Raw genomic sequence first — 56,046 nt, 5'->3', positions numbered from 1 at the left:
CATCTGCACCTCGATCAGCCGGTCGCCCGTCATGACCACATTGGCGTCCACGCCGGCCTCGCTGTCCTCCGGGTAGTCGAGGTCCAGCACCGGCTGGCCGGCATAAAGCCCCACCGACACCGCCGACACCGGCGCCGCCAGCGGGTCCCTCTGGATTGCCCCCGCCTTCAGCAGCTTGTTCATCGCCAGCCGCAGGGCGACCCAGCCGCCGGTGATGGCGGCGCAGCGCGTTCCGCCGTCAGCCTGGATCACGTCGCAATCGACGGTGATCTGCCGTTCGCCCAGGGCCACGAGGTCCACGCCCGCCCGCAGGGACCGCCCGATCAGGCGCTGGATCTCCTGCGTCCGGCCCGACGGCCCGTCCTTCACCTCGCGCCGCATCCGCGTGTTGGTCGCGCGCGGTAGCATCCCATACTCGGCCGTCACCCAGCCCTTGCCGGTGTTCTTCAGGAACGGCGGCACCCGCTCCTCGAGGGAGGCCGTGCAGATCACATGCGTGTTCCCCACCCGGATCAGGCAGGACCCCTCGGCGTGGCGGTTGAAGTTGGGTTCGATGGAAAGGGAACGCAGGGCGTCGGTCGCTCGGCCGGAGGGGCGCATGGAAACTCCTGTGGGATGATCGGCCTTGGTCCCTACAGGACAAGCCTCTTGACGCCAACCCGTCGCTCTGCGTCCCGTTGACGCCCGATCCTGCGTTGCTTACATGCGTTCGCCCCGGAGATCGCACAGGCCCATGCCCGACCGCTCGCCCGCCATCGAGGAAATGAACGACCGCTCGCGCGAGGTGTTTCGCCGCGTGGTCGAAGCCTATCTGGAGAGCGGCGCTCCGGTCGGATCGCGCACCCTCACGCGGACCATGTCTGAGCAGGTCTCGGCCGCCACCATCCGCAACGTCATGCAGGACCTGGAGGAGATGGGCCTCCTCGGTCATCCGCATGTCAGCGCGGGCCGGGTTCCGACCCAGGCGGGCCTTCGGCTCTTCGTGGATGGTCTTCTGGAAGTCGGTCCCATGACCGGCGAGGACCGGGAGCGGCTCGAGTCCACCGTGACGGGCACCCCCACCCGGCGCGGCGCCGACGTCAACGCGGCCCTTGACCGGGTCGGGGCCGCCTTGTCCGGCCTGACGCGCGGCGCAAGCCTCGTTCTTGCCCCCAAGCGCGACAGCGCCCCCATTCGCCACGTCGAATTCGTATCCCTCGGGGCCGACCGCGCGCTCGTGGTGCTCGTCTTCGCCGACGGTCACGTCGAGAACCGCGTCTTCGCGCCGCCCCCTGGCCAGACGCCCTCCTCGATGCGCGAGGCGGCGAACTTCGTGAACGCGCTGGCCGAAGGCCGGACGCTTCCCGAACTCCATGGCGTCATCGCCCGCGAGATGGAGCAGCGCCGCCAGGAACTCGACAGCCTGGCCCAGGCCATGGTCGAGTCGGGCTTGGCCACCTGGGCCAGCGAGGATCATGGCGCGCCCGAGCGGCTCATCGTGCGCGGGGCCGGTAACCTCCTCGACAGTCCGGAGGCGCAGGCGGACCTCGATCGCGTCCGCGTCCTCATGGACGATCTCGAACGCAAGAGCGACATCGCGCGCTTCCTCGAACTGGCCCAGGGAGCCGAGGGGGTCCGCATCTTCATCGGATCCGAAAACAAGCTCTTCTCGCTTTCGGGTTCATCCCTGGTCGTCTCGCCTTATATGAACGCCGACCGTACGGTCGTCGGCGCCATCGGCGTCATCGGCCCCACACGGCTCAACTACGGGCGCATCGTCCCCATCGTGGACTATACGGCGCAGCTCGTGGGCCGCCTCCTTTCAGAACGTTCCTAAGGATCCCTTCATGTCCGACCAATCAGATCCCCAGACGCTGTCCAGCCAGGACGACCTGAAGTCGCTGGACGAGCTCGCGGCCGAGGCCGACGCCGACGAGCAGGCCCATGCGGACCTGCTGGCGGACCTCGACGCGCTTCGCGCCGAGCGGGACGAGCTCAAGGACCGCGTCCTGCGGCAGCTCGCCGAGACCGAGAACATGCGCAAGCGCGCCGAGCGGGACCGCAAGGAGGCCGAGCAGTACGGCGGTTCCAAGCTCGCCCGCGACCTGCTGCCGGTCTACGACAACCTCCGCCGCGCGCTGGACGCCGTGACCGAGGAGCAGCGCGCCGCCAACTCCGCCCTTCTCGAAGGCATCGACCTCACCATGCGCGAGATCGTCAGCACCTTCGCCAGGCACGGCATCACGGTGATCGCGCCTCAGGTCGGCGACCGGTTCGACCCGGCGGTCCATCAGGCCATGTTCGAGGCCCCGGTTCCCGGCACCCGATCCGGCGACATCATCCAGGTCGCGACCGAGGGCTTCATGCTTCACGACCGCCTGCTGCGCCCGGCTCAGGTCGGCGTCTCGTCGATGCCGGCGTCCTGAACCGGCGCTCCGGTTCGGTCGGGCCGCTCCTGAGGACCCACGTCGGCACGCCGCCGTCGTGGGGCCTCACAGGCCTACAGCAATCCCCGAAGCTCGTAGACGAGGGCCAGCGCCTCGCGCGGGCTGAGGTCGTCGGGCCGGACCTCCTTCAACCGTTCCTCGACGGCTGAGGTCCTCGGCTCCTCGGGCGTTGTTCCACGCGCGAAGAGCGGCAACTCATCCTCCAGCGCCCTTGGCCCGCCCTCGCGCGCCCGCGCCTCCAGGCCCCGCAGCACCGCCTTGGCCCGCGCCACGACCTTGGGGGGCAACCCGGCCAGACGCGCGACCTGCACCCCGTAGCTCCGATCCGCTGCGCCGTCCCGGACCTCGTGGAGAAAGACCACTTCCCCCTCCCAATCCGCGACGGCCACATGGGCGTTCGAGGCCCTGGGCAAGGATCCGGCCAAGGTCGCCAGCTCGTGGTAGTGGGTGGCAAAGATCGCCCGGCAGCGGTTCACGCCCTCCAGGTGCTCCAGCACCGCCCAGGCAATCGACAGGCCGTCCCAGGTCGCTGTGCCGCGCCCGATCTCGTCCAGCAGCACGAGGCTCTGGTCATCCGCCCGATTCAGGATCGCAGCGGTCTCGACCATCTCGACCATGAAGGTCGATCGCCCGCGCGCAAGATCGTCGGACGCGCCGACCCGGCTGAACAGGCGGCTGACCAGCCCCATCCGCAACTCGTCCGCCGGGACGAAGCTCCCCGCCTGCGCCAGCACCGCAAGCAGGGCCGCCTGCCTCAGATAGGTGCTCTTGCCGCCCATGTTCGGTCCGGTCAGCAGCCGGATCGGCCGGTCCGACAGATCGCAATCATTGGCAACGAAGTGCTTTCCCTGGCGCCGCAGGGCCGCCTCGACCACGGGATGCCGCCCACCGCGCACATGATAGTCGCGCGAGGCGTCCAGAACGGGCCGGGTCCACCCTTCCTGCATGGCAAGGTCGGCCAGCGCCGCTGCCACGTCCACCTCGGCCAAGGCGCCTGCGACCCGGGCCAGAACGGCCGCCTCGCTCAGGGCCGCGCCACGCAGGTCTCCAAAGATGCGGCGCTCGATGGCCAGTGCTTCCTCTCCCGCATTGAGAAGACGCGCCTCGGTCTCGGTCAGGGCCTGGGTCACGAAGCGAACCGCCGAGCCGGTCGTCTGCCGATGATGGAACATCGCATCGAACGGCGGCTTTTGCAGCTTATCGGCCTGGGCCGTGCTGACCTCGACCACATAGCCGAGGGTCCCGTTGTGCCGGATCTTGAGCGAGGCCACGCCGGTCTGCCCGGCGTAGTCCGCCTGCATGGCGGCGATCACGGCGCGTCCTTCGTCCCGCAATTGCCGTGCCTGATCGAGGTCGCCGGCGAAGCCAGTCGCGACGAAGCCGCCGTCACGCGCCAATGTCGGAGGCGAGGCCACGAGCGCTTCTCCAAGAAGCTCGGCCAAGCCCTCGGGTCCGGCTAGGCGCTGGACAGCCTGCACGAGACGCGGCGGCAGGTCCTCCGGCGCAAGCAGCTTGGCCACGCGCTCGGCCACCTGCAAGGCGTCCCGCAGGGCGCCCAAATCGCGTGGCCCACCCCGGTCCAAGGCCAGTCGTGACAGGGCGCGGTCCAGATCCGGCGCGCTCCGCAAGGCGTCCCGCAGGTCCCGCACGAGTTCCGGCCGCTCGACCAGGGCTTCGACCGCGTCGAGCTGCGCCCCGATCACGTCCAGCCGGCGCGAGGGCGCTGCGATGCGGGCCTCCAGCTTCCGCGCGCCCGCCGCCGTGACGGTCCGGTCGATGCAGGCCAGCAGCGATCCCCCCCGACCGCCGCCCAGCCCCCGGGTCAGCTCTAAGGAGGCGCGCGTCGCGGCGTCGATCTCCATGAACTCGCCTGTTCCCTCCCGCTGGGGCGGTGACAGGTGGGGCCGCGCGCCCTTCTGGGTCAGGTCGAGGTAGTCGACCAAGGCCGCCATGGCCGCGATCTCGGTCTTTTCAAAGCTTCCCCAGCCATCAAGGGTTGCGACCTCGAACCAGCTCTGGAGTCGGCGTGCTCCGCTCCCGGGATCGAACGCGGCCCGGGGGAGCGCTGTCACCTGCGTTCCGGCGTCCTGGGCGACAGCGGACAGCTCGCGCTCCATCTCGTCGCAGACCAGCAGCTCACGCGGGGCCAGACGCGCCAGCTCGGCACCCAGGTCGCCCACCAGGCAGGACTTCACCCCGAACGCCCCGGTGGAGATGTCGGCCCAAGCCAAGGCGCCCTCGCCCTTCTGGCTGGCATAAGCAGCCAGGAAGTTCGCGCGCCGCGCCTCGAGAAGCGCCTCCTCGGTCAGCGTGCCCGGCGTCACCAGACGCACGACGTCGCGCTTGACGACCGATTTCGAGCCACGTTTCTTGGCTTCGGCCGGATCCTCCAGCTGCTCGGCCACCGCGACCCGGAAGCCCTTCCGGATCAGCTGGAGCAGGTAGCTCTCGGCCGTGGCAACCGGCACCCCGCACATGGGAATGTCCCGTCCGAGATGCTGGCCCCGCTTGGTCAGAGCGATGTCCAAGGCCTGGGCGGCCGCCTCGGCGTCCTCGAAGAACATCTCGTAGAAATCGCCCATCCGGTAGAACAGGAGCGCGTCCGGGTGCCGCCCCTTGATCTCCAGGTATTGCACCATCATCGGCGTGATGGCGCCCGTTCCAGGCCCAGTCTCCGGTCCCGCCCCGTCCATCGCCTGCTCCCTGTCAGCCATCCGCGAGGCTAAGGCTTCGGGACCGGGCGAGCCAGCCCCGCTCCGAGGATGGTTGCGGCGGCCGTGGCGCTCGCGCAATCTGCCCGGAAAACCCGGGGAGGACCGTCATGGCGCGCACGCGCATCACCCAAGAAGAGGCGCTGGATTTCCATCGCCTCCCCGTGCCCGGCAAGTGGGAGGTCCAGCCCACCAAGCCCATGACGACGCAGCGGGACCTGTCCTTGGCTTATTCCCCCGGCGTGGCTCATCCCTGTCTCGCGATCCGGGAGGATGCCCAGCTTGCCTACGACCTGACGAACAAGGGGAACCTGGTGGCCGTGATCTCGAACGGCACGGCGGTCCTGGGCCTGGGCAACCTCGGCGCGCTGGCCTCCAAGCCCGTGATGGAAGGCAAGTCCGTCCTCTTCAAGCGCTTCGCCGACATCAACAGCATCGACCTTGAGCTCGACACCGAGGATGTGGACGCGTTCTGCAACGCCGTCCGCCTTCTCGGTCCTTCCTTCGGCGGCATCAACCTCGAGGACATCAAGGCGCCGGAGTGCTTCATCATCGAGTCCCGCCTGAAGGAGGAGATGGACATCCCCGTCTTCCACGATGACCAGCATGGGACGGCGGTGATCTGCGCGGCGGGTCTCATCAACGCCCTCCATCTGACGGGAAAGCGCCTGGAGGACTGCCGGATCGTCCTGAATGGTGCGGGCGCCGCAGGGATCGCCTGCATCGAGCTCCTGAAGTCCATGGGTGCCCGCCCCGAGAACTGCCTCACCTGCGACACCAAGGGGGTCATCTACCAGGGCCGGACCGATGGCATGAACCAGTGGAAGTCGGCCCATGCGGTCAAGACGGACCTCCGCACCCTGGAGGAGGCGATGCGCGGCGCCGACGTCTTCCTGGGCGTCTCCGCCAAGGGCGCCGTCACGCCCGAGATGGTCGCCAGCATGGCCCGCGATCCGGTCATCTTCGCCATGGCCAACCCCGACCCGGAGATCACGCCCGAGGAGGCCCACGCCGTCCGCCCCGATGCCATCGTCGCGACCGGGCGCTCGGACTACCCCAACCAGGTCAACAACGTCCTGGGCTTCCCCTACCTCTTCCGGGGCGCGCTCGACATTCACGCCCGCGCCATCAACGACGAGATGAAGATCGCCTGCGCCGAGGCTCTGGCCGCGCTGGCCCGCGAGGACGTGCCCGACGAGGTCGCGATGGCCTATGGCAAGAAGCTCGCATTCGGCCGCGATTACATCATCCCCACGCCCTTCGATCCCCGCCTGATCCACCGGATTCCCCCGGCCGTTGCCGCTGCGGGCATGCGCACCGGCGTCGCCCGCAAGCCCATCGAGGATGCCGAGGCCTACGGCGCCCAGCTTCGTCAACGCATGGATCCGACCGCGAGCGTCCTGCGGGGCATCCATGCCCGCGCCCGCGCCTCGCAAGGCACGATGATCTTTGCCGAAGGGGACGACCCCCGCGTGCTGCGCGCCGCCGTCCTTTACCAGCGTGGCGGCTTCGGCCGTGCTCTCGTGGTCGGCCGGTCCAGCGATGTGAAGGACAAGCTCGCCGCCGAGGGGATGGCGGATGCCGTGGGCGAGCTGGAGGTGGTCAATGCCGCCAACACGCCCCACCTCGAAACCTACAAGAGCTTCCTCTACCAGAGACTCCAGCGCCGGGGCTTCGACGCCCACGACATCCATCGCCTTGCCGCCCGAGACCGCCATGTCTTCGCCGCGCTCATGCTCGCGCATGGGCATGGCGATGGCATGATCACCGGAGCCACGCGCAAGTCCGCCCATGTCATGGACCTGATCGGCCATGTCTTCGATGTGGACACCGCGAGCGGGGCGGTCGGCGTCACCGCCGTCCTGCAGAGGGGCAGGATCGTGCTCATTGCCGACACGCTGGTGCAGGAATGGCCGATGGAGCGGGACCTTGCCCTGATCGCCCGGCGTGGCGCGCAGGTGGCGCGCGATCTTGGCCTGACGCCGCGGGTGGCCTTTCTCAGCTTCTCCACCTTCGGCCATCCGGTCTCGGAGCGGGCCACCAAGATGCATCTGGCACCGCGTGTCCTGGATGAGGAAGGCGCCGACTTCGAATACGAGGGCGAGATGACGGTGGACGTGGCCCTCAACACCAAGGCGCAGGAGGCCTATCCGTTCCAGCGACTGACCGGCCCGGCCAATGTGCTCGTTATGCCTGCCCGCCACTCCGCCTCGATCAGCGTCAAGCTCATGCAGGAGATGGGCGGAGCGACGGTGATCGGGCCGATCCTCGCCGGAGTGGATCGGCCGATCCAGCTTTGCTCCACGGTCTCCACAGCCAATGACATCCTCAACATGGCCGTGATGGCCGCAGCCCAAGTCGAACGGAACGAATGACCATCTGGAACCTTGGCAGCATCAACGCCGACCACGTTTATGCGCTCCCACACATCCCGGTCCCTGGCGAGACGCTGGCCGCCCACATGCTGACCGCTGGCCTGGGGGGCAAGGGAGCAAACATGTCAGTGGCATCGGCCCGGGCTGGCGGCAAAGTAAAACACATCGGTGCCATCGGCCCGGAAGGTGGCTGGATGCTCGACCGCATGCGTGGCTATGGCGTGGACACGAGTTCCGTCGCCACGCTCGACACTCCGTCAGGGCATGCCATCATCGCCGTAGCCGAGTCGGCAGAGAACATGATCATCCTGTTCCCCGGCACCAACCGTCGCATTTCCCCGGCCCACGTGGACACGACCTTAGCCGCCGCCAAGGCGGGCGACCTCTTCCTGACCCAGAACGAAACCAACCTGCAGGTGGAAGCGGCCCGTGCCGCCCGCTCCCGAGGGCTCCGCGTTACCTATGCCGCCGCGCCCTTCGAAGCCGCAGCGGTGCGGGCCATCCTGCCGTTCACCGATCTCCTCATCCTCAACGAGATCGAGGCCGAGCAGTTGAGCAAGGAGACCGGCCAGGGACCCGGGAGCCTGGGTCTTGCCGACGTCATCGTCACGCTGGGCGCTGAAGGCTGCCTCTGGTTCCACGGCAACGAGGAGAGCCGCTTTCCCGCGGCCCGCGTGACCCCCGTCGACACCACCGGGGCGGGGGACACGTTCACCGGCTATGTTCTGGCAGGTCTCGACGCCGGACAGCCCATGCCTGAAGCGATCCGGCTCGCGACGCGCGCCGCCGCGCTCAAGGTCACGCGCCATGGCGCTGCCGATGCCATCCCGACGAAACAGGAGGTGCTCGCGTTCAGCCCCGGATGAGGTGGCCAGCAGCTCTCGGGGCGGGCAAACAGGCGCAACCTCTCGGCGGCATCGATGCCTGCCTGCTCATTGGGTGACCGCACGAGGCAGGGGCCTGCCCTTCAGGCGACCTGCCTCGAGCTCGCCCTCATGGGGCGCCCTGGGTGGGACAGGATCATGACGGCTCGCGGCACCGGACTGCGGCTGCCTTGTGCCTGGACGTCCGGTCACCCCGGCTCCGCCTTCAGTGAGATGCGGTCGCGAGGGCTCTGAACGGTCAGTCTGGCACAGCCAGCCGAACAGGGCGGAGGGACGTCCCTCGCTCAGGTCCGGATGTGCGGGCCTGCACAGGGCTGCCACCGACCGGCCGCCCTGTGCGGCAGTGCACAGTCTTCTTGGGTCAGGCTTTCGTGCGGGCGTTCCGCACCGCGATCAGCCGGAGGCGCAGCGCGTTTAGCCGGATGAAGCCTTCCGCGTCCTTCTGATCGTAGGCGCCCGCGTCCTCCTCGAAAGTTACGTGCTTCTCCGAATACAGCGAATGGTCCGACCACCGCGCCACCGTCCGCACCGAGCCCTTGTAGAGCTTGACCCGAACGGTCCCGGTCACGTGCTCCTGCGATCTGTCGATCAGCGCCTGCAGCATCTCCCGCTCGGGCGAGAACCAGAAGCCGTTGTAGATCAGCTCCGCATAGCGCGGCATGATCGAGTCCTTGAGGTGCCCCGCGCCCGCGTCCAGCGTGATCTGCTCGATGCCCCGATGCGCCTCCAGCAGGATCGTCCCGCCGGGCGTCTCGTAGATCCCACGCGACTTCATGCCCACGAAGCGGTTCTCCACGAGATCCAGTCGCCCGACCCCGTGCCGGCCGCCGATCTCGTTCAGCCGGGTCAGGATCGTCGCCGGCGACATCCGCTCTCCGTCGATGGACACCGCGTCCCCGCGCTCGAACCCGATCTCCACGGTTTCGGCCTGATCGGGCGCGGCCTCCGGGTCCACCGTCCGCTGGTAGACATAGGCGGGCGGCTCCTCGGCCGGGTTCTCGAGCACCTTTCCCTCCGAGGAGGTGTGCAGCAGGTTCGCGTCCACGGAGAACGGCGCCTCGCCCCGCTTGTCCTTGGCGATCGGGATCTGGTTCGCCTCCGCGAACTCCAGGAGCTTCGTGCGCGAGGTCAGGTCCCACAGCCGCCACGGCGCGATCACCTTCAGCGCCGGATTGAGCGCCGCCACCCCCAACTCGAACCGCACCTGATCGTTGCCCTTGCCCGTGGCCCCGTGCGCCACCGCATCCGCGCCCGTCTCAGCCGCGATCTCCGCGAGACGCTTCGCGATCAGAGGCCGTGCGATGGAGGTCCCGAGCAGGTAGAGCCCCTCATAGAGCGCATTCGCCCGGAACATCGGGAACACGAAGTCCCGCACGAACTCCTCGCGCAGGTCCTCGATGTGGATGTTCTCGCTCCTGATGCCCAGCAGTTCCGCCTTCCTGCGCGCGGGCTCCAGTTCCTCGCCCTGGCCCAGGTCGGCGGTGAAGGTCACGACCTCGCAGCCATACTCCGTCTGGAGCCACTTCAGGATGATGGAGGTGTCGAGTCCGCCGGAATAGGCAAGGACAACCTTCTTGGGGGCAGGGGCAGTCATGGCGCGGCTCCGTGAGGCAGTTTCGCGCGCCGTAGCGGGTTTCGGCTGGGGCAGCAAGCGAGGGCCGTTGACCTAGCGGCCACCCGCGTCCGTGGTGCCGCGGAGGGTAGGTTGCGCCGGGGTCGGAGCGGGGTGTCATGGACCGGCGCGGACCGGCTCCAAGGAAAGCCTGAACCCCGGCCAAGGCATCCAAGCCCGCTTTGGCCCGAGAGGACCCCCTTACGTGAGCAGCTTGCGGAGAAAATCCCGTTCCCCTGCGTTCGGCAGCAGGTCCAGCGCCACCTCGGGCGAGGCCCAGAGCGCGGCGTGCCCCGGTTCGGTCGGCGGCCCAACCCGACGCACCGGCCGGGCGAGCCAGACCTGGCAGACCTTCTCGGCCCAAAGGTCGTAATCCGGCATGTAGGCGTACCTTTTGTAGACCCCGAGCCGCCGTGCCCCGGAGATGGTCCAGCCGGTTTCCTCGAGCACCTCCCGGTGCAGCGCCCCAAGGGGCGACTCGCCCGGGTCGATGCCCCCGCCGGGCAGTTGCACCTCAGGGTGGGGCTCGGCCTGGAAGGTGAGAAGCAGCTCTCCCCTGCGCCAGAGGATCGCATAGGCTCCCGGGCGCCGCCGGTAGACCCGCCCGCGTTCCATCGCCTCGCCCCATCGCCGCATTCCTGACCCCTTCAACACCGCGTTCCGGCCCCCTATATGGGCGATCGACCCCCCATGCGGCCAGCCGGACCTTACTCCCCTGTTGGAGCCGCCTACGTTCTTCGCTAAAGGATGACCTCATGAGCCTCGGCGCCCGACTTGCCTGGGACGACACCGTCCTGCCCTTCCAGCTCGATGCCTCGGACATCCGGGGCCGCGTGGCGCGCCTCGATGGCACGCTTGAGAAGATCCTGTCGCAGCATGACTACCCGACCGTGGTCGAGGCGCTCGTGGCCGAGACCGCGCTCCTGGCGGCGTTGATCGGTCCGACGGTCAAGCTGCGGTGGAAGCTGTCGATCCAGGTCCGGGGCGACGGTCCGGCCCGCATCATCGCAGCCGACTACTACGCCCCGGAGAGCGAGGGCGAGCCCGCGCGCATCCGCGCCTGGGCCAGCTTCGACCCCGAGCGCCTGGACACGGAAGGCGACGCCTTCGCCCAGATCGGCAAAGGCTACTTCGCCATCCTGATCGACCAGGGCGAGGGGACCACCCCCTACCAGGGCATCACGCCATTGTCCGGCGGGTCGCTCGTGTCCTGCGCCCAAACCTACTTTGCCCAGTCCGAGCAGCTGCCCACGCGTTTCGCCCTGTCGTTCGGGCGGTCGCGGCTGCAGGGCGACGCGGCCGAGCGGTGGCGTGCGGGTGGGGTCATGCTCCAGCACATGCCCAAGGTCGGCATGGGCGTCGCGGCGGCCGAAGGCTCGGGCGAGGGCGGCCTGCTCAACGCCAACGACATCCTCGACGGCGAGGAGGGCGAGAACTGGGCCCGCGCCAACATCCTCCTCGATACGGTCGAACCCATGGAACTCGTGGGTCCGCAGGTGCAGCCCACCGACCTGCTCGTGCGCCTCTTCCACGAGGAAGGGCCCCGCATCTTCGACGCCCAGCCTGTCGGCTTCGGCTGCTCGTGCAGCGAGGACAAGGTGCGGCAGTCCTTGTCGATCTACTCGGCCAAGGACATCGGCCACATGACGACCGACCGCGGCGTGGTGACGGCCGACTGCCAGTTCTGCGGCGCCCATTACGAGTTCGATCCCACGACGCTCGGCTTCGAGGCAACCACTCCGGCAGGTGCGGGTGCGTCTCTCTGACGCCGAACTTGTGCTGCGTCGGGCGCTGGAGGCCGGTCGCGCCGCCTCGTCCGATTACGACCTCGACCCTGGCCTGCCCCGCCCGGCGGGCCGGGAGCTTCGACCCGCTGCCGTCCTCGTGGCCGTCGATCTCACGGGGCCTCAGGCCCGCGTGATCCTGACCAAGCGTTCCGCCCACCTGCGCCACCACCCCGGCCAGATCGCCCTTCCGGGCGGAAAGCTCGACCCGGGCGAGGACATCGTCACCGCTGCCCTGCGGGAAGCGCGCGAAGAGGTTGGCCTGCCTTCGGATCTGCCGGAGGTGCTTGGCACCTACGGGAGCCATGAGACCGTCACCGGCTTCTCGGTCGCCGCAGTCCTGGCGCTTGTCCGATCCCCCTTCATCCCGCGTCCCGAGGTGGGCGAGGTGGCCGAGGTCTTTTCGGTGCCCTTGACCCATGTCACGACGCTCGACAACTTCCGGGTCGAGGGCCGCCGCTGGCAGGGTCGTCACCGGCGTTACTGGGTGGTCCCCTTCGGGCCGTACTATATCTGGGGTGCAACGGCCCGGCTCCTGCGCGAATTGGCCGAGCGTGTGGAGGCGGTCCGTGGATAATCTGACGAACGCTTTGTCGCCCCTCCTTGGGGAGAAGTCCGCGCAGCGGGTTCTGTCCATGCTGGTGCGCGGCGGCCATCGGGCTTGGATCGTCGGCGGCGCCGTCCGCGACGCTCTTCTGCGCAAGCCCATCGGCGACATCGACATCACCACGGACGCCCATCCCGGGCGCGTCATCGACCTGGCCGAGGCTGCGGGGCTCAGGACCGTGCCGACCGGCATCGACCATGGCACCGTCACCGTGCTCGCCGGCCATCCTGTCGAAGTCACGACCCTTCGCCGCGACATCGAGACGGACGGCCGCCATGCGGTCGTGGCGTTCGGGACCGACCCGGTCGAGGATGCGCGCCGCCGCGATTTCACCATGAACGCCCTGTATCTGGCGGCGGACGGGACCCTTCTCGATCCGACCGGAGGATTGCCCGACCTCGCGGTCCGGCGGATCCGCTTCGTGGGCGATGCGTCCACCCGCATCCGCGAGGATTACCTCCGCGCGCTCAGGTATTTCCGCTTCCATGCCTGGCACGGCGATCCGGAGGAAGGGCTGGACCCCGACGCCCTGGATGCGGTGGCCCGCAACCTCGATGGGCTCGACACCCTCTCGCGCGAGCGGGTCGGGCACGAGATGATGCGGCTTCTCGCGGCTCCGGATCCGGCGCCCGCCGTGGCCGCCATGCGGGCCACGGGAGCGCTGGCCCGCGTCCTCCCGGGGGCGGGCGATGGCCTGCTGGCCCCGCTGGTCCATGTTGAAGGCGAGGCTGGCCTTGCGCCCGATGCTCTCCGCCGGCTCGCCGCCCTGGGAGGCGAGGGTCCGGCAGAGGCCCTGCGGCTGTCCAAGGCTCAGGCCAAGCGCCTGGGTCGGCTGCATGATGGGCTGGCCGGGCTCACGAGCCCCGGCGAGCTCGGCTACCGCTGGGGCGCCGATGAGGCCGCCGATGTGCTTGCCCTGCGGGCCGCCTTGTCCAATGCCCTGATCGACCCCGAGGCCTTGCGCCTGTCCCGGGAGGGCGCGGGCCAGCGCTTCCCTCTCGCGGCGGCCGACCTTGCGCCGCTCTCTGGTCCTGCCCTTGGGCAGCGGCTGAGGGACCTCGAGCAGGCCTGGATCGAATCCGGCTTCACGCTGGCCCGTGAGCGGCTCCTCCACGGAGACTAGGCCGGCTGCCCAAAAAAGCGCCGGCGTCCGTTTCCCTGCCATGGCCCGCGGTCTATATCCGCCGGGCAACCCCATTCCCCTGGCCCCTTTCGTCCTCGTCCGACGGACGGGCCCTTATTCGTGTCCCCCATGTTCCGCCTTTTCGAGAACCTCGTCGATCCCTTCGCGCCGCATGTGCCGGTGGACGATCCACCACGCCGGCTCTGGCCCTTCCTGAGAAGCTACATGGGGCCGTTCCGGACCGTGTTCTGGATGACTGGCCTATTCGCCGCCCTGGTGGCGGCCGTGGAGCTTTGGCTCATCTCCTACTCGGGGCAGCTGATCGACACGCTGACCTCCTCGTCGCCGGACACCGTGCTGCGGGATCATGGGACGGAGCTTCTGCTCGTCGCGCTCTTCGTGCTGCTCGTGCGGCCGTTCGTGTTCGGGATGCAGGCGCTCCTGCTCAACAACGCCATCCTTCCCAACTTCGGCACGCTGATCCGCTGGCGCGCCCATGGTCACGTCCTGCGCCAGTCGGTGGGGTGGTTCGAGAATGATTTCGCGGGCCGCATCGCCAACCGCGTCATGCAGGCCCCGCCCTCGGCGGGCGATGCGGTCTATCAGGTCTTCGACGCGATCACCTATGCGATCTCGTACATCGCCGGCGCAGCGGTCCTGCTCTGGGTGGCCGACCCCAGGCTGCTGATCCCCCTGTCGTTCTGGCTCGTTCCTTATGCGGCCCTGGTGGTCTGGACGGTTCGCCGCATCGGCCCGGCGTCCAAGGCCTCATCGGAGGCCCGCAGCCTCACCACCGGGCGCGTGGTGGACGCCTACACCAACATTCATTCCGTCAAGATGTTCGCCCAAGGCGACCGAGAGCTCGAATACGCCCGCGACGCCATCGCCGCGACGCGCGCGACGTTCCAAAGGGAGATGCGGCTTTTCACGGTCATGGACCTGTGGCTCAGCGTGCTGAACGGCGTGCTGATCGTGGGCGTGGTCGGCTGGGCCATCTGGCTCTGGACCGGCGGACTTGCCACAGTCGGGGTCGTGGCCGCGGCCTCGGCGCTCGTGCTGCGGATCTCGAACATGTCTGGCTGGATCATGCTGTCGGTGTCCGACTTCTTCCAGTCGCTCGGCGTGGTGTCCGAGGGCATGGAAACCATCGCCCAACCCGTGACCCTGCTCGACGCCCCGGATGCCGTGCCGCTGCGCGTGCCCCAGGGACGGATCGACCTTCGTGACCTGTCCCACCACTACGGCAAGGGCAGCGGGGGGCTCGACCGCCTGAACCTGGTCGTGGCGCCCCGCCAGAAGGTGGGGCTCGTGGGGCGGTCGGGCGCAGGCAAGTCGACGCTCGTCAAGCTCCTCCTGCGCTTCTACGACGCCGAGTCCGGGGACATCCTCATCGACGGCCAGAGCATCCGCGGCGTGACGCAGGATTCGCTCCGCGCCTCGATCGGCATGGTCCAGCAGGACAGCTCGCTTCTCCACCGCACGGTTCGGGAGAACATCCTCTACGGGCGCCCGGACGCCACTGAAGCCCAGATGATCGCCGCCGCCAGGCAGGCCGAGGCCCACGACTTCATCCTGCGCCTGGAGGATGGCGACGGAAACCGGGGCTACGACGCCAAGGTCGGCGAACGGGGCGTGAAGCTGTCGGGCGGGCAGCGGCAGCGGATCGCGCTCGCCCGCGTGATCCTGAGGGACGCGCCCATCCTGGTGCTCGACGAGGCCACATCGGCCCTGGACTCCGAGGTCGAGGCCGCCATCCAGGGAACGCTCGCCTCGATGATGGAGGGCAAGACGGTGATCGCCATCGCGCACCGGCTGTCCACCATCGCGCGCATGGACCGCATCCTGGTGCTCGAGGATGGACGTATCGCCGAGGACGGCACCCACGAGGAGCTTCTTGCCCGAGGGGGTCTCTACGCCCGCTTCTGGAGCCGCCAGTCGGGCGGGTTCCTCGACTTCGACTCGGACCTCACGGAGGCCGCTGAATGACTGACGCCGCGGACCGTCGCCACCCGCGCCCGACCTGGGCCGAGTGGTTCTCCCGCCTGATTCCGCCGTTCGACGAAGGGCCGGTGCCGCAGCCCCCCCGCACGCTGTGGGCCTTCTTCGCCTGGTGCCTGCGGGGGTCATTTCCGATCCTGCTGATCGCATCGGTGGTGAGCATCCTCGCAGGGAGCGCCGAGGTCATTTCGGCCATGCTCCTGGGGACGGTGATCGACTCGGCCAACACCAGCGGCCCCGAGGCGCTCTGGAGCGAGCACACGCTCCTGTTCGCCGCCATCGCCGTCTTCCTGATCATCCTGCGCCCGCTGACCTTCGGGGCCTCGGCCATGTTCCAGTCAGTCGTGATCGGCCCGTCGCTGAACGTGCTCGTGCTGTCGCGGCTCCACCGCTGGACCCTGGGACAAGACATCACCTTCTTCGACAACGACTTCGCGGGCCGCATCGCGCAGAAGCAGATGCAGGCGGGCCGGGCCGTGACGGAGTCCACGGTGGAGTTCATCAACACCATCGTCTTCGCCCTGTCCTCGGTCATCGCCACCCTGATCCTCGTGGTCGCGGTGGACTGGCGCGTGGGGCTCGCGCTCGGCCTCTGGTTCGTCGTCTACCTGCTCTACATCAGCCGCTTCCTTCCCCGCATCCGCAAGCGGGCCGAGGGCCGGGCCGCCGCGCGGGCGGTGGTGACCGGGCAGGTGGTGGATACCATCACCAACATGCGGACCGTGAAGCTCTTCGCCCATGCGGAGGCCGAGGACGAGGCCGCGATCCGTGCCATGGAGCGGTACCGCGACACCACGCTCGACTATGGGACCATCTCGACCAGCTTCCGCTTTGGCCTGATGGTCATCGCCGGGACGCTCCCGGTTCTGATGGTGGGGCTTACGCTGCACTTCTGGACGCAGGGCACCGCCACGGCGGGCGACATCGCGGCGACCGGGACGGTCGCGCTGCGGATCGCCCAGATGACCGGCTGGGTGAGCTTCGCCCTCATGGGTCTCTACGCCAACGTGGGCGAGGTGGAGGACGGCATGAACACGCTCGCCCACAACCACTCGCTCGTGGACGCTCCGGACGCCGTGCCCCTGCGGTCGGCCGAGGGCATCCGCTTCGACAACGTGAACTTCACCTATGGCCGCGAGGGCGACGAGGATGAGGGCGGAGGCCTGCACAACCTCGACCTGACCATCGCCCCGCGCGAAAAGATCGGGCTGGTGGGCGCCTCGGGCGCGGGCAAGTCGACCCTCGTGGCCCTGCTCTTGCGGCTCTACGACGTGGAACGGGGGAGCATCCTCGTGGGCGGGCAGGATGTCCGCAAGATCACGCAGGAGTCGCTTCGCAAGGCGGTGGGCATGGTCACGCAGGAGACCGCCATGTTCAACCGCTCGGCCCGCGACAACATCCGCTATGGCCGGCCCGACGCCACCGACGATCAGGTCATCGCCGCCGCCAAGGCTGCCCGCGCCCACGACTTCATCCTGCAGCTCGAGGACTTCAAGGGCCGCCGGGGCTACGACGCCCATCTGGGCGAACGGGGCGTCAAGCTGTCGGGCGGGCAGCGGCAGCGCATCGCGCTTGCTCGCGCCATGCTCAAGGACGCCCCTATCCTCGTGCTCGACGAGGCCACCTCCGCGCTGGACAGCGAGGTCGAGGCCGAGATCCAGGCCGCGCTGGAGGAAGCGATGGTCGGCAAGACGGTGATCGCGATCGCGCACCGGCTGTCCACCATCGCCAGCATGGACCGGATCGTGGTCATGGATGCCGGAACCATCGTGGAGGAAGGCACGCATGAGGCCCTGCTCGCGCGCGGGGGCCTTTACGCCCGTTACTGGAACCGCCAGTCGGGCGGATTCCTGCAGATGGAGGCCGAGGCGGCCGAGTAGGCCACCTGCGGCCTCCCGCCTTCTTGCACGCAGGGCCCGGGTCCCTCATGTAAGCCGCCTTGATCTCCAAGGTTGCACTCATGACCGCCCGCCCCGATACCGCCACGCAGCACGTGACTGCCCTGACCCATCATGGCCAAGGCCGGCTGGCTGACGGTACGCTGGTTCCGCGCGTCCTCCCGGGCGAGGACATCTCTCCCCGCCCCGATGGCAGTTGGCGCATCGTGACCCCATCGCCGGACCGTGTTGCGGCGCCCTGCCCCCATTTCAACGCCTGCGGCGGCTGCGCCATGCAGCACGCTTCGGACCCCTTGGTGGCGGACTGGAAGGCCGGGATCGTTCGGGGGGCGCTTGCAGGCCAAGGGATCGAGGGCGAGGTGGCCGGGGTCCTGTCCTCTCCGCCCCAGAGCCGCCGGCGGGCCCGACTTGCCGCTCGACGGCTCAAAAAGGGCGCGCTGCTGGGTTTTCATGCCCGGGCGTCGGACACGGTGGTCGACAACCCGCAATGCAGGATACTGACGCCCGGCCTCATGGCCTTGCGCCCGGCCCTCCTCGATCTCGTGCAGATGGCCGCCCCCCGCTCGCGCGAGATCGGGCTCATGCTGACCGACAGCCCAGCAGGCGCGGATGTCGTCGTGGAGGAGGGGCGCGACCTCGACGTCGGTCTGCGGCAGGACGCGGCGGCTTGGGCGGCGGCGGCCGGGGTCGCGCGTTTCACGTGGAACAACGAGTTGGTCGCCCTGCACCACGGTCCCTGGCAACCCATGGGCCGTGCTCGCGTGGTGCCGCCGCCCGGAGCCTTCCTTCAGGCGACGCGCGAGGGCGAGGCGGCCCTGGTGGCCGTCGTGCGTGGCGCGCTGCAAGGAGCCAGCCGCGTGGCAGATCTCTTTGCCGGGGTCGGAACCTTCACCCTGCCCTTGGCCGAATCAGCCGAGGTTCACGCCGTCGAAGGCGAGGGCTCCATGCTTGAGGCGCTCCAGAAGGGGTGGCGTGGCGCGCCGGGCCTGCACCGGGTCACGACCGAGACGCGCGACCTGTTCCGCCGACCCCTTGAGGTGGCTGACCTGAAGGCGTTCGACGCGGTCGTGATCGATCCTCCCCGCGCCGGAGCCGAGACGCAGGTCCGTGCCTTGGCGGAGGCCAGGGTGCCCGTCGTGGCCTACGTGTCGTGCAATCCGGCCAGTTTCGCCCGCGACGCCAAAGCCCTGCTGGCGGCTGGCTATTGCATGGACCCGATCACGGTCGTGGACCAGTTCCGCTGGTCCACGCATGTGGAGCTTGCGACACGATTTTCGCTCACCTGATCTCACGACCCCTCGCGGGGTTGTGGATAATCGGGTATGCACGGCCTTGAACGGCGGCAGACCGGACAGGCGACAGTGATGATCTCCAGGCGAACCCTTCTCGTGGGCGGCGCGGCCCTTGCTGGCTTGGCAGGTTGCGCGACTCAATCCAAGTTCCGCAACTATCAGGGCCCCCAGGTCACCAGCATCCAGGTCTTCAAGTCGCGTCGCAAGATGTACCTGATGCATGGCGACAAGGCTCTGCGGACCTTCGACTTCGAGCTTGGGGGCGATCCGGTCGGCGCGAAGATGTACGAAGGCGACGGCAAGACGCCAGAGGGCGCCTACATGATCAACCGCCGCAATCCGAATTCGAGCTACTACCTGTCGATCGGCATCTCCTACCCGAATGAGGCCGACGTGGCCCGGGCGACGGCCATGGGACTGCGCCCCGGAGGCGACATCTTCATCCACGGCACCCCGCGCGAGATGCGCCGCGCCCAGGATTGGACAGCGGGCTGCATCGCCGTCACCAACCGCGAGATGGAGGACATCTACGCGATGGTGCGGGACAACACGCCGATCTACATCTTCCCCTGACGCGGGAGTTCAGGGCCGGTCTTTCCCCCCGAAGCGGAGGAGCCGCCCCTTGGCGGCCCCGGTCGGTCCGGCGCTTCAGGCGGCGAGCACCATGGTCCACCAGATCTTGCCCGACTGCTCCTGGAACCAGGCCAGTCCGCACTTGGTGGCGCTGGGGTTCAGGATGGTCGCTCGGGTGTCCGGCGCCTTGGCCCAGGCCGCGAGCGTCTCGAGCTCATCCTCATAGGTTTCCGAGATGACCTCGCCGATCAGCTGGCCCCGGTAGCCCACGCGGGCCAGGCGGTCGATGGGCGAAGAGCCGTCGGAGCCGAAGTGCCAGGGGCGGTTCTGCACGGCCATGTCGCGGCTGTGTGTGGCCGCGGCCGCGTTCAGCAGAGGGTCGAAGGCCACCGGCGCCGCGCCTGCCGCCGCCCGCAGGGTGTTCAGCGAATCAAGCATCCGGTAGCCGACCTCGGCTTCCATCTCGGGCGTGATGCGATAGACCGTGGGCAGCGGCAGTCCATCGGGACCCACCAGTGGCCGCACCGGCTGCCGCCCGCCACAGGCCGCGAGCCCCAGGAGAGCCAATCCCGTCATCACCGCCCTGCGTTGCATCGAAAGCACCTTCGCCATTGTCCCGGGCGCCTCCTTAACGAGGGTGCAAGGGGGTTTCAAACGCGATCGATACCGTTGCCGCGATCTGACGAGACCTTGAATTGAGAGCGTCGAACGACGATTGTAACGCTTCGCTCACGAACATGACAAAAGAGGCAGGCAGCATGGCCGAAGGCAAGGGAATCACGCGCAGGGGCATCCTGGGGGCCGGAATGGCGATGTTGGGAGCTGGACTGGCTGCGCCTGCCCTGGCGCAACAGGCCAACTCGACCGAGATGGAGCAGGAGATCTCCCAGTCCACGCGCCATAACGTGTCGGCGTTCCGGACGCTGAACTGGCAGGACTACTTCCAGAACACCCGCGGCGGGGTCATCATCTGCGACATCCAGTGCCGCGCGCTCCACTTCTGGAACGAGGATCAGACGATCTACCGTCTGTATCCCACCTCCGTGCCCGCGACGGACGAGCTGACCCGCAAGGGCGACACCTCGGTGGTCGAGAAGGTCGTTGCGCCGCCGTGGCGTCCGACCCCGTCCATGCGTGAGCGGAACCCCGACTGGCCGGAGTTCGTGGCGGGCGGCGATCCCCTGAACCCGCTCGGCCCCTATGCGCTCTATCTGTCCTGGCAGTACTACCGGATCCACGGCACCCACGACACGCGCAAGATCGGCCGCCGGTCGTCGAACGGCTGCATCGGTCTTTACAACGAGCACATCACCGAGCTCTTCCGGCTGACCACCGTCGGCACGCAGGTCAAGCTCATCTGACCGGCAGGACCCCGGACCGGCAGGCATAGCCGGTCCGGATCCCTGGCCGCCGGGCGCAGATCCAAGGATCCACGGGCCATCCGCGGGCCCTTGAGGCGGGCACCCCAGGTCGAATTCGTGCGCCCGGGCCGATCGGGGGCTTGGTTTTCCCCAAAGCAGGCGTCTAAGTCCCTCCCAGGAGGAACGATCATGACCCAGCCCCCCACTATCGCCCCGTCCATCCTTGCGGGCGACTTCTCGGCGCTTGGCGCGGAATGCCGTGCTCTCGGAGAGGCCGGGGCCGACTGGATCCATGTGGACGTGATGGACGGGCACTTCGTCCCCAACATCACCTTCGGACCGCAGATGTGCGCCGCGCTCCGGCCCCACATCGCCGGAACCATGGACGTTCACCTCATGATCGCCCCGGTGGACCCCTTCATCCCGGCCTTCGCGAAGGCGGGGGCCGATGTGCTGACCGCCCATCTCGAGGCCGGCCCTCATATTCACCGCACGCTGCAATCGATCCGTGCCGCGGGCTGCAAGGCCGGACTCGCCATCAATCCCGGAACGGGGATCGACGCGGTGGCCCATCTGCTGGACGATATCGACCTCGTCTGCGTCATGACCGTCAATCCCGGCTTCGGGGGCCAGTCGCTCATTCCAGCGATGGTGGAAAAGGTGCGGGCGCTCAGGAGCCTGATCCAGGGCCGGCCCATCCGGATCGAGATCGACGGTGGAGTGAGCGCCACCACCGCACGGTCGCTGGTGACCGCAGGGGCCGACATCCTCGTGGCGGGGTCGGCCGTCTTCCAGGGCGGGACCGGAGCCTATGGCCGCAACATCGCGGCCCTGCGCGAGGCGGCGTCAGGCGTGATGGCCTAGAGCCGCTCCAGCCGTCGCAGCAGGTCGGCCACCACATCCGGGGCCGGGCCATCCACGGGCACCTCCAGCCCCCGCTCCTCGGGCCGGAGAGGCTCCAGCGTCCCGAACTGGCTGTCGAGCAGAGCGGGGGGCATGAAATGTCCCTTCCGGGCGAGGAGCCGTTCATGGATCAGCGTCCGGTCCCCTACGAGATGCACGAAGACGAGGTCCGGCACCCAGCGGCGCAGGCGATCCCGGTAGCTTCGGCGCAGGGCCGAGCAGGCCCCCACGACAGGCGGCTCCCCTTCGGCGAGCGTGCCGCCCACGCGATCGAGCCAAGGCCAGCGATCTTGGTCCGTCAGGGGCGTCCCCGCAGCCATCTTGGCACGGTTCTCCGGGGGATGGAGGTCATCTCCTTCGACAAAGTGCCCGCCCACCGCCTCGGCCAGAAGGGTTCCGGTTCGCGTCTTTCCGACGCCCGAAACACCCATCACCACGAAGCGCCCGGTCCTCGCGTCCATCGCGTCCTCCGTTCCACGGGCGGAGCCGCCCTGCCATGATGCCGCTGTAGCGCGGCGGCACGCGTGGCCGCCAGCGTGGCGCGCAGGCCTATGCGGGAGGCGACCAGCCCAGCAGGATCGCCAGGCCTAGGCCTGACCGGGAGAGAGGTGCCGTTGGCCGCTCGATCCATGCCTTGGCCCGGCCGCCTTCAGGCAGTCAGGCCGAAGCCATCGGGTCCGCGGCTCAGATCCAGCCGCCCATGCTCCGCAGGATCGCCCCCTCGATCGCGTCCAGATGCGCCGGGTCGTCGTTGAGGCACGGGATGTAGGTGAACTGCTCCCCGCCTGCATGCTCGAAAGCTTCGCGGATCTCGCCCTCGATCTCCTCCAGCGTTTCGATGCAATCGGCGGAAAAGGCGGGCGCGCAGACCGCGATGCGCTTCACGCCCTCTTCCTTCACCAGTCGCGCCACCTCTTCCACGGTGTAGGGCTTCAGCCATTCCTCGGGGCCGAAGACGCTCTGGAAGGTCGTGCGGATCTTTGTCCTCTCCCAGCCCAGGGCCTCGCGCAGGAGGCGCGTCGTCTTCTGGCACTGGCAATGGTATGGATCGCCCTGCATCAGGTAGCGCTGCGGCATCCCGTGATAGGAGCAGATCAGCAACTCCGGTTCCTGCTGGGCCGAGGCCCAGCCGCGCCGGACCGAGCCGGCCAGAGCCTCGATATAGCCCGGGTCGTCGAAGTAGGGATCCATGACCCGGGCGATGGGCTGCCACGACTCGGCCATAAGGGCCCGGAAGAACTGGTCGCAGGCGGTGGCCGAGGTTGCCCCCGCGTATTGGGGATACAGGGGGACGAACAGGATGCGCTGGCATCCCTCCTCCACCATCCTGTGCAGCACGGACTGTGTGGATGGGCTGCCATAGCGCATGCAGAACTCCACCCGGACCGCGTCGCCGAAGCGGGCGACGAGCCGATCCCGAAGTCCTTCGGTCTGCGCCTTGGTGATGGTGAGAAGCGGGCTTTCGTTCCGCTCCTTGTCCCAGATCTTGCGGTAGTTCGCGCCCGAGGTGAAGGGCCGCTTGGCCAGGATCACCGTCTGGAGAAGCGGTTGCCACTTCCAGGACGGGTAGTCGATGACCCGCTTATCGGACAGGAACTCGCTCAGGTAGCGGCGCATCGACCAGTAGCCGGGATCGTCCGGCGTCCCGAGATTCGCGAGCAGGATGCCGATCCGGGCCGGCTGAACCGCGGGATGCCCGTCGGGGGCATGGACGGGCACGGCGGGTGTCTGGGGCGTCAGGGCGTTCATGGTTTCTCCCGAAACAGCGCCCGGCACATTGCCGGGACCAGGGAACCGAGGCAAGGGAGGATGGGCTGCAACTCCCTGCCTTGTCGCATCAATTTGGCTCGACCGGGTCCGGGCCGCCGGTGCGCCGCGCGTCCTCGAGCGCATCCGCGAGGCTTCGCGCCGCCGAACCAGGGCGCAGCGGCTTGGGCTGGTCCGGCGCGGGCGCCCAGGCGGAAAGGGTCACCACCTCGAAATGGGCGATGGCCCGGCCTTCGGTGAGCGGGTAGCGCGCGGCGGCCCCGGCGATCACGGTGCGGCGGGAGAAATGCCGGAGGCGGCCGTGCAGGGCGTTGGCCTCGCCCATGGCGCGCAGGTCGCGCATGAGCGCCAGCGCATCCGGATAGCTCACGTCGAAGGGGGTTGCGTCCGCGACCGGCAGGGCAAGCCCGGCACGGCCCAGCAGATTGCCCAGGTCCCGGATCTCGCCCATCGGAGCGACCCGGGGGGAAAGCCCGCCCGTCGCCTCGATCTCCGCTTCGGCAAGGGCGGCCCGCAGCGTCGCCAGAGTCGTGCCCCCGAACAGCGTCGCGATCAGCAGCCCATCGGGGGCCAGCGCCCGTCCGGCCTGCACGAGTTGCCCCACCGGGTCCTCGGCCCAGTGCAGGCAAAGGTCGTGGATCACGAGATCATGTGCCCCCGGCCGGAGATCCAGCACCTCCTCATCGGGAATGAGCGCCGCTCCCGGCAGCCGGTCCGCCCAGACCTGCGGGAACGGGGTCACCACGGCCGGCTTGGTAAACCGCTTATTAACCTCTTCCAGCCTTTCCTGCACCTCGTCCGCCACGGCCTCCCTGAGGAAGAACGCTGTGGCTCTTTGGCGGTGTCGCAGGAGGGCGGGACGGTCGGTCAGCTGGGCCATGGTGCCCATGTAGGGGAGCAGGCGGTTGTTGAAAAGCGCGCGAACGGCGACGGTAGAGGTCCTGGGGGCTCTGCGCCGGGCCGTCTATCCGCCCGCCTGCATCGCCTGCGGCGCCCTGACCGAATCCGAATTCGCGCTCTGCGGACCCTGCTGGCGGGACGCCGGGTTCCTGATGGGCGCGCTTGTCTGCGACAGTTGCGGGATTCCGTTGCCCGGCCAGGATGCCGGCCCGGTCCATTGCGACGATTGCCTCCGCCGCCCCCGCCCCTGGAGCCGTGGTCGCGCCGCGCTGCCCTATCGCGCAACGGGACGGCAACTCGCGCTGGCTCTCAAGCATGGGGACCGCACGGACCTTGCCAAGCCGATGGGACGCTGGCTCGCCGCCGCGGCCAGCCCTTTGCTCCAGGATGACCAGGTGCTCGTTCCCGTCCCGCTGCACTGGAGCCGCCTCCTGCGGCGGCGCTACAACCAGGCCCAACTGCTTGCGCGCGAGGCGGGGCGCCTCCTTGGGCGCCCGGTCGTGCCCGACGCGCTGGTCCGCTGCCGTGCGACCCGTTCGCTCGGCCATGGCGGGCGGGAAGCGCGCGCCGCCGCGCTGTCGGGGGTCATCGTGCCGCACCCACGCCAAGGCCGCCGCCTTCAGGGCCGCGCAGTCCTGCTCATCGATGACGTGATGACCTCCGGTGCGACCCTCTCGGCCTGCGCCGGGGCGGCCCGTGAGGCGGGAGCGGCGGACGTGCGCGTCCTGGTCCTCGCCCGTGCCTTGTTCGAGCCCTAGAACCCTGCGCTGCCCGCCCCTAGGTTAGAGGGCAACAGCTTCAGGAGGCCACCCATGGCGACCATCGAGATCTACACCTCCCCGACCTGCGGCTACTGCCACGCGGCCAAGCGTCTCCTTGCCCAGAAAGGGGCGAGCTATACCGAAGTGGACGTGGTCCGGGATCCGACCCGCCGGCCCGAGATGATGCAGCGCGCCCACGGCCGCCGCACCGTGCCGCAGATCTTCATCGACGGACATCATGTCGGCGGCTGCGACGATCTGTATGCCTTGGAAGAGGCGGGCAAGCTCGACCCGATGCTGGCCGGAACCGCCTGAACGCGATGCGCGCGGCGCTGCTGCAACTCTCGTCGTTCGACGACCCTGCGGATAACCTTGCGCGGCTCCGGCCCATGATCGCCGAGGCGGCCCAGGGTGGCGCGCAACTGCTCTGCACGCCGGAGGTGACCAACTGCGTGGCCCCCCGGGCCAGGCTCCTGGAGGTCGCGACCAGCGAGGATGCCGATCCCGTGCTGGCCGGGCTGCGGGAGGAGGCGGCCGCCTGGGGTGTCTGGATCGCGGCAGGGTCGCTGGCCATCCGCACCGGCGACGCGGACGGACGGCTGGCGAACCGCTCCTTCCTGATCGGGCCCGACGGCGGCATCGCCGCGCGTTACGACAAGATCCACATGTTCGACGTGGACGTCTCGGCCACGGAGACCTGGCGCGAATCACAGGGCTTCCGGCCGGGGGATCGAGCGGTGGCGGCGGCCCTGCCCTTCGCGACCCTGGGGCTCGCCATCTGCTACGACCTGCGCTTCCCGCACCTGTTCCGGGCGCTGGCCAAGGCCGGAGCCCAGGTCCTCCTCGTGCCCGCGGCCTTCACGCGCCCGACGGGTGAGGCGCATTGGGAGGTGCTCCTGCGCGCCCGGGCCATCGAGTCGGGCTGCTTCGTGCTGGCCGCGGCCCAAACCGGCGAGCACGCGGGCGGGCGCCTGACCCATGGTCATTCGCTGGCGGTCGCCCCCTGGGGCGAGGTGCTGGCCGATGCGGGACGCAACCCGGGGGTCACCCTTGTGGACCTGGATCTGGAGGAGGTCGAAAAGGCGCGGCGGCGCATCCCCGCCCTCCTCCATGATCGGCCCTTCGAGGGTCCTAGGCCGGTTCCCTGACGCTGGAGGTGACGTAGTTCACCGCCAGGTCGCGTTCGGACAGGCGCCAGGACCAGGTCACCGGGTTGAAGACCATGCCCATCCGGTCGACGGGCCGCAGGCCTGACGCCCGCAGCAACCCGAACAGCTCGTCAGGCGTGATGAACTTGCGCCAGTCATGGGTGCCACGGGGCAGCCAGCGCATCACCTGCTCGGCCCCCACGATGGCCATCAGGTAGCTCCGGGCGTTGCGGTTGATCGTGGAGCAGACATGGAGTCCCCCGGGCTTGAGCAGCTCGTGGACGGACCGGAGGTAGTCCTTCGGATCGGCCACGTGCTCGATCACCTCCATGTTGAGGACGACGTCGAACCGGTCCCCCGCCTCGGCCAGCGCCTCGGCCGTGGTGTGCCGGTAGTCGATCGCCAGGCCGGACTGCTCGGCGTGAAGGCGCGCCACGGGAATGTTCCGCGCCGCTGCGTCCGCGCCCACCACCTCGGCCCCCAGCCGGGCCATGGGCTCGCTCAGCAATCCTCCGCCACAGCCGATGTCGAGCAGGCGAAGCCCCGCAAAGGGCGTCGGATCGCGCCGGTCACGTCCAAACCGCGCCGCAATCTGCGTCACGATATAGTCGAGCCGCACCGGGTTCAGCATGTGGAGCGGCTTGAATTTGCCCTGGGGATCCCACCATTCAGCGGCCATCCGCTCGAACTTCTCGACTTCGGAGGCATCGATGCTGCGACCGGACGCCCCCTTCCCCGTCGACTCGTCAGCGCGCATATGCATGGTGTCTCCCCTCGCAACCTCTCCCCAAGGAATGATATAGCCCCGTCATGGACAAGGTCTCTGCGCCCCTTCACGCCCGCTTCGCACCGCACCCCGCCCTTTATCCGGGTTTGGAGCCATTTGCGACGTATGCGCTTGAGGTCGGGGAGGGTCACCGTCTCTACGTGGAGGAATGCGGCAATCCCGACGGGTTGCCGGTCGTGGTGCTCCATGGGGGTCCGGGGGGCGGATGCAGCCCGGCGATGCGGCGCTACTTCGATCCGCGCATCTTCCGGATCGTGCTGTTCGACCAGCGTGGTTGCGGCCGCTCGCGCCCCCATGCGTCGGTCGAGGCCAATACGACGTGGCACCTCGTTGCCGACATCGAACGGATCCGCGAGCATCTTGGCATTGATCTCTGGGCCTGCGTCTTCGGTGGCTCCTGGGGGGCCACGCTCGCGCTGCTTTATGCGCAATCCCACCCCGAGCGGGTGCGCGCCCTCGTGCTGCGCGGCGTCTTCCTGATGACCCAAGGCGAGCTGGACTGGTTCTACGGCGGCGGCGCAGGCGCATTCTGGCCCGACCTGTGGGACCGCTTCACCGCACTGATCCCCGAGGAGGAGCGGAGCGACCTGATCGCGGCCTACAACCGCCGCCTGTTCTCGGGCGACCTGCGCGAGGAGGTGCGGTTCGCCCGCACCTGGGCCGGCTGGGAGAATGCGCTGGCGTCGATCGACAGCGAGGGGCCGGGCGGGACCCATGCCGTGACGGGCGCCCCCCTGGGGGGCTTCGATGCTCCGGCGGATTACGCGCGCGCCTTCAGCCGGATTGAGAACCACTTTTTCGTGAACGGCGGATTTCTCCGGCCCGACCAGGCGATCCTGTCCAACATGCACCGGATCGCCCATATCCCGGGCGTGATCGTGCAGGGCCGCTACGACATGATCTGCCCCCCCTCCTCGGCCTGGGCCTTGGCCCGCGCCTGGCCCGCCGCTCGCCTCGAGATGGTCGCCAAAGCCGGTCATGCCCTGAGCGAGCCCGGCATCACCGCCGCTCTCGTTCGCGCCATGGACGGGCTGGGCGAGCGGTTCTCGCCCAGCCGGCAGCGACAGGCCGCCCCCTGATGATCCGCCGCCGCCCTGCCCCGCCGCTGCGCCGCCTCGACTCCCGGGTGAGCCGGCGCGGCCTGCTGGGCGCGGGCGTGCTGGCCGGCGTGCTGGCGGCGAGCGGGGTGCCCCTTCAGGCCCGCACGCGCACGGGCACGTTGCGGATCGGCTTGGCAGGCGCCCTGCCCCGGCATGACTGGACCGGCGCTCCGGCCGTGCTTGCGCAGGGAGCGGTTCACGAGACCCTGACCGAGATCCGCGCCACCGGTGAACTGGTCGGTGAGCTGGCCCAGGCGTGGGAGGCCACCCCGGACGCCCGGCTCTGGCACATCACGTTGCGCCGGGATGCCCTGTTCCATGATGGCCGGGACGTCCGCTCGTCCGATGTGCTGGCCTCCTTGGCCAGGCACCTTGGCGGCCTTCTCGCGCATGTGACGTCGCTCGAGGCGCAGGGCCCGCATGCGTTGCGGGTCACGCTGCCCGAGGGAGACCCCGACTTCCCGCTCCTTCTGGCGGACCCGCATCTGATCATCGGCCCCGAAGGCACTCTCGACGGGACCGGGACAGGCCTTTACCGGGTCTCGGACCGGCAGGCCCCTGGCCTTCTCCGGCTCGACCGCGTCGCCTCCCATTGGAAGGACGGCCAGGCCGGCTGGTTCGAGGCCGTGGAGGCAGTGTCCCTGCCCGCCCCGCTCCAGCGGCTCGAGGCTCTTCTGGCCGGCGATGTGGATGTCGTCGATCCGCTGCCTCCCGATCTCCTGAGGGAGGCCCTCGCCGCAGGGTTTCCGGCCACGGCCGTTCAGGGCAACCGTCAGCTTCATGCCCGGCTCCCGGCCGGTGCCGACCCTGCGCTGTCGGGCCACCTGCGTCATGCGCTCGACCGGGCTGCGATTGCGGCGGACTGGAGTGGCGAACCGGCCGCCGACCATCCGCTGGGGCCGCTCCATCCGGCCCTGGCGCTCCTTTCCGTCCCTGCCCCGGACCCGGCCGCATCGCTGGGCGGCCTGAGCCCCATTCTGTCCGCCTGGGAGGGATCACCGACCGAGGAGGCGACCTTCCGGCGTGCCCTGTCCGGTCCCTGGTCCGCCCTGAACGGCGATCCTACCCTGCTCCGCCACCTGGCTGCGGCCCGCGTGACCGAAGGCCCCGAGCGGGCAGCCCATTATGCCGCGGCACAGGTCCTCTGCGCCGAGCGCGCGCCCGTGGTCGTGGCGGCCCATATTCCTGCCGTGACGCTGCACGCCCCCGGTCTGGCCCATCACGCCGCCGTGTCCCCTTTGGCGCCCTTGGACGGCGGGCGGCTGGCCGAACGCTGGTGGTTCGCCTAAATCCCTTGCATCGGCCACCGCATCCGCCTATATGCCCCTTGACAGCGGCGCGCCGGTCTCCACCCCCGGCGCCCACCGGCAGACTATCGACGGGCCGCGCGCCCGTTTTTCCGTTTCTGGGACTGCCTGAACACCATGTCCGACCTTATCGCCAAGACCGCCATCGACAAACGCCTCGCCCAGATCGTGGAGCCCGTGGCTTCCGACATGGGCCTGGAACTCGTGCGCCTGCGCCTCATGAGCGGCCAGCACCCCACCCTCCAGATCATGGCCCAGCGTGCCGACGGCACCATGGAGGTGGACGACTGCGCCCGTCTTTCGACCGCCGTGTCGGCCGTGCTTGATGTCGAGGATCCGATCTCGGACGCCTACACGCTCGAGGTGTCCTCGCCCGGCATCGACCGTCCCCTGACCCGCCTCAAGGACTTCGAGGCCTGGGCCGGGCACGAGGCCAAGCTGGAGCTGTCCGAGCCCGTGGACAATCGGAAGCGCTTCAAGGGCACGCTCCAGGGCACCGAAGGCGACGAGGTGCTGCTCGAGATCGAGCAAGGGGCCGAGCACGTGACCATCGGGCTCAAGTTCGACTGGATCGCCGACGCCAAGCTCGTGCTGACCGACGATCTGATCCGCGAAACGCTGCGCGGCCGCCGCGACCGGGGCGAGATCGACGAGGCCCAGTTCGACGCCGTCGAAACCATCATCGACGGGGAGGATGAAGCTGATGCTCCCGCCCCGAATCAAGAGGAGAAACACTGATGGCCATCACCTCCGCGAACCAGCTGGAGCTTCTCCAGACCGCCGAGGCGGTCGCCCGGGAGAAGATGATCGATCCCGGCCTCGTGGTGGAAGCCATGGAGGAGTCGCTCGCCCGTGCCGCGAAGTCCCGCTACGGCGCCGAGATGGACATCCGCGTCAAGATCGACCGCAAGACCGGCCGTGCGACCTTCACCCGGGTCCGGACCGTGGTCGAGGACGACGCCGTCGAGAACTATCAGGCGCAGCTGACCGTCCAGCAGGCGAAGCAGTACCTCCCCGAGCCCAAGATCGGTGACGAGATCGTCGACGAGGTTCCGCCCGTGGACCTCGGCCGCATCGCCGCGCAATCCGCCAAGCAGGTCATCCTCCAGAAGGTCCGCGAGGCCGAGCGCGACCGTCAGTTTGAGGAGTTCAAGGACCGCGTCGGCTCGATTATCAACGCCACCGTCAAGCGCGAGGAGTACGGCAATGTCGTCGTGGACGTCGGCGCCGGCGAGGCGATCCTTCGCCGCAACGAAAAGATCGGGCGCGAGGCCTACCGTCCGGGCGACCGCATCCGCGCCTATGTGAAGGATGTGCGCCGCGAGCCGCGCGGCCCGCAGATCTTCCTGAGCCGGACCGATCCGCGCTTCATGGCCGAGCTGTTCAAGATGGAAGTGCCCGAAATCTACGAGGGCGTCATCGAGATCAAGGCCGTGGCCCGCGATCCCGGTTCGCGCGCCAAGATCGCCGTCATCTCCTACGACAACTCCATCGACCCCGTCGGCGCCTGCGTCGGCATGAGGGGCTCGCGCGTGCAGGCTGTCGTCAATGAGCTCCAGGGCGAGAAGATCGACATCATCCCCTGGAACGAGGACGTCCCGACCTTCCTCGTGAACGCGCTGCAACCGGCCGAGGTTTCCAAGGTCGTGCTCGACGACGAGGCCGAGCGGATCGAGGTCGTGGTCCCCGAGGAGCAGCTCTCGCTGGCCATCGGACGGCGCGGACAGAACGTGCGCCTGGCGTCCCAGCTCACTGGCCTCGACATCGACATCCTCACCGAGGAGCAGGAAAGCCAGCGCCGTCAGAAGGAGTTCGACGAGCGCACCAAGCTCTTCGTGCAGGCGCTGGACCTGGACGAGTTCTTCGCCCAGCTCCTCGTTGCGGAAGGTTTCCGGACGCTTGAGGAAGTGGCCTACGTGGATCAGGAGGATCTCCTGGCGATCGATGGCGTGGACGAGTCGACCGCCGAGGAGCTTCAGGCCCGCGCCCGCGACTACATCGAAGCCGAGCGCAAGAAGATCCTGGACCGCGCCCGCGCCCTCGGTGTCGAGGAAGCCCTCATCAACTTCCCGGGCCTTACGCCGCCGATGATCGAGGCGCTGGCCCAGGACGGCGTGAAGACGCTCGAGGACTTCGCAACCCTGGCCGACTGGGAACTGGCCGGCGGCTGGACGGAGCAGGACGGCCAACGCGTCAAGGACACCGGCATCCTCGAAAAGTTCGATCTGGGCCTGGAAGAAGCCCGGGACATGGTCATGTCGGCGCGCGTGGCTCTTGGCTGGGTGGACCCGGACGAGATCGATCAGGCCAGCCAAGAGGAGGCGGAGGAGGTCTGACCTCCTCCGGATCGCCGCGATGACGCGAGGCGGAGCCAAAGTGGAACGCGAGGAGCCGGAACGGCGCTGCCTCGTCACGAACGAAACGGGGCCCAAGTCGGGCCTCGTGCGTTTCGTCGTGGGACCCGACAATGCGGTGGTGCCGGATATTTCCGGAAAACTTCCCGGACGGGGGCTGTATGTGACCGCCTCGCGCCCCATATTGGAGCAAGCGAGGAAGGGTCAGTTCGCCCGCGCGGCAAAGGCTCCCGTCACCGTACCCGAAGGTCTAGCCGACGAAGTCGAGCGTCAGCTCGCGCATCGCGTCATCGACCTGGTGTCGCTCGCTCGGAAGGCGGGGCTCGCCATTGCGGGCTTCGAGAAGGTCAAGGAGGCCCTGGCTCTTGCGGGCGAAGGTCTCGGAAAGAAATCATGGGCCCACATCCGCGTCCTGCTTCAGGCCTCTGACGGCTCCGAGCGGGGCAAGGCCAAGCTTTGGACGCCCGAAGGCGCGCGCTACTTCGGTTGCCTCACCAGTGAGGAACTGGGGCAGGCTTTTGGTCGCCCAACCGTGATTCATGCGGCATTGGCGTCTGGCGCCTTGGCCGACCGTGTTGTAGAGGAGGCCGCGAAACTCCGTGGCCTAAGAGAACTGGAAGGCGGCGACCGCGCCGCTCCCTGAGGATTAGATACCCTTCATGAACGATACCGGCGACAAGAAACCCCTTGGACTTCGTACCCCCGGCTCCCGTCCCGGCAACGTGAAGCAAAGCTTCTCGCATGGCCGGACCAAGAACGTCGTGGTCGAGACCAAGGCACGCAAGCGGGTGGTGGCAACGCCGCCGGCCGCCGCGCCGGCGCCGGCGGGAACCGCCACGCGCGCCAGCGCGATCCTGGGCGATCCCTCGAAGCGCCCGGCCGGCATCTCGGACGCCGAGCTGGAACGGCGCATGAAGGCGCTGGCCGCCGCTCGCGCCCGCGAGGCGGAGGACGCGGCCCGCCGCGCCGTCGAGGAAGCCGCCCGCGAAGAGGAGCGCGCCCGTAAGCGCGCCGAGATCGAGGCCCGCGAGCGCGAGGAGCGCGAGCGCGAGGAGGCCGCACGGGCCGCCGCCGCCGAGGAGGAGCGCAAGCGCCTCATCGCCGAACGCAAGGCCGCCGCCCAGGCCGCTGCGGTCGCCACGCCGGCGCGTGCGCCGGCCCAAACCGGTCCTGCGCCGACCGAGGAGGACCGCCGCGCCGCGCTGCAGGCCCGCAAGCCCGATCGCGAGAAGGGCGACAGCCGTGGCCCGGCGAAGGAAACCAAGGCGAAGCCCGCCCGGGAAACCGAGGAGCGTCGTGGTGGCAAGCTCACCCTGACGCAGGCCCTGGGCGATGGCGATCGCCAGCGCTCCATGGCAGCGATGCGCCGCAAGCAGGAACGTGCGCGCGCCAAGGCCATGGGCGGCCATGACGCCCGTGAGAAGATCGTGCGTGACGTCCAGCTTCCCGAGGCGATCACGGTCGCCGAGCTGGCCAACCGCATGGCCGAGCGCGTGGCCGACGTCATCAAGGCGCTGATGCGCAATGGCATCATGGCGACCCAGAACCAGACTCTGGATGCCGACACCGCCGAACTCATCATCGACGAGTTCGGGCATCGTGTGGTGCGCGTGTCGGATGCCGACGTGGAGCACGCGATCGATACCGTCGCCGACGCGCCGGAGCAGCTCAAGCCGCGTCCACCGATCGTGACCATCATGGGCCACGTCGACCACGGCAAGACCTCGCTCTTGGACGCGATCCGTCACGCCAACGTGGTGTCCGGCGAAGCCGGCGGCATCACGCAGCATATCGGCGCCTACCAGGTGAAGACCGACTCCGGCTCGATCCTGACCTTCCTCGACACCCCCGGCCACGCGGCCTTCACCTCCATGCGGGCCCGCGGCGCGCAGGTGACGGACATTGTGGTGCTGGTGGTGGCAGCGGACGACGCCGTGATGCCGCAGACAGTCGAGGCCATCAATCACGCCAAGGCCGCCAAGGTCCCGATGATTGTGGCGATCAACAAGATCGACAAGTACGACGCCGATCCGCAAAAGGTCCGCACGGACCTGCTGCAGCACGAGGTCGTGGTCGAGGCGATGTCGGGCGACGTGCAGGACGTGGAGGTTTCGGCCAAGACGGGGCAGGGGCTCGACAACCTGCTCGAGGCCATTGCGCTCCAGGCCGAGATCCTGGAATTGCGGGCGAATCCCGAACGTCCCGCCATGGGCGCTGTGATCGAGGCCAAGCTCGATGTCGGTCGCGGTCCGGTCGCGACGGTGCTCGTGCAGAACGGCACCCTTCGGAAAGGCGACATCTTCGTCGTGGGCGAGAAGTGGGGCAAGGTCCGCGCGCTCATCAACGACAAGGGCGAGACGGTCAACGAAGCCGGCCCGTCGGTCCCGGTGGAGGTCCTCGGCCTCAACGGCACGCCCGAGGCTGGCGACGTCCTCAACGTCGTTGAAACCGAGAGCCAAGCCCGCGAGATCGCCGACTACCGTGAGAAGGTCACCCGCGACAAGCGGGCGGCTGCGGGTGCGGCGACCACGCTGGAACAGCTCATGGCGCGTGCCAAGGCCGACAAGGACGTGGCCGAACTGCCGGTGGTGGTGAAGGCGGACGTGCAGGGCTCGGCCGAGGCCATTGCACAGGCGCTTGAGAAGGTCGGCAACGAGGAGGTGCGCGTTCGCGTGCTCCATTCCGGGGTCGGTGCGATCACCGAATCCGACGTGGGCCTGGCCGAAGCGTCCAAGGCGCCGGTCATCGGCTTCAACGTCCGTGCCAACGCGCCGGCGCGGTCGGCGGCCAGCCAGAAGGGCGTGGAGATCCGCTACTACTCGATCATCTACGACCTGGTGGACGACATCAAAGCCGCGGCGTCTGGCCTTCTCAAGGCCGAGGTGCGCGAACGGTTCATCGGCTACGCGCGCATCCTCGAGGTCTTCAAGGTCTCGGGCGTGGGCAAGGTCGCGGGCTGTCTTGTCACCGAAGGCGTGGCGCGCAAGTCGGCGGGCGTTCGTCTGCTGCGGGACAACGTGGTCATCCACGAAGGCACGCTCAAGACGCTGCAGCGCTTCAAGGACCAGGTCAACGAGGTCCAGTCGGGCCAGGAATGCGGGATGGCCTTCGAGAACTACGACGACGTTCGCCAAGGCGACATCATCGAGATCTTCGAGCGCGAGACGGTGGAACGGACGCTCTGACGTCCATCATCCTGCCCAGGAACACCAAAGTTGAGGGGAGTTGGCTGAGCCAACTCCCCTTTCTTCATCAGACTTATGGGTAGTCAGCTTGAAGGCCGCGGTCTTCTGGATAACCTGAGCCGCGAGAGGCCCGTCGGTCGGACCTAGCGCTTCGGGTTGAGTCCTCAGATCGCCGACATCGGCGTTTAGGACTTACGCCCGCACGCCCTGACCCAGGTCCTACCGCCCACGTAGCTCGACGCCTTGGGCGGCTGGACTGGCAGTATCAGTCGGAGGATCTTGCCCCGACCATCTACCGGACTAAATCTACGGCACCTGAGAACACGCGCCCAAGCACGTTGTTCTCTGCGCTCCGGGCCAAGAACCTCAACACTCCGGTGGCTCTTGGCCCAGTGCCCACACCTTTCGGCACGGGCATCCCGGACAGCCGGATGACAAGCTCAGGCGGCTCGGGGCAGGGGCCGTTCTATGGGGAACCCCTTGTAGGTCTTGTCATCGACACGGACCACAACACGACCGTCGTCGAGTTGACGGACGAAAAAACCTTGGACCGAAACGCAGGTCCCAATCTGGATCGTGCGCAGCATCTGCTCTCCCTCCCGCCGAACCGGCTGTCATCAAGCTGCCATAGTATAAGTTAACTATGCACTAATTCTGCCGAGAAAACGCTCAACTTTAGGAGAGTGTCACAGAAGTTCTACAACCAGTCGCGGAGTACGGGAACAAGAGGTATGTCGGCCGGCGGCATCGGATAGCTCCGCAGGTCTGTTGGCCGCACCCAATTGAGGACCTGTCCTTCCTGGGGCTGCGGCGTGCCTTGCCAGCGGCGACACACGAACAGCGGCATCAGAAGATGGAACGCCTCATAGGCGTGACTTGCGAAGGTCAGTGGGGCGAGGCAGGATGCGTGGGTGTCGATGCCAAGTTCCTCGCGCAGCTCACGAATCAGGGCCGCCTCGGGGGTTTCTCCGGGTTCGACCTTGCCGCCCGGAAACTCCCAAAGTCCCGCCATGGTCTTGCCTTCGGGACGTTGTGCCAGAAGGACGCGGCCGTCGGCATCGATCAAAGCGACGGCCGCCACGAGCACGATGGGTTTCGCCGTGCCGGTCACGACCGGTAGTCGGCGTTGATATCGATGTACCCGTGGGTCAGATCACAGGTCCACACCGTGGCTTCACCCGAACCAAGGCCCAGGTCCACGCCGATGACCAACTCGGACCTCTTCATGTAGGCCGAAGCCGCTTCCTCCGAATAGTCGGGGGCCCGGAAACCATCCTTGGCGACGGTGATGTCGCCAAAGCGGATCGACAGTCGGTCCCGGTCCGCCTGTGCTCCCGACTTTCCGACCGCCATGACGATGCGCCCCCAATTGGCATCCTCGCCAGCCACGGCCGTCTTCACCAGGGGGGAGTTGGCGATCGCCATGCCGACGAGATGGGCGTCCGTTTCGTCCGCCGCGCCGGTGATGCGGACCTCCACGAGTTTCTGTGCGCCTTCACCATCCCTGACCACCTGGAGCGCCAGATCGAGGAACACCTTCTCCAGCGCTTGGGCAAACTCTGGATGCCCAGCAACGTCCACCCCTGAGGCGCTGGTCGCAGCCACGAGAAGGGTGTCCGAAGTGGACGTATCACTGTCCACCGTGATCCGGTTGAACGTCCTGTCGCAGGCGGATGACGTGATTGCCTGCAATTCCGCCTGATCGAGCCGCGCGTCAGTGAAGACATAGACGAGCATCGTCGCCATGTCCGGCGCGATCATGCCCGACCCCTTGGCGATGCCTGCGATCCGCACCGTCCCGCCCGGCAGAACGACCTCGGCGCTGGCGCCCTTGGGGAACGTGTCGGTGGTCATGATTGCCTTGGCCGCGGCGTCGATCCCGTTTGGGTCCAACGCATCGCGAAGGGCAGGGACCGCTTGGGCCACCTTCTCCCAGGGCAGAGGTTCTCCGATCACCCCGGTCGAGGAGGTGAAGATCCGCTTCGCAGGCAGGCCGAGCGCTTCAGAGGCTGCATGGCAGATCGCCTGCACAGCCTCTTCGCCACGACGGCCCGTAAAGGCGTTGGAGTTGCCTGAATTGACAAGGAAGGCTGCGGGCCTGCTGTCAGTCTGTGCCATCTTGCTCTCGCAGTCACGGACGGCTGCAGAGCGGGTGGCCGACCTGGTGAAGGTCCCGGCCACGACGGCATCGTCCAAGACAGCCAGCATCACGTCCGTGCGCCCGCTGTAGCGGACGCCGGCGGCGGCAGAGGCGAAACGGACCCCCCCGATAACGGGGAGGTCCGGAAAACGTGCGGGCGCCAGGGGCGATATCTTGGGCGCCAACTCAGTCCTCGAGCAGCGAGGGGTCGTTGAGGACGGCGGGGTCGAACTGGCCCGGCTCCGGACGCGTGACCTGACCGGCGCCCTCGAGCTCGGTCAGGCGCGCCTGCACGGCCTCCTGCTGGATCTGGCCCTCCAGCTCGCTCCGGACCTCCTCGAGGGTGGGAGCCGCCTTGGGACGGGTGTCGTTCAGGCGGATGATGTGCCAGCCGAACTGCGACTGGACGGGTGCCGACAGCTGACCTTTTTCAAGGCCGGCCACCGCCTGTTCGAACTCGGGCACCATCATGCCGGCGCTGAACCAGCCCAGCTCGCCGCCCTGGGAGCCCGACCCGGTGTCGGTGGACAGTTCCTTGGCGACATCCTCGAAGCTCTCGCCGCCGTTGATGCGATCGATCGCGGCCTGAGCTTCCTCTTGGCTGGCGACCAGAATGTGCGAGGCGTCCCATTCCGTCGTAGGCTCGACGTTCGCGTATTGGGCATCATAGGCCTGCTGCAGCGCCTCGTCCGTGACCGCCGCCGTGGCGATCTCTCCGATCACCTGGTTGGCGAGCAGCGACCGGCGCTGGTTCTCCAGGGCGATCTCGGTGGACGGGGACGGGGTCGTCACGGATTGGGCCAGGAGCTCCTGTTGGATCAGCTGGTCCACGACGCCGCCGAACAGGATGTCGGGCGGCAGCTGCTGGTACTGGGGCGGCAGCTGGCGGACGGCGATCAGAACCTGGCCCAACTTGATGTCCGTCCCGTTCACGGTCGCGACGACGGTGTCGCGTGTCGCAGGCTCGGACGGAGCAGCGGGTGTCTCGGCGGGGGCTTCGGTCGTGCCTGCCTCCGCACCCGACGCCTCAGGGGTCGCAGCCGTGTCGGCGGCCGGAGCCTGGGCGGCCGGGGCGTCCTCGGTCGTCGTCTCCTGCGCGTTGGCCGGCAAGGCCAGGGCCAGAGCCAGCGCGGAGGCGGTCTGGAGGAGCATGAGCTGTTTCAGCATGGAACGAAGCCTTGATCGGGCGGCCCACCCGGGCCGCGTTGACAGCGGGACAGCCCCCCCTTATGTCCGCGAACATCCCGAGGGGGCGCACCGGCCCCCATCTAGGCCGGGCGCGCGCGGGCCACAAGGAACCTCCTCTCAATTCGGCGGGAGTCCCGGTCCGGGCCCGGAGGGCGCGGACAGAGGACGAGGACGACGATTATGGGTTTGGGCACGCTCGCGCGGAGCATCTTCGGCACCCCGAACGACCGCAAGGTCCGCTCGGTCCGCCCCCTGGTACAGGCGATCAACGAGCGCGAGGCCGAAGTCAAGGCGCTCAGCGACCAGGGGCTCAAGGACCGCACGGCCGCGTTGCGGGAACGGGCCAGGCAGGGCGAGGATCTGGACCGGTTGCTGCCGGAAACCTTTGCGCTCGTGCGTGAGGCGGCCCGCCGGGCGCTGGGCCTTCGCGCCTTTGATGTCCAGCTCATGGGCGGCATCTTCCTTCACCAGGGCAACATCGCAGAGATGAAGACCGGGGAGGGCAAGACCCTTGTCGCCACCTTTCCAGCGACTCTGAACGCCTTGGCGGGCAAGGGCGTCCATGTCGTGACGGTCAACGACTACCTGGCCCGGCGTGACGCCGAGTGGATGAGCAAGGTGTACGGGATGCTGGGCCTGACGACCGGCATCGTGGTCCCGCAGCAGCCCGAGAACGAGAAGCGCGAGGCCTACCAGGCCGATATCACCTACGCCACCAACAACGAACTGGGCTTCGACTACCTCCGCGACAACATGAAGTCCGACCTGTCGCAGATGACGCAGCGTGGTCACAACTACGCCATCGTGGACGAGGTGGACTCGATCCTGATCGACGAGGCGCGGACGCCCCTCATCATCTCCGGACCGTCGCAGGACCGCTCGGACCTTTATATCCGCGTCGACAAGCTGATCCCGCTGTTGCCGGAAAGCGGCTACACGGTCGATGAGAAGACCCGCAACGTCACCTTCACCGACGAGGGCAACGACGTTCTGGAGGAGAAGCTGCGCGAGGCGGGCCTGCTGCCCGAGACGCAAAGCCTCTACGACCCCGAGTCCACGACCCTGGTCCACCACGTCAACCAAGCGCTGCGCGCGCACAAGCTGTTCCAGCGCGACAAGGACTACATCGTCCGCGACGGCAAGGTCGTTCTGATCGATGAGTTCACCGGCCGCATGATGGTCGGACGTCGCCTGTCCGACGGACTGCATCAAGCGATCGAGGCCAAGGAAAGCGTCCAGATCGAGCCCGAGAACGTCACCCTCGCGTCGGTGACCTTCCAGAACTACTTCCGCCTGTATGGCAAGCTGGCCGGGATGACCGGGACCGCGCTGACCGAGGCCGACGAGTTCCGCGAGATCTACAACCTGGGCGTGGTGGAGATCCCGACCAACCGCGGCGTGGCCCGGAAGGACGAGCATGACCAGGTCTTCCGCACTGCTCGGGAGAAGTACGAGGCCATCGTCAAGGCGATCAGGGATGCCCACGAACGCGGACAGCCCATCCTCGTGGGCACGACCTCGATCGAGAAGTCCGAGATGCTCTCGAACATGCTCAGGAGCGAGGGCATCCCGCACAATGTGCTGAACGCCCGCGAGCATGCGCGCGAAGCGCAGATCGTGGCCGAGGCCGGGCAGCCCGGCGCCGTGACGATCGCCACCAACATGGCCGGGCGTGGGACGGACATCCAGTTGGGCGGCAACGTCGAGATGAAGGTGCTTGAGGCGCTGGCCGCCGATCCCGAGGCGCATCCCGATGAGGTCCGTGCCCGGATCGAGGCGGAGCATGCCGCCGACAAGGAGCGTGTGAAGCAGGCCGGGGGGCTATATGTCCTGGCCACCGAGCGGCACGAAAGCCGGCGGATCGACAACCAGCTCCGTGGCCGGTCCGGCCGCCAGGGCGACCCGGGGCGTTCCTCGTTCTTCCTGTCGCTCGAGGATGACCTGATGCGGATCTTCGGCTCCGAGCGGCTGGAGAAGGTGCTGTCCACCCTGGGTATGAAGGAAGGTGAAGCCATCGTTCACCCTTGGGTGAACAAGTCGTTGGAGCGGGCTCAGGCCAAGGTCGAAGGGCGCAACTTCGACATCCGCAAGCAGCTCCTCAAGTTCGACGACGTCATGAACGATCAGCGCAAGGTCATCTTCGCCCAGCGTCGGGAGATCATGGAGTCCAAGGACGTTAACGAGATCGTGGCCGACATGCGCCATCAGGTCATTCATGACCTCGTGGACGACTTCATGCCGCCGCGATCCTATCCGGAACAGTGGCAGACCGACGCCTTGGCGGAGTCGGTGCGGCTGAAGCTTGGGCAGGACCTTCCCATCCTCCAGTGGGCTGGCGAGGAAGGCGTGGACCAGGACTCCATCCGGGACCGCATCATTGAGGCCACCGACAAGTTCATGGCCGAGAAGGAAGCCGCTTTCGGCCCCGAGACCATGCGCAGCATCGAGAAGCAGATCCTGCTTCAGACGATCGATGGCAAATGGCGCGAGCATCTGCTGCGGCTGGAGCATCTGCGCTCGGTCGTGGGCTTCCGGGGCTACGCCCAGCGCGATCCCCTCAGCGAATACAAGACCGAGAGCTTCCAACTCTTCGAGAAGCTCCTCGACTCGCTGCGTGAGGAGGTGACCCAGAAGCTGTCCGTGCTGCGGCCCATGACGGCCGAGGAAAGCCAGGCCTTGATGCAGAACCTTCTGCAGCAGCGGCGCGCCCAGCAGGTGGCTCAAGGGATCGGGCAGGAGCCTGAAGCGGCGGCGCCGGCGTCCAACAGGCCGACCCCCGTGCCGCCGACGAGCCTTGTCAATTCGATCCAGGTGGCAGCCCCTTCGCTGGCGGCTGGAGGTGCTGCAGTCGCGGAGGCCGAACCTGTCGCAGGAACGCCCCGCGAAGGGTTCAATGCCGATGACCCCGGCACATGGGGCAATCCCGGGCGCAATGATCCATGCCCGTGCGGATCGGGAAAAAAGTTCAAGCACTGTCATGGGGCCTATTAGGACCCAAGGTGTCCAGGAGTTGAACAAGGCCGGGGCAGGAACCTGCTCCGGCCTTTCTGTTTCACGTGAAACGCCGGGTGGACTTGGCTTCGACAGGGTCAGGCGAAGCCCGGCCGGCGTGCCGAGGCAAAGTTCCTTGGCACGGTCGTCCGCGTCACAGAAGTCCTTCAGCGCGGAAGCTCAGTTCACGCTCGCGTCCGATGATCAGGTGATCGTGCAGGACCAGACCCAACGCCTGTGCGGCAGCCTCGATCTGTCCGGTCATGTCGATGTCAGCCTGGGAGGGAGTGGGATCGCCGGAGGGGTGATTGTGTACAAGGATCAAAGCGCTCGCGTTCAGTTCCAGTGCGCGCTTGACGACCTCACGAGGGTAGACTGGCACATGATCGACAGTGCCGCGTGCCTGCTCCTCATCGGCGATCAGGACGTTCTTGCGGTCAAGGAACAAGACGCGGAACTGCTCCTGCTCCCTGTGCGCCATGACCGTGTGACAATAATCGAGAAGCTGTGCCCAGGACGACACCACATGGCGGCGCAGCACCTTGGCGCGAGCCATGCGATGCGCGGCCGCTTCCACGATCTTCAACTCCGTCGCCACAGCAGGGCCGACACCCTCGACCTGAAGAAGTCGGGGCAGGGGGGCTGACGTGACCGAGGCAAAGTCTCCGAACAGGTTCAGAAGACGTCGGGCGAGCGGCTTCACGTCCTGCCGGAGGATGGCACGGAACAGCACCAGTTCCAGCAGTTCATAATCCGGAAGGGCTGCCGCGCCGCCGTCCAGGAACCGCTGCCGCAGACGCGCCCGGTGATCTGCGATGTAAGACGGCAGCTTCCCCCCTGCCGGTGGAACGGGCAGGGCTTCGTCCCCGTCCAAGGGGAAGAGGGTATGGGGATCGGCCAAGCCAGGCGGATGAGTCATGCCCGGCAGGGTGCCGGATCATGGTTAAGGAATCATGAATGTGCGGGGATGGGGATAGGCGCAGCCACGTCCGGATCCTGCAGGAAGGCTGCGGTCGTCCGCGGTCCAGGCTGGTGCGGCAGGGCATGGCTCGGAACCACGCCCTGCCTCATGTTTCAGCCCTTCATGGAGTCCCAGAAGCTCTTCACGGCGGAAAAGAAGCCGGCGCTCTGCGGGTTGTTCTTCTGCTCCGAGAGCTTGTCGAACTCGCGAAGCAACTCCTTCTGCTTGGAGGTCAGGTTCACCGGCGTCTCGACGCTGAGCTCGATGAACATGTCGCCGACATCCTTGCTGCGCAGGACCGGCATCCCCTTGCTCCGCAGCCGCATCTGCCGACCCGCCTGCGACCCCTCGGGGATCTTCACGCGGGCCCGACCGCCGTCGATCGTCGGGACCTCGATGTCTCCACCCAGCGCCGCTGTGACCATGGACACGGGCACCCGGCAATGCAGGTCCGCACCGTCACGCACGAAGATCGGGTGCTCCTTGACCTCGATGAAGATGTAGAGGTCCCCTGTGGGACCGCCACGCATCCCAGCCTCACCCTCGCCGGCCAGACGAATGCGCGTGCCGGTCTCGACGCCAGCAGGAATGTTGACGGACAGCGTCTTCTCTTTCTCGACCCGGCCCGCCCCGTGGCAGTTCTTGCACGGGTTCTTGATGGTCTGGCCCAGGCCGTTGCAGGTCGGGCAGGTGCGTTCGACCGTGAAGAAGCCCTGCTGCGCGCGCACCTTGCCGATGCCGGAGCAGGTCGGGCAGGTCTGCGGCTCCGAGCCGCCCTCCGCGCCTGTCCCCTTGCAGACGGTGCAGGTCACGGCCGTGGGCACCTGAATCGTCTTCTGGAGGCCAGCATAGGCCTCCTCGAGGGAAATACGCAGGTTGTAGCGCAGGTCATTGCCGCGCGCCGCGGCCCGGGCCCGGCCCTGGGCTCCTCTCTGGCCCATGATGTCGCCGAAAAGATCGTCGAACACGTCCGAGAAGGCGCTTGCGAAATCGCCGTTCGCACGGAACCCCGCACCGCCCTGACCCGGCCGTGCGCCCATGCCGCCTTCAAAGGCCGCATGGCCAAAGCGGTCGTACGCCGCTTTCTTCTGCTCGTCCTTCAGGACCTCATAGGCCTCGTTCACGTCCTTGAACTTGGCTTCGGCCTGAGGGTCATCGGTGTTGCGGTCGGGGTGCAACTCCTTGGCCTTGGCCCGATAGGCCTTCTTGATCTCTTCGGCCGAGGCGCCCCGAGCCACGCCCAGGGTCTCATAGTAGTCACGTTTCGCCATCGTCACATCCTCCGGCCCCTGAAACGAAAGCGGCCGGCCCAGTGCGGGCCGGCCTTCTCGGGTCAGGTGGCCCGCACCTTAGCGGCCTCGCTTGTCCTCGCCCAGATCCTCGAAGTCGGCATCGACGACGTCATCGTCATCTCCGCCGCGCCCCGCCGGACCTTCGTCGCCGTCCGGACCTTCGGACTGCTGGGCCTTGTAGATCGCCTCGCCCAGGCGCATCGCGGCCTCGGTGACGTTCTGGATGCCGGACCGGATCTTGCCGGCGTTGTCGCCTTCGACCTCATCCTTGAGCGCGGCAACAGCCAACTCGATGGCTTCGACGGTCGAGGGGTCCACCTTGGAGCCATGCTCCTGCAGCGACTTCTCGGTCGAATGGATCAGCGACTCGGCCTGGTTCTTGGCTTCGACCAGATCGCGCCGCTTCTTGTCGGCCTCGGCGTTCGCCTCGGCGTCGCGGACCATCTTCTCGATCTCGGCGTCGGACAGGCCGCCCGAAGCCTGGATGGTGATCTTCTGCTCCTTGCCGGTGCCCTTGTCCTTGGCCGACACGGACACGATGCCGTTCGCGTCGATGTCGAAGGTCACCTCGATCTGCGGCATGCCGCGCGGCGCCGGCGGGATGTTCTCCAGGTTGAACTGGCCGAGCATCTTGTTGTCGGCGGCCATCTCGCGCTCGCCCTGGAAGACGCGGATGGTCACGGCGTTCTGGTTGTCCTCGGCCGTGGAGAAGATCTGCGACTTCTTGGTCGGGATCGTGGTGTTGCGGTCGATCAGACGGGTGAACACGCCGCCCAGCGTCTCGATGCCGAGGGACAGCGGCGTCACGTCGAGCAGCACCACGTCCTTGACGTCGCCCTGCAGCACGCCCGCCTGGATCGCCGCACCCAGCGCCACGACCTCGTCGGGGTTCACGCCCTTGTGGGGCTCCTTGCCGAAGAACTTGGTCACTTCCTCGACGACCTTGGGCATGCGGGTCATCCCGCCGACGAGGACCACCTCGTCGATGTCCGCCGTCGTCACGCCCGCATCCTTGAGCGCCGCCTTGCAGGGGTCCAGCGACTTCTTGATGAGATCGGCCACCAGCGACTCGAGCTTGGCGCGGGTCAGCTTCATCACGAGGTGAAGCGGCTGGCCGTTCGCCATGGAGATGAAGGGCTGGTTGATCTCGGTCTGCGACGTCGAGGACAGCTCAATCTTGGCCTTCTCGGCGGCTTCCTTGAGCCGCTGGAGCGCCATCTTGTCCTTGGTCAGGTCGACGCCATGCTCCTTTTTGAACTCCTCGGCGAGGTAGTTCACGATCCGCATGTCGAAGTCTTCGCCACCCAGGAAGGTGTCGCCGTTCGTCGACTTCACCTCGAAGAGGCCGTCGTCGATCTCGAGCACGGTCACGTCGAAGGTACCGCCGCCGAGGTCGTAGACCGCGATCGTCTTGGTGTCCTTCTTGTCGAGGCCATAGGCCAGGGCGGCCGCGGTCGGCTCGTTGATGATCCGGAGGACCTCAAGCCCGGCGATCTTGCCGGCGTCCTTGGTCGCCTGACGCTGGGCGTCGTTGAAGTAGGCGGGCACGGTGATGACGGCCTGCGTCACCTCTTCGCCGAGGTAGGACTCGGCGGTTTCCTTCATCTTCTGCAGGGTGAAGGCGGAAATCTGCGACGGCGAGTACTTCTGGCCGCGCGCTTCGACCCAGGCGTCGCCATTGCCGCCGTCCACGATCTTGTAGGGGACGAGCTTCTTGTCCTTCTCGACCTCGGCGTCGGTCGTGCGACGGCCGATGAGGCGCTTGACGGCAAAGATCGTGTTCTCCGAGTTCGTCACGGCCTGCCGCTTGGCAGGTTGGCCGACGAGCCGTTCGGAGTCCGTGAAGGCGACGATCGACGGGGTCGTGCGCGCACCTTCCGAGTTCTCGATGACCCGGGGCTGCGAGCCGTCCATGATCGCCACGCACGAGTTGGTCGTGCCGAGGTCGATCCCGATCACTTTGGCCATGTTCAAATCCCTTTCAGGCGGTTTGAGCGCGGGGGCCCTGAACTGGAGGCGCCCCCAATGGTTGATGGGTGTTGCGGGCGGGGCGGCCCCGCCGCGGACGGGAGGTATATAAGAGTGGGGTTTTGGGGGCGCAACTGCGCCAGGCAGCAACCCTGCAACGAAATTGAGCAGGTGGCCCCGGCGCCTCGGGGCAGGAAGGACGGAGATGGCGCAACCGCTTGAGCTCAATGGCGTCGTGGTCTGGCCGGGCCTGCTGGACCGATCCGAACAGGAGGCGGTCCTGTCGGACATCCTGGAGGTGATGGCGGTCGCGCCGCCCGTCCATCCCGTGACCCGCTGGGGCAAGTCGATGTCCGTGGCCATGACGGCGGCCGGCCGGTTCGGCTGGATCTCCGACCGGCGCGGCTACCGCTATGAGGAGCATCACCCCCAGGGGATGGCATGGCCGCCCATTCCGGCCTCGGTGCTTGCCGTCTGGGAGGCCGTCGCCCCCGGCGCACGGACGCCGGAATGCTGCCTTGTCAACCTTTACCGGAATGGTGCGCGGATGGGACTTCATCAGGACCGAGACGAGGCGGACCTGTCCCAGCCTGTGGTCTCGATCTCGCTCGGGGATGAGGCCCTGTTCCGGGTCGGCGGACTGCAACGGGGTGGCCCGACCGGGTCGATCTGGCTGCGGTCGGGCGACGTGGCGGTGATCGGCGGGGCCGCGCGGCTCGTTCATCACGGGATCGACCGCGTCAGGGAGGGCTCCTCGGACCTGATCCCGGGTGGCGGCCGCATCAACCTGACCCTGCGGGTGGTGACCTCGGCCGACGGAGGGGCAGCGCCCTAGTCGGACCAGTCCGGAAGCCGGCGGACTTTACTGCGACGAGACCGTGCAGCAACCTTCGAGAAAAACTTCTCCCCGGTTCCAGGCCAGGGCGGCGAAGCCGTAGGGGCGGTCGCTCATGCCGTCCGAACATTCCTGGCGGATCAACGTGAGGTCCAATGTCTCGCCCCCGGCGTCAAAGGCCGCCACGGCGCCGACCCGGCCCCCGGCTTCGCCCAGCGGCCGCAGGGGCACGGCCCCGCTCTCGGGCGAGTCGAAGACGGAGGCGTCCTCGGACAGGCGGATGGACCAGAACGGCTCTGTCCCCAGGCAGCGCAGGGGACGCGGCACCGGTCCTGGCGCAGCCGCCTCCGCGGACAGGAACCGCAGCGCCGCCCATCCGGCCCCCTCCGGCAGCGAGACGCGCGCCCAGCGCCCGTCTTCCGAGATCGCCAGGACCTCGACCCCCCGTGCGCCTGGGGCGAGCGTCGCCAGAACGGGCGCGGAGGCCTGGGGCTCGGCCCGCACGTTGAGCACATCATTCGCTGCGACGCCGGCGACCGCGTAGCGGGCGGGCAGGATCTGCGCGTGACCCGTCCCGGCTGCCAGCAGCAGCGCTACCGTCGGCAGGATGCGGGCCAGAAGCCTGAAAGGGGTCGGTCGCGCAATCATTGAGGCGGGCATCAGGGCAGGGCTCCCGAGGTCAGGGTCGTGGCAGGGCAGTCGCGGCCAGCCGGGCGGCCCGGCGCAGGACATCCTTGCCCATCCCGCGCCGCGCCAGCATAAGAACGCGGCATTCCCGGATCAACGGGACGGAGGGCCCATGGATTTCGACCGTCTGAGCGAGACGATGCGCCGCCTCGCGCTCGAGGCCGGCGCCGCCATCATGGAGATCTACGAGGCTCCCGAGATGGGGGTGCAGCAGAAGGCGGATGCATCGCCGGTGACGGCCGCCGACCTTGCCGCCGACCGGATCATCAGCGACGGCCTGCGGGCCGAGTTTCCCGAAATACCCCTCGTGACCGAGGAGCAGGCCGCGACGCATGGCGCGCTTCACGGCGACTTCCTGATCGTGGATCCGTTGGACGGCACCAAGGAGTTCGTCCAGCGGCGGGGCGACTTCACCGTGAACATCGCCTTCGTGCGCGATGGCGTGCCGATCCGCGGCGTCGTCTATGCGCCGGCCAAGGGACGGCTGTTCTACACCAACGCCGTCGGCGACTCGGTCGAGGAGGATGGAACCCACGATCCGTCCCGCGTCGGCGTTTCCGTTCCCATCCGCGTGGCGCAGCCCGACAACCGCGCGCTGCGCGTCGTGGCTTCCAAAAGCCACCGCGATGCCGCCACGGACGCCTATATCGGGAACTACGCCGTCAGCGACTTCAAGAGCGCCGGATCCTCGCTGAAGTTCTGCCTTGTCGCGACGGGCGAGGCCGACCTTTACCCCCGCCTTGGCCGCACGATGGAGTGGGACACGGCGGCGGGGCAGGCGGTCCTGCTGGGGGCGGGGGGGCGCGTGGTGCGGTTCGACACCCATGCGCCTCTGGACTACGGCAAGCCGGGCTACGAGAACCCGTTCTTCATCGCCCATGCGCCGGGCGTCGCGCTGAAACCGGCCTGATGCCCGTCCTTCTCGTCATCCCGGCGCGTTATGCCTCGACCCGCTACCCGGGCAAGCCTCTTGCCATGCTGCGCGGCGCGGACGGCGAGGCGCGCAGCCTCGTGCGCCGCTCCTGGGAGGCCGCGATGGCCGTGGCCGGGATCGATCGGGTCGTGGTCGCCACCGAGGATGAGCGCATCCGCGCCCACTGCATGGGCTTCGGGGCCGAGGTGGTGATGACCTCGGACCGGCCCCGCAACGGCACCGAACGCTGCGCCGAGGCCCTGGAGGCACTGGGCGGAGGCTACGACCTGATCGTGAACCTTCAGGGCGATGCGCCGCTGACGCCTCCCTGGTTCGTGGAAGGGCTGGTCGAAGGTCTGCGCGCCGACCCGGCCATGGAGGTCGCCACCCCTGTCCTGCGGATGGATGGGGCGGCGCTGTCCGGCTTCCTTGAGGACCGTCGCATGGGCCGCGTGGGCGGCACGACGGCTGTGTTCGGGGCCGGGGGGCAGGCGCTCTACTTCTCGAAAGAGGTGATCCCCTACACGGGCCGCGATTACGCTCCGCAGGAGGCCACCCCCGTCTTTCACCATGTGGGCGTCTATGCCTACCGTCCCGCGGCGCTGGAAGCCTACGGGACCTGGGAGCCGGGCCCGATCGAGACTCTCGAGGGACTCGAGCAGCTCCGCTTCCTGGAGCAAGGGCGTCCGGTGCTCTGCGTCGAGGTCCAATCGCGCGGGCGCGAGTTCTGGGAACTGAACAACCCGTCCGACATTGCCCGAATCGAGGGCATGATGGCATCCATGGGCCAGAAGTGACGGGTCGGACGCAGTGCCGCATTGCGGCGTATTTGCCTCTGCCGGTTCCTGTGATAGGTAAAAGTCGCAGCACTGGGTGAGCAAAGGGATCATGATGCAGCGCAAGGTCACCAAGGCGGTCTTCCCGGTAGCGGGACTGGGAACGCGTTTCCTTCCGGCCACCAAGTCGGTCCCCAAGGAGATCATGACGCTGGTTGACCGGCCTCTGATCCAATACGCCATCGACGAGGCGCGGGCCGCCGGGATCACCGAATTCATCTTCGTCACCGCCAAGGGCAAGTCGGCCCTTGAGGACTATTTCGACCACGCCTCCGAGCTTGAATCCAAGCTCGAGAAGGACGGCAAGCACGAGCTTCTCGAGGCGTTGCGGTCGTCCAACATGGAATCCGGCGCGATCGCCTACATCCGTCAGCACAAGGCGCTGGGCCTTGGCCACGCCGTGGGCTGCGCCCGCAAGCTCATCGGCAACGAGCCCTTCGCGGTGCTTCTCCCCGATGACGTGATCGCCGCCGAGAAGCCCTGCCTCCAGCAGATGGCCGAGGCCTTTGCCGAGACCGGCGGCTCCATGGTTGCCGCCATGGAGGTGCCGCCGGCGCGTGCCTCGTCCTATGGCGTGCTCGACATCCAGGAGGACATGGGGTCCATGGTCTCCGTCAAGGGCATGGTCGAGAAGCCCAAGGCTGGCACCGCGCCGTCGAACCTTGCGGTCATCGGCCGCTACATCCTGGCGCCGACCGTCCTCGACAACCTCGAGAAGATCACGCCGTCCGCCGGGGGCGAACTGCAGCTCACGGACGCCATCGCCATGGAGATCGCCCAGGATCGTCCGGTCTTCGGCTATCGGTTCCGGGGCGAGCGGTTCGACTGCGGCTCCAAGGCGGGCTTCCTGCAAGCCACCGTCGCGTTCGGTCTGGCACGTGAGGATCTGCGGGACGAGTTCTCGAGCTACCTCCAGCAGATCGTGTCCATGCGCGAGGCCGCCCAGTAAGGCGGCCAGTACGGCTGATCGCGGGCGGACCCGCTCTTCTTTTCGACCTGCCTTCAAGGCCGCGCTCACTCCGGGCGCGGCTTTTGTCATGCAGCGTGGGCCCGAGGCTCCGGAGGCCCGCGCGGCCCGCGCAGCTCCGGCTGAGGGCCGGACCTTCCCCACGCTACGACAGTCCCAAGCCGGGCCGTGCAGGCCGGGGCCATGCCAACGCGGTTCAGGCAGCCGTCCAACACCGACGCTTCGCCCGACGCCCGACCTGCCGCATCAGGCTGGCCTGCGTTCCGGCGCCGACGCACTGGCACGTCGGCCGGCCATGGCAAGCTGTCGCCAGGGCCGGCCCGCCGGACATTCGATCCGAAGAATTGAGAGGGGGTGCTCGTCCCGATCAGGCCGCGAGGTTTCTCGGGCCGCCTTCGGTCAGGATGGTATGCAGCGTGGCGGGGTCGCTGTTGGCCCGGAGCTTGGCGCAGATCGCCACGTCGCGCAGGGTCCGCGACACCAGCGCCAGCGCCTTCAGGTGTTCCACCCCAGCACTGGCCGGAGCCAGGAGGCAGAACACCAGATCCACCGGCGCGCGGTCCACCGCATCGAAGTCGAGCGGGCGCTCAAGCCGCAGGAACAGCCCGCGCACCCGGTCAAGGCCCGGCAGGCGGGCATGGGGCAGCGCGACGCCGCGTCCCACGCCCGTAGGGCCCAGCGCCTCACGCTCGAGAAGCGCCTCGGCCACCATGGCGGGGTCGAGCCCCCAGCAGCCCTGGGCCATGTCGGCCAGGTCCTGGAACAGGCGGCGCTTGCTGGGCGAGGAAGCGAGGACCTTCACACCGTCGGGCCTCAGGATTTCCGAAACTTGCATAAATCCGTCCGTCAGCCTTGGGCTGGTGAGCCGCCGCCGGCATCGACACGCGGGTCGATCCAGCCGATATTGCCGTCCTCGCGCCGGTAGACGACGTTGATCGCGCCGCCCTTCTCGTTGCGGAACACAAGCACGGGGGCATGGGCGAGATCCATCTGCATCACCGCCTCGGCAACCGACAGCGACGGCACGCGGAGCTCGGTCTCGGCAATGATGGTGGGCCCGGCATCGCTGCTCGCCGCCTCATCGCTGTCGCCGATCTCGCCGTCGTCACCCTCGTCCTCGTTGAAGGGGGCCAGCACGAAGGCTCCGGCCGGGACGGTGTCCACCGGGGTCGGGCGCTCCTTGTGATGGTCCTTGAGCCGCCGCTTGTGGCGGCGCAGCTGCTTGGCCATCCGCTCGCGCGCGGCCTCGAAGGCGGCATAGCAGTCGGCGGCGGTGCCGTTGGCCTGCACCACGAGTCCGGTGGAAAGGTGCACGAAGATCTCGCACGCATTTCCGAAGCCATCGCGCGAGAAGGTCACGGTCGCGTCCGTGGGTCGTCCAGCGTACTTGCCCACGGACTCGCCGAGTCCCTGGTTCACATGCGTCTGGAGCGCTTCGCCGATATCGATGTCCTTGCCGCTGACTCGGATGCGCATGTCATCTCCTCGGATCGGACCGACGCCCGAATTGGCGCGCCGGCAGTTGAAAAACATTGAAGCGAGCGAAGCGCACCGGGCCAGCCGATCCTTCGCCCACCGCTTCGGGCCTGTCGACGCGGCCCTTCGCCGCTCTGGCGTCCCGCGTCAAGGTCATGGGGTGCGCCGGCCCCCCACGATGTTCAGTCCCGCCGACCGCTGCGCTTCGAGCGGAGCCCCGAAGCCCTGCCCCAGATAGACGCGGCGGACCGCCTCGTCGCGGACCACCTCGGCCACCGTGCCCGACATGAGGACGCGGCCGTCATGCAGGATATAGGCTCGGTCCACGATCCCCAGCGTCTCGCGCACGTTGTGATCGGTGATGAGCACGCCGATGCCACGCTCCTTCAGCCCTTCGACCAGCGCCCGGATCTCGCCGACGGCGATCGGGTCCACGCCCGCGAAGGGCTCGTCCAAGAGGACATAGGAAGGTCGGGCGGCGAGGCAACGCGCGATCTCGACCCGCCGCCGCTCGCCACCGGACAACGCCAGCGCGGGCGCGCGGCGCAGATGGGTGATCCCGAACTCGGACAGAAGCTCCTCGAGCCGCGCACGGCGGGCCTTGGGCGTTTCCGACAACTCCAGGATGGCAAGGATGTTCTCTTCGACGGTCAGGCCCCGGAAGATCGACATCTCCTGCGGGAGGTAGCCCAGCCCGAGGCGGGCCCGGCGGTACATGGGTAGCCCGGTGACGTCCTGCCCGTCCATGACGACCTGGCCGCCCTCGGGCGTAATGAGGCCCGCGATGGAATAGAAGCAGGTCGTCTTGCCCGATCCGTTCGGTCCCAGCAGCGCCACCACTTCGCCCGGAGCGAGGTCGAGGCTCACGTCGCGGATCACCGGGCGTCGGCGGTAGCTCTTGCGAAGCGAGCGGACGGACAGGCCCGTGCGGGCCGGAGGCTCGGGCACGGGGCTCATGGCTTGGCCTGCTGCTGGAGGACGGTGCGCACGTTCCCCTCCATCCGCGCGGTTCCGGCCGCGAGATCCACCACCATGCGATCCGCCGAGATCGCGCTTTGCCCCTGCGTGAGCAGGACGTCGCCGGTCAGCGTCAGGGTCTGGCCGGTCAGGTCGTAATCCGCGTCCTGCGCCTCGGCCGCCTCGTTCGGGGTGGCCAGCGTCACCCCGCCGGAGGCCAGGAGCCGGGCGATCTGCCCCGAGCCCTCATCGTAGCGGACCTCCACCTCGCCGGCCTGCAGCCGGAGATCGCCCTGTCCGATCAGCACGTTGCCCGTGAAGGTCGCCGCCCCGGTGGCCTGGTCCACGCTCAGCGACTCGGAGGTGACCTCGACCGGGGCCGATGGATCGGCGGACAGGCCGCCCAGCGCCACGTTCTGCGCCCCCGCCAGAGTCGGCATCAGGACGGCCGCAAGAAGGATGACGCGCGGAAAACTCATCAAGGGGCCTCGGCTCTGGGGTCCTGGGGCAGATATAGCAGCCGAACCCCTCCGTTGAACACCAGCCGCGCGCCTTTCCCCTCACCTTGCGTCAGGACCATGCTGTCCGCAGTGATGGTTCCGAAGGGCGCCCTTGCCGTGACCGGTCCCGAGGTTGCCGTCCCGGTGGCGAGATCGGCGGTGACATCCGCCGTCTCGACCTCGAGCCCGCTGGATGCTTCGACGCGCACGCCTCCGGTCAGATGCAGCCGCTGCGACGGCCCGTCCGCCTCGCCCGTGCCGGCCGTCAGGGTCGCGGCGCCGCCTGCCACGCTCACCGTCTCGAGGCGCGGCGCGGCCAGGCGGTACAGATCCTGCTGCCCGGCCACGGGCATGATCCGGTCCGCCGACAGGACGACGGTGGTGCCGTCCGGGGCCACTCCGGCCAGCCGCGGGCGATCGATCCGGGGATCGCGGGCGATTTCCTCGATCTGGGCAAAGGGAATCTCGCCGGGTCCTCCGGGCTCGCGCGCCAGGAGGAACATCGTGGACAGCAGGGCCAGAGCCGCCAAAGGCAGCAGGATCTTGGCCCAGGCGATCGCGCGGGACCGGCGGCGGAAGGGAACGCGGGGCGGGCCGGGCTCGGCCATCGCCATCAGCCCAGGCCTGCCCGCAGGCAGTCGTGGATGTGAAGAAGCCCTTCGACGCGTCCGGGCGCCCGGGGATCCACGACGAACAGGCAGGTGATGCGGCGGTCGTTCATGAGCTTGACCGCTTCCTCGGCCAGGGCGTTGGGCGCGATCGTCCGGGGCGCGCGGGTCATCACCTCGCCCGCCCGTCGGTCGAGGAGCCCCGCCATGTGCCGCCGCAGGTCCCCGTCGGTGACGATCCCGCTCAGACACCCGCCCGCGTCGGTGACGCCCACCACGCCGAACCCCTTCTGGCTGATGACCAGCAGGGCTTCGGTCATGGGCGCATCCTCGCGCACCAGGGGCACGGCGTCGCCGGTGTGCATCAGCGCCGCCACCTTGGTCAGCCGCGCGCCGAGCCGCCCGCCCGGGTGGTAGTCGCGGAAGTCCTCCGGCGTGAAGTCCCGCGCTTCCATCAGCGCGATGGCAAGGGCGTCGCCCAGAGCCAGCATCATCGTCGTCGACGTGCTGGGCACGACGCCGATCCCGCAGGCCTCGGGCAGCGACGGCAGCAGGAGTCCGATGTCCGCCCGGCGCATGAGCGAGGAGTCGGCCCGTCCCGCCACTCCGATGAGCGGGATGTCGAAGCGCCGTGTGTGCGCCACGAGGTCGGCGAGTTCCGGCGTCTCGCCGGAATTGGACAGCACCAGGACCACATCGCCCCGGAGCATCATGCCCAGATCCCCGTGCGAGGCCTCGGCCGGATGGACGAAGTGCGCCGGCGTTCCCGTCGAGGCGAGCGTGGCCGCGATCTTCCGGGCGATGTGGCCCGACTTGCCCATGCCCGAGACGATGACGCGTCCGCGGGCCGCCAGGATCGTCTCCACCGCCCGAACGAAGCCCCCGTCCAGCGTTTCGGCCAGCGCCGACAGGGCCTGCGCCTCCTCCCGGATCACGCGGGTCGCGGTGGCGCGGGCGCGGGCGGGGTCAGTGGGCAAAGATGTCGATCTCGGGCCAGCCAGCGAGGTCGAGCCGGGCGCGATAGGGCAGGAAGTCGAAGCAGGCCTGCGCGATCCCGGTCCGGCCCTCCCGTGCGAGCAGGGTGTCGAGGGCGGCCTTGAGCCGGTGCAGGTGAAGCACGTCCGAGGCCGCGTAGTCGAGCTGCGCGGGCGTCAGAGTCTCGGCCCCCCAGTCGGACTGCTGCTGCTGCTTGGAGATGTCCACGCTGATGAGATCCTGCAGCAGGTACTTGAGCCCGTGCCGGTCGGTGAAGGTCCGCACGAGCTTGGAGGCGATCTTGGTGCAGTACACCGGCGCGGCCAGCACCCCAAAGGCGTGATCCAGCGCCGCAATGTCGAAGCGCCCGAAATGGAAGAGCTTGAGCACCTTGGGATCGGCCAGCATCCGGCAAAGGTTCGGCGCCTCGGTCTGGCCCCGAGCCACCTGCACCAGGTGGCAGTCGCCGTCACCCCCGGACATCTGCACGAGGCAGAGCCGGTCGCGGCCGGGCACGAGACCCATCGTCTCGCAATCGATGGCGACCATGGGCCCGAGGTCCAGGCCGTCCGGCAGGTCGCCTTTGTAAAGATGGTTGGCCATCGGCATTCCGCTCTGGTGGGGCAGGCCCTCAGCTACGCGCGTGGGGCTGGCGGGTCAATCCGGCCCGGGCCGGGACAGGTTCGGACGCCCGCGCGCCGGGCGGGCGCCGCCCGCTGTCCCCTGATGCCTTGTCCCTCGGTCGCATCGATCCCATCGCCAGCGCTCCGGTGGCCGATCTCCTGACCTCTTCAGGATTGGGGCCAAGCGTCGGACGCTGCCTTTTGGCTCTGGTCAGGCGCCAGCAGATCCTGCAGGTGCGACATCTGTGGACGAAATCTTGATTTGCCCGGCCGCATGTTCTGATGTAATCGATCATAGCATCGCAAATCCGATCATGAGGTTCCATCATGACCACGCATCCAACCTCCTCGTTCGGTGCGCCGCCGGCGGCGCGCGACTACGGGCTGACAGGGGAGTCATCGCGGCGGGCGGTGGCCGCTGGCCTCGCCGCGGCCGAGTGGTACCACACGGAGGTGCCGCGCAAGGTGATGAAGGAACTTATGCAGCGTCGCGATGGACCGGCCCTCCGCGACACGGCGATCTGGATTGCGCTGCATGTGCTTCTGGCCTGGGGTGGCATCTACTTCTGGGGAAGCTGGTGGGCGGTGCCCTTCTGGCTGGCCTACGGCGTGCTTTACGGGTCCGCCTGCGACTCGCGCTGGCACGAATGCGGCCACGGCACGGCCTTCCGCACGGGCTGGATGAACGACGTGGTCTACCACATCGCCAGCTTCCAGGTCATGCGCAACCCGGTCAGCTGGCGCTGGAGCCATGCCCGCCACCACACCGACACGATCATCGTGGGCCGCGACGCCGAGATCGCCTGGATGCACCCCATCAAGCTCGGCCTCAAGGCGCTGGCCTATGTCGGGCTGGTGGACGCCTGGCAGAGCTTCCGGGCCCTGGCGCGACAGGCGCGGGGCGTGCTGTCGCCCGACGAGGCGGACTACATCCCCCGCAGCGAATGGCCCAAGGCCATCCTGGCCGCGCGCATCCACATGACCATCTATGCTCTGACCGCGCTCGTGGCGCTGGGCCTTTTGGCGGCGGGCATGGGGTGGATGGCCGTGATCCCCTTCCTCATCATCGGTGGCCCGCGCATGTATGGCTGCTGGCACATGGTGATGACCGGCCTGCTCCAGCATGGGGGCCTGGCCGAGGACGTTCTTGACCACCGTCTCAACTCGCGCACCGTCTACATGAATCCGATCTCGCGCTGGATCTACTGGAACATGAACTACCACGTGGAGCATCACATGTTCCCGATGGTGCCCTACCACGCGCTGCCCCGGC

51 protein-coding genes (2 of these 51 running past the window's edge) are annotated in these 56,046 nt (G+C 68.1%); 28 read left to right on the top strand and 23 right to left on the bottom strand.

Annotation, left to right across the window (positions count from 1 at the left end; genetic code table 11):
• A protein-coding gene (rph, locus tag J3P31_RS10860) for a ribonuclease PH (RefSeq protein ID WP_210528463.1) crosses the window boundary here: on the bottom strand, window positions 1–600 show its 5' portion. It extends 108 nt beyond the left edge of the window; 600 of the gene's 708 nt are visible here — the first part of the coding sequence; it begins with the start codon at window positions 598–600; its stop codon lies beyond the left edge, outside the window.
• Window positions 601–733: 133 nt separating this feature from the next.
• On the opposite strand from rph, the gene hrcA reads away from it, so the two are divergent.
• Together hrcA and J3P31_RS10850 are read left to right on the top strand one after the other, a co-directional pair.
• Window positions 734–1,816, top strand: coding sequence for a heat-inducible transcriptional repressor HrcA (gene hrcA / locus J3P31_RS10855; protein ID WP_210528462.1), 1,083 nt, complete (start codon window positions 734–736; stop codon window positions 1,814–1,816).
• A 10-nt stretch (window positions 1,817–1,826) separates the two neighbouring features.
• Complete coding sequence (locus tag J3P31_RS10850; protein ID WP_210528461.1) at window positions 1,827–2,405, top strand: nucleotide exchange factor GrpE; 579 nt, start codon at window positions 1,827–1,829, stop codon at window positions 2,403–2,405.
• 74 nt (window positions 2,406–2,479) lie between these two features.
• On the opposite strand, the gene mutS is transcribed toward J3P31_RS10850, so the two are convergent.
• On the bottom strand, window positions 2,480–5,119 hold the full coding sequence (gene mutS, locus J3P31_RS10845; RefSeq protein ID WP_246849445.1) for a DNA mismatch repair protein MutS: 2,640 nt from the start codon (window positions 5,117–5,119) through the stop codon (window positions 2,480–2,482).
• Window positions 5,120–5,247: 128 nt separating this feature from the next.
• Between mutS and J3P31_RS10840 the strand changes: the two genes are divergently transcribed.
• Complete coding sequence (locus tag J3P31_RS10840) at window positions 5,248–7,512, top strand: NADP-dependent malic enzyme (protein WP_210528460.1); 2,265 nt, start codon at window positions 5,248–5,250, stop codon at window positions 7,510–7,512.
• Window positions 7,509–8,378: a ribokinase gene (locus tag J3P31_RS10835; protein WP_210528459.1), complete on the top strand. Its 870-nt coding sequence runs from the start codon at window positions 7,509–7,511 to the stop codon at window positions 8,376–8,378. Before J3P31_RS10840 ends, J3P31_RS10835 begins: the two co-directional genes overlap by 4 nt.
• A 379-nt stretch (window positions 8,379–8,757) precedes the next feature.
• On the opposite strand, the gene J3P31_RS10830 is transcribed toward J3P31_RS10835, so the two are convergent.
• Both J3P31_RS10830 and J3P31_RS10825 read right to left on the bottom strand, forming a co-directional pair.
• Window positions 8,758–9,990, bottom strand: coding sequence for an argininosuccinate synthase (locus J3P31_RS10830; protein ID WP_210528458.1), 1,233 nt, complete (start codon window positions 9,988–9,990; stop codon window positions 8,758–8,760).
• A 219-nt stretch (window positions 9,991–10,209) separates the two neighbouring features.
• Window positions 10,210–10,644, bottom strand: coding sequence for an NUDIX domain-containing protein (locus J3P31_RS10825; RefSeq protein ID WP_210528457.1), 435 nt, complete (start codon window positions 10,642–10,644; stop codon window positions 10,210–10,212).
• A 119-nt stretch (window positions 10,645–10,763) separates the two neighbouring features.
• Here J3P31_RS10825 and hslO point away from each other — a divergent pair, with 119 nt between their 5' ends.
• The 7 genes from hslO to J3P31_RS10790 all read left to right on the top strand — a co-directional run bounded on the left by hslO (window position 10,764) and on the right by J3P31_RS10790 (window position 19,283).
• Window positions 10,764–11,774 carry an Hsp33 family molecular chaperone HslO gene (hslO, locus tag J3P31_RS10820; RefSeq protein ID WP_210528456.1) on the top strand — a complete coding sequence of 337 codons (1,011 nt, stop codon included), beginning with the start codon at window positions 10,764–10,766 and terminating at the stop codon, window positions 11,772–11,774.
• Window positions 11,761–12,369, top strand: a complete 609-nt coding sequence (locus tag J3P31_RS10815; protein WP_210528455.1) for an NUDIX hydrolase — start codon at window positions 11,761–11,763, stop codon at window positions 12,367–12,369. The genes hslO and J3P31_RS10815 overlap by 14 nt, the downstream gene beginning before the upstream one ends.
• Entirely contained in the window at window positions 12,362–13,522 is a 1,161-nt protein-coding gene (locus J3P31_RS10810; RefSeq protein ID WP_438270296.1) for a CCA tRNA nucleotidyltransferase, read from the top strand. Before J3P31_RS10815 ends, J3P31_RS10810 begins: the two co-directional genes overlap by 8 nt.
• Before the next feature lie 129 nt (window positions 13,523–13,651).
• On the top strand, window positions 13,652–15,508 hold the full coding sequence (locus J3P31_RS10805) for an ABC transporter ATP-binding protein (protein ID WP_210528454.1): 1,857 nt from the start codon (window positions 13,652–13,654) through the stop codon (window positions 15,506–15,508).
• Window positions 15,505–17,400 (top strand): ABC transporter ATP-binding protein, encoded by a 1,896-nt coding sequence (locus tag J3P31_RS10800; RefSeq protein WP_210528453.1) that lies wholly within the window; start codon window positions 15,505–15,507, stop codon window positions 17,398–17,400. The genes J3P31_RS10805 and J3P31_RS10800 overlap by 4 nt, the downstream gene beginning before the upstream one ends.
• Before the next feature lie 80 nt (window positions 17,401–17,480).
• Window positions 17,481–18,704, top strand: a complete 1,224-nt coding sequence (locus J3P31_RS10795) for a class I SAM-dependent RNA methyltransferase (RefSeq protein WP_210528452.1) — start codon at window positions 17,481–17,483, stop codon at window positions 18,702–18,704.
• A gap of 78 nt (window positions 18,705–18,782) precedes the next feature.
• Window positions 18,783–19,283, top strand: a complete 501-nt coding sequence (locus J3P31_RS10790; RefSeq protein ID WP_210528451.1) for a L,D-transpeptidase family protein — start codon at window positions 18,783–18,785, stop codon at window positions 19,281–19,283.
• Between the two features lie 75 nt (window positions 19,284–19,358).
• Here J3P31_RS10790 and dalA read toward each other — a convergent pair whose 3' ends face one another.
• Entirely contained in the window at window positions 19,359–19,877 is a 519-nt protein-coding gene (gene dalA, locus J3P31_RS10785; protein WP_210528450.1) for a divisome-associated lipoprotein DalA, read from the bottom strand.
• Between the two features lie 164 nt (window positions 19,878–20,041).
• Here dalA and J3P31_RS10780 point away from each other — a divergent pair, with 164 nt between their 5' ends.
• On the top strand, window positions 20,042–20,644 hold the full coding sequence (locus J3P31_RS10780) for a L,D-transpeptidase (protein ID WP_210528449.1): 603 nt from the start codon (window positions 20,042–20,044) through the stop codon (window positions 20,642–20,644).
• Window positions 20,645–20,833: 189 nt separating this feature from the next.
• Entirely contained in the window at window positions 20,834–21,508 is a 675-nt protein-coding gene (gene rpe / locus J3P31_RS10775; RefSeq protein ID WP_210528448.1) for a ribulose-phosphate 3-epimerase, read from the top strand.
• On the opposite strand, the gene J3P31_RS10770 is transcribed toward rpe, so the two are convergent.
• The 3 genes from J3P31_RS10770 to J3P31_RS10760 all read right to left on the bottom strand — a co-directional run bounded on the left by J3P31_RS10770 (window position 21,505) and on the right by J3P31_RS10760 (window position 24,203).
• The gene (locus J3P31_RS10770) at window positions 21,505–22,008 is read right to left on the bottom strand and encodes a gluconokinase (protein WP_246849446.1); all 504 of its coding nucleotides are present in this window, start codon (window positions 22,006–22,008) and stop codon (window positions 21,505–21,507) included. The genes rpe and J3P31_RS10770 overlap by 4 nt on opposite strands.
• 223 nt (window positions 22,009–22,231) lie before the next feature.
• Window positions 22,232–23,296 carry a ferrochelatase gene (hemH, locus tag J3P31_RS10765; RefSeq protein WP_210528447.1) on the bottom strand — a complete coding sequence of 355 codons (1,065 nt, stop codon included), beginning with the start codon at window positions 23,294–23,296 and terminating at the stop codon, window positions 22,232–22,234.
• An 88-nt stretch (window positions 23,297–23,384) separates the two neighbouring features.
• Window positions 23,385–24,203, bottom strand: a complete 819-nt coding sequence (locus tag J3P31_RS10760; RefSeq protein WP_210528446.1) for an SAM-dependent methyltransferase — start codon at window positions 24,201–24,203, stop codon at window positions 23,385–23,387.
• A 19-nt stretch (window positions 24,204–24,222) separates the two neighbouring features.
• Between J3P31_RS10760 and J3P31_RS10755 the strand changes: the two genes are divergently transcribed.
• The 3 genes from J3P31_RS10755 to J3P31_RS10745 are packed head-to-tail and all read left to right on the top strand — an operon-like array spanning window position 24,223 to window position 26,123.
• Entirely contained in the window at window positions 24,223–24,972 is a 750-nt protein-coding gene (locus J3P31_RS10755; protein ID WP_246849447.1) for a ComF family protein, read from the top strand.
• A gap of 54 nt (window positions 24,973–25,026) precedes the next feature.
• Window positions 25,027–25,290: a glutaredoxin 3 gene (grxC, locus tag J3P31_RS10750; protein WP_210528445.1), complete on the top strand. Its 264-nt coding sequence runs from the start codon at window positions 25,027–25,029 to the stop codon at window positions 25,288–25,290.
• Between the two features lie 5 nt (window positions 25,291–25,295).
• Window positions 25,296–26,123, top strand: a complete 828-nt coding sequence (locus J3P31_RS10745) for a carbon-nitrogen hydrolase family protein (protein WP_210528444.1) — start codon at window positions 25,296–25,298, stop codon at window positions 26,121–26,123.
• Here J3P31_RS10745 and ubiG read toward each other — a convergent pair.
• The gene (ubiG, locus tag J3P31_RS10740) at window positions 26,107–26,880 is read right to left on the bottom strand and encodes a bifunctional 2-polyprenyl-6-hydroxyphenol methylase/3-demethylubiquinol 3-O-methyltransferase UbiG (RefSeq protein ID WP_210528676.1); all 774 of its coding nucleotides are present in this window, start codon (window positions 26,878–26,880) and stop codon (window positions 26,107–26,109) included. The two genes, J3P31_RS10745 and ubiG, sit on opposite strands and share 17 nt — an antisense overlap.
• 53 nt (window positions 26,881–26,933) lie before the next feature.
• Here ubiG and pip point away from each other — a divergent pair, with 53 nt between their 5' ends.
• From pip to infB, 6 genes are all read left to right on the top strand, one after another.
• Window positions 26,934–27,989: a prolyl aminopeptidase gene (pip, locus tag J3P31_RS10735; protein ID WP_210528443.1), complete on the top strand. Its 1,056-nt coding sequence runs from the start codon at window positions 26,934–26,936 to the stop codon at window positions 27,987–27,989.
• Window positions 27,989–29,299, top strand: coding sequence for an ABC transporter substrate-binding protein (locus J3P31_RS10730; RefSeq protein ID WP_210528442.1), 1,311 nt, complete (start codon window positions 27,989–27,991; stop codon window positions 29,297–29,299). The genes pip and J3P31_RS10730 overlap by 1 nt, the downstream gene beginning before the upstream one ends.
• A gap of 135 nt (window positions 29,300–29,434) precedes the next feature.
• A complete protein-coding gene (gene rimP, locus J3P31_RS10725) occupies window positions 29,435–30,055 on the top strand; it encodes a ribosome maturation factor RimP (protein WP_210528441.1) in 621 nt (206 codons plus the stop codon).
• Entirely contained in the window at window positions 30,055–31,653 is a 1,599-nt protein-coding gene (gene nusA / locus J3P31_RS10720; protein ID WP_210528440.1) for a transcription termination factor NusA, read from the top strand. Before rimP ends, nusA begins: the two co-directional genes overlap by 1 nt.
• A gap of 19 nt (window positions 31,654–31,672) precedes the next feature.
• Entirely contained in the window at window positions 31,673–32,314 is a 642-nt protein-coding gene (locus tag J3P31_RS10715; RefSeq protein WP_210528439.1) for an RNA-binding protein, read from the top strand.
• Window positions 32,315–32,330: 16 nt separating this feature from the next.
• The gene (gene infB, locus J3P31_RS10710) at window positions 32,331–34,856 is read left to right on the top strand and encodes a translation initiation factor IF-2 (RefSeq protein ID WP_210528438.1); all 2,526 of its coding nucleotides are present in this window, start codon (window positions 32,331–32,333) and stop codon (window positions 34,854–34,856) included.
• Window positions 34,857–35,553: 697 nt separating this feature from the next.
• On the opposite strand, the gene mutT is transcribed toward infB, so the two are convergent.
• From mutT to J3P31_RS10695, 3 genes are read right to left on the bottom strand one after another with little or no spacing between them, the layout of a single operon-like run.
• Complete coding sequence (gene mutT, locus J3P31_RS10705) at window positions 35,554–35,967, bottom strand: 8-oxo-dGTP diphosphatase MutT (RefSeq protein WP_368373063.1); 414 nt, start codon at window positions 35,965–35,967, stop codon at window positions 35,554–35,556.
• Complete coding sequence (gene argJ, locus J3P31_RS10700) at window positions 35,964–37,181, bottom strand: bifunctional glutamate N-acetyltransferase/amino-acid acetyltransferase ArgJ (RefSeq protein WP_210528437.1); 1,218 nt, start codon at window positions 37,179–37,181, stop codon at window positions 35,964–35,966. The genes mutT and argJ overlap by 4 nt, the downstream gene beginning before the upstream one ends.
• Window position 37,182: 1 nt before the next feature.
• Window positions 37,183–38,163, bottom strand: coding sequence for a peptidylprolyl isomerase (locus J3P31_RS10695; RefSeq protein ID WP_210528436.1), 981 nt, complete (start codon window positions 38,161–38,163; stop codon window positions 37,183–37,185).
• Window positions 38,164–38,361: 198 nt separating this feature from the next.
• Between J3P31_RS10695 and secA the strand changes: the two genes are divergently transcribed.
• Window positions 38,362–41,175, top strand: coding sequence for a preprotein translocase subunit SecA (gene secA / locus J3P31_RS10690; protein WP_210528674.1), 2,814 nt, complete (start codon window positions 38,362–38,364; stop codon window positions 41,173–41,175).
• A gap of 154 nt (window positions 41,176–41,329) precedes the next feature.
• Here the strand turns inward: secA and radC are convergent, their stop codons facing one another.
• From radC to dnaK, 3 genes are all read right to left on the bottom strand, one after another.
• On the bottom strand, window positions 41,330–42,094 hold the full coding sequence (gene radC, locus J3P31_RS10685; protein ID WP_210528435.1) for a RadC family protein: 765 nt from the start codon (window positions 42,092–42,094) through the stop codon (window positions 41,330–41,332).
• Window positions 42,095–42,249: 155 nt separating this feature from the next.
• Window positions 42,250–43,407 (bottom strand): molecular chaperone DnaJ, encoded by a 1,158-nt coding sequence (gene dnaJ, locus J3P31_RS10680; RefSeq protein WP_210528434.1) that lies wholly within the window; start codon window positions 43,405–43,407, stop codon window positions 42,250–42,252.
• Between the two features lie 78 nt (window positions 43,408–43,485).
• Entirely contained in the window at window positions 43,486–45,396 is a 1,911-nt protein-coding gene (gene dnaK / locus J3P31_RS10675) for a molecular chaperone DnaK (protein WP_210528433.1), read from the bottom strand.
• Between the two features lie 205 nt (window positions 45,397–45,601).
• Between dnaK and J3P31_RS10670 the strand changes: the two genes are divergently transcribed.
• The gene (locus J3P31_RS10670; protein WP_210528432.1) at window positions 45,602–46,231 is read left to right on the top strand and encodes an alpha-ketoglutarate-dependent dioxygenase AlkB family protein; all 630 of its coding nucleotides are present in this window, start codon (window positions 45,602–45,604) and stop codon (window positions 46,229–46,231) included.
• Window positions 46,232–46,258: 27 nt separating this feature from the next.
• On the opposite strand, the gene J3P31_RS10665 is transcribed toward J3P31_RS10670, so the two are convergent.
• Window positions 46,259–46,891: a COG3650 family protein gene (locus J3P31_RS10665; RefSeq protein WP_210528431.1), complete on the bottom strand. Its 633-nt coding sequence runs from the start codon at window positions 46,889–46,891 to the stop codon at window positions 46,259–46,261.
• 139 nt (window positions 46,892–47,030) lie between these two features.
• Here J3P31_RS10665 and cysQ point away from each other — a divergent pair, with 139 nt between their 5' ends.
• The 3 genes from cysQ (at window position 47,031) to galU (ending at window position 49,616) form a co-directional block, all read left to right on the top strand.
• A complete protein-coding gene (gene cysQ / locus J3P31_RS10660; protein ID WP_210528430.1) occupies window positions 47,031–47,828 on the top strand; it encodes a 3'(2'),5'-bisphosphate nucleotidase CysQ in 798 nt (265 codons plus the stop codon).
• Entirely contained in the window at window positions 47,828–48,628 is an 801-nt protein-coding gene (locus tag J3P31_RS10655) for a 3-deoxy-manno-octulosonate cytidylyltransferase (RefSeq protein ID WP_210528429.1), read from the top strand. Before cysQ ends, J3P31_RS10655 begins: the two co-directional genes overlap by 1 nt.
• A 94-nt stretch (window positions 48,629–48,722) precedes the next feature.
• Window positions 48,723–49,616, top strand: a complete 894-nt coding sequence (gene galU, locus J3P31_RS10650; RefSeq protein ID WP_210528673.1) for a UTP--glucose-1-phosphate uridylyltransferase GalU — start codon at window positions 48,723–48,725, stop codon at window positions 49,614–49,616.
• Window positions 49,617–50,001: 385 nt separating this feature from the next.
• Here galU and J3P31_RS10645 read toward each other — a convergent pair whose 3' ends face one another.
• The 7 genes from J3P31_RS10645 to J3P31_RS10615 all read right to left on the bottom strand — a co-directional run bounded on the left by J3P31_RS10645 (window position 50,002) and on the right by J3P31_RS10615 (window position 54,753).
• A complete protein-coding gene (locus J3P31_RS10645; protein WP_210528428.1) occupies window positions 50,002–50,469 on the bottom strand; it encodes a PTS sugar transporter subunit IIA in 468 nt (155 codons plus the stop codon).
• 11 nt (window positions 50,470–50,480) lie between these two features.
• The gene (gene hpf, locus J3P31_RS10640; RefSeq protein ID WP_210528427.1) at window positions 50,481–51,110 is read right to left on the bottom strand and encodes a ribosome hibernation-promoting factor, HPF/YfiA family; all 630 of its coding nucleotides are present in this window, start codon (window positions 51,108–51,110) and stop codon (window positions 50,481–50,483) included.
• Window positions 51,111–51,263: 153 nt separating this feature from the next.
• Window positions 51,264–52,067 carry an LPS export ABC transporter ATP-binding protein gene (lptB, locus tag J3P31_RS10635; RefSeq protein WP_210528426.1) on the bottom strand — a complete coding sequence of 268 codons (804 nt, stop codon included), beginning with the start codon at window positions 52,065–52,067 and terminating at the stop codon, window positions 51,264–51,266.
• Window positions 52,064–52,546, bottom strand: a complete 483-nt coding sequence (locus J3P31_RS10630; protein WP_210528425.1) for an LptA/OstA family protein — start codon at window positions 52,544–52,546, stop codon at window positions 52,064–52,066. Before J3P31_RS10630 ends, lptB begins: the two co-directional genes overlap by 4 nt.
• Complete coding sequence (lptC, locus tag J3P31_RS10625; protein WP_210528424.1) at window positions 52,546–53,181, bottom strand: LPS export ABC transporter periplasmic protein LptC; 636 nt, start codon at window positions 53,179–53,181, stop codon at window positions 52,546–52,548. The genes J3P31_RS10630 and lptC overlap by 1 nt, the downstream gene beginning before the upstream one ends.
• Window positions 53,181–54,152 carry a KpsF/GutQ family sugar-phosphate isomerase gene (locus J3P31_RS10620; protein WP_210528423.1) on the bottom strand — a complete coding sequence of 324 codons (972 nt, stop codon included), beginning with the start codon at window positions 54,150–54,152 and terminating at the stop codon, window positions 53,181–53,183. The genes lptC and J3P31_RS10620 overlap by 1 nt, the downstream gene beginning before the upstream one ends.
• Window positions 54,142–54,753: a ribonuclease D gene (locus J3P31_RS10615; RefSeq protein ID WP_210528422.1), complete on the bottom strand. Its 612-nt coding sequence runs from the start codon at window positions 54,751–54,753 to the stop codon at window positions 54,142–54,144. The genes J3P31_RS10620 and J3P31_RS10615 overlap by 11 nt, the downstream gene beginning before the upstream one ends.
• A gap of 347 nt (window positions 54,754–55,100) precedes the next feature.
• Between J3P31_RS10615 and J3P31_RS10610 the strand changes: the two genes are divergently transcribed.
• Window positions 55,101–56,046, top strand: partial view of a fatty acid desaturase family protein gene (locus tag J3P31_RS10610; protein ID WP_210528421.1) — the 5' portion only. The gene runs 191 nt beyond the window's last position; 946 of the gene's 1,137 nt are visible here — the first part of the coding sequence; its start codon is at window positions 55,101–55,103; the stop codon falls past the right edge of the window.

Origin of the sequence: Rubellimicrobium arenae, from assembly GCF_017916275.1 — a bacterium.
In the GTDB taxonomy this organism is placed as follows: domain Bacteria; phylum Pseudomonadota; class Alphaproteobacteria; order Rhodobacterales; family Rhodobacteraceae; genus Rubellimicrobium; species Rubellimicrobium arenae.
The sequence above is the reverse complement of the archived record's forward strand: the minus strand, read 5'-3'. Positions and strand labels throughout refer to the sequence as shown.

Coding starts and splice junctions, on each gene's coding strand:
- hrcA (WP_210528462.1), top strand. CDS start 734: ATGCCCGACCGCTCGCCCGCCATCGAGGAAATGAACGACCGCTCGCGC.
- J3P31_RS10850 (WP_210528461.1), top strand. CDS start 1,827: ATGTCCGACCAATCAGATCCCCAGACGCTGTCCAGCCAGGACGACCTG.
- mutS (WP_246849445.1), bottom strand. CDS start 5,119: ATGGACGGGGCGGGACCGGAGACTGGGCCTGGAACGGGCGCCATCACG.
- J3P31_RS10840 (WP_210528460.1), top strand. CDS start 5,248: ATGGCGCGCACGCGCATCACCCAAGAAGAGGCGCTGGATTTCCATCGC.
- J3P31_RS10835 (WP_210528459.1), top strand. CDS start 7,509: ATGACCATCTGGAACCTTGGCAGCATCAACGCCGACCACGTTTATGCG.
- J3P31_RS10830 (WP_210528458.1), bottom strand. CDS start 9,990: ATGACTGCCCCTGCCCCCAAGAAGGTTGTCCTTGCCTATTCCGGCGGA.
- J3P31_RS10825 (WP_210528457.1), bottom strand. CDS start 10,644: ATGCGGCGATGGGGCGAGGCGATGGAACGCGGGCGGGTCTACCGGCGG.
- hslO (WP_210528456.1), top strand. CDS start 10,764: ATGAGCCTCGGCGCCCGACTTGCCTGGGACGACACCGTCCTGCCCTTC.
- J3P31_RS10805 (WP_210528454.1), top strand. CDS start 13,652: ATGTTCCGCCTTTTCGAGAACCTCGTCGATCCCTTCGCGCCGCATGTG.
- J3P31_RS10800 (WP_210528453.1), top strand. CDS start 15,505: ATGACTGACGCCGCGGACCGTCGCCACCCGCGCCCGACCTGGGCCGAG.
- J3P31_RS10795 (WP_210528452.1), top strand. CDS start 17,481: ATGACCGCCCGCCCCGATACCGCCACGCAGCACGTGACTGCCCTGACC.
- J3P31_RS10790 (WP_210528451.1), top strand. CDS start 18,783: ATGATCTCCAGGCGAACCCTTCTCGTGGGCGGCGCGGCCCTTGCTGGC.
- dalA (WP_210528450.1), bottom strand. CDS start 19,877: ATGCAACGCAGGGCGGTGATGACGGGATTGGCTCTCCTGGGGCTCGCG.
- J3P31_RS10780 (WP_210528449.1), top strand. CDS start 20,042: ATGGCCGAAGGCAAGGGAATCACGCGCAGGGGCATCCTGGGGGCCGGA.
- rpe (WP_210528448.1), top strand. CDS start 20,834: ATGACCCAGCCCCCCACTATCGCCCCGTCCATCCTTGCGGGCGACTTC.
- J3P31_RS10770 (WP_246849446.1), bottom strand. CDS start 22,008: ATGGACGCGAGGACCGGGCGCTTCGTGGTGATGGGTGTTTCGGGCGTC.
- hemH (WP_210528447.1), bottom strand. CDS start 23,296: ATGAACGCCCTGACGCCCCAGACACCCGCCGTGCCCGTCCATGCCCCC.
- J3P31_RS10760 (WP_210528446.1), bottom strand. CDS start 24,203: ATGGGCACCATGGCCCAGCTGACCGACCGTCCCGCCCTCCTGCGACAC.
- grxC (WP_210528445.1), top strand. CDS start 25,027: ATGGCGACCATCGAGATCTACACCTCCCCGACCTGCGGCTACTGCCAC.
- J3P31_RS10745 (WP_210528444.1), top strand. CDS start 25,296: ATGCGCGCGGCGCTGCTGCAACTCTCGTCGTTCGACGACCCTGCGGAT.
- ubiG (WP_210528676.1), bottom strand. CDS start 26,880: ATGCGCGCTGACGAGTCGACGGGGAAGGGGGCGTCCGGTCGCAGCATC.
- pip (WP_210528443.1), top strand. CDS start 26,934: ATGGACAAGGTCTCTGCGCCCCTTCACGCCCGCTTCGCACCGCACCCC.
- J3P31_RS10730 (WP_210528442.1), top strand. CDS start 27,989: ATGATCCGCCGCCGCCCTGCCCCGCCGCTGCGCCGCCTCGACTCCCGG.
- rimP (WP_210528441.1), top strand. CDS start 29,435: ATGTCCGACCTTATCGCCAAGACCGCCATCGACAAACGCCTCGCCCAG.
- nusA (WP_210528440.1), top strand. CDS start 30,055: ATGGCCATCACCTCCGCGAACCAGCTGGAGCTTCTCCAGACCGCCGAG.
- J3P31_RS10715 (WP_210528439.1), top strand. CDS start 31,673: ATGACGCGAGGCGGAGCCAAAGTGGAACGCGAGGAGCCGGAACGGCGC.
- infB (WP_210528438.1), top strand. CDS start 32,331: ATGAACGATACCGGCGACAAGAAACCCCTTGGACTTCGTACCCCCGGC.
- J3P31_RS10695 (WP_210528436.1), bottom strand. CDS start 38,163: ATGCTGAAACAGCTCATGCTCCTCCAGACCGCCTCCGCGCTGGCTCTG.
- radC (WP_210528435.1), bottom strand. CDS start 42,094: ATGACTCATCCGCCTGGCTTGGCCGATCCCCATACCCTCTTCCCCTTG.
- dnaJ (WP_210528434.1), bottom strand. CDS start 43,407: ATGGCGAAACGTGACTACTATGAGACCCTGGGCGTGGCTCGGGGCGCC.
- dnaK (WP_210528433.1), bottom strand. CDS start 45,396: ATGGCCAAAGTGATCGGGATCGACCTCGGCACGACCAACTCGTGCGTG.
- J3P31_RS10670 (WP_210528432.1), top strand. CDS start 45,602: ATGGCGCAACCGCTTGAGCTCAATGGCGTCGTGGTCTGGCCGGGCCTG.
- J3P31_RS10665 (WP_210528431.1), bottom strand. CDS start 46,891: ATGCCCGCCTCAATGATTGCGCGACCGACCCCTTTCAGGCTTCTGGCC.
- cysQ (WP_210528430.1), top strand. CDS start 47,031: ATGGATTTCGACCGTCTGAGCGAGACGATGCGCCGCCTCGCGCTCGAG.
- J3P31_RS10655 (WP_210528429.1), top strand. CDS start 47,828: ATGCCCGTCCTTCTCGTCATCCCGGCGCGTTATGCCTCGACCCGCTAC.
- galU (WP_210528673.1), top strand. CDS start 48,723: ATGCAGCGCAAGGTCACCAAGGCGGTCTTCCCGGTAGCGGGACTGGGA.
- J3P31_RS10645 (WP_210528428.1), bottom strand. CDS start 50,469: ATGCAAGTTTCGGAAATCCTGAGGCCCGACGGTGTGAAGGTCCTCGCT.
- hpf (WP_210528427.1), bottom strand. CDS start 51,110: ATGCGCATCCGAGTCAGCGGCAAGGACATCGATATCGGCGAAGCGCTC.
- lptB (WP_210528426.1), bottom strand. CDS start 52,067: ATGAGCCCCGTGCCCGAGCCTCCGGCCCGCACGGGCCTGTCCGTCCGC.
- J3P31_RS10630 (WP_210528425.1), bottom strand. CDS start 52,546: ATGAGTTTTCCGCGCGTCATCCTTCTTGCGGCCGTCCTGATGCCGACT.
- lptC (WP_210528424.1), bottom strand. CDS start 53,181: ATGGCGATGGCCGAGCCCGGCCCGCCCCGCGTTCCCTTCCGCCGCCGG.
- J3P31_RS10615 (WP_210528422.1), bottom strand. CDS start 54,753: ATGGCCAACCATCTTTACAAAGGCGACCTGCCGGACGGCCTGGACCTC.